Origin of the sequence: Streptomyces sp. NPDC048002, assembly GCF_040653275.1 — a bacterium.
Classification (GTDB): domain Bacteria; phylum Actinomycetota; class Actinomycetes; order Streptomycetales; family Streptomycetaceae; genus Streptomyces.
In genome coordinates this window covers 234938-292608 of the sequence record NZ_JBEZNL010000001.1, presented here as the reverse complement: position 1 = coordinate 292608, position 57671 = coordinate 234938, and the positions used below count along the sequence as shown (strand labels likewise).

At 72.1% G+C, this 57671-nt stretch carries 49 protein-coding genes (2 of these 49 running past the window's edge); 18 read left to right on the top strand and 31 right to left on the bottom strand.

What is annotated here, in order from left to right; all coding sequences use genetic code 11:
• From AB0E07_RS01315 to AB0E07_RS01305, 3 genes are all read left to right on the top strand, one after another.
• A protein-coding gene (locus AB0E07_RS01315; RefSeq protein WP_362245099.1) for an alpha-amylase family protein crosses the window boundary here: on the top strand, positions 1-413 show its 3' end. The gene continues 964 nt to the left of window position 1, outside the view; 413 of the gene's 1377 nt are visible here — the last part of the coding sequence; the start codon falls outside the window, past its left edge; the stop codon is at positions 411-413.
• Positions 414-547: 134 nt separating this feature from the next.
• The gene (gene pulA, locus AB0E07_RS01310; protein ID WP_362245096.1) at positions 548-5938 is read left to right on the top strand and encodes a pullulanase-type alpha-1,6-glucosidase; all 5391 of its coding nucleotides are present in this window, start codon (positions 548-550) and stop codon (positions 5936-5938) included.
• A gap of 88 nt (positions 5939-6026) precedes the next feature.
• Positions 6027-6380, top strand: a complete 354-nt coding sequence (locus AB0E07_RS01305; protein ID WP_362245094.1) for an isomerase — start codon at positions 6027-6029, stop codon at positions 6378-6380.
• 10 nt (positions 6381-6390) lie between these two features.
• Here AB0E07_RS01305 and AB0E07_RS01300 read toward each other — a convergent pair whose 3' ends face one another.
• The 4 genes from AB0E07_RS01300 to AB0E07_RS01285 form a co-directional block, all read right to left on the bottom strand.
• Complete coding sequence (locus tag AB0E07_RS01300; RefSeq protein WP_362245092.1) at positions 6391-7080, bottom strand: TetR/AcrR family transcriptional regulator; 690 nt, start codon at positions 7078-7080, stop codon at positions 6391-6393.
• A 57-nt stretch (positions 7081-7137) separates the two neighbouring features.
• A complete protein-coding gene (locus AB0E07_RS01295) occupies positions 7138-8187 on the bottom strand; it encodes a PDR/VanB family oxidoreductase (protein ID WP_362245090.1) in 1050 nt (349 codons plus the stop codon).
• Positions 8184-9098 (bottom strand): metal-dependent hydrolase, encoded by a 915-nt coding sequence (locus AB0E07_RS01290; RefSeq protein WP_362245088.1) that lies wholly within the window; start codon positions 9096-9098, stop codon positions 8184-8186. The genes AB0E07_RS01295 and AB0E07_RS01290 overlap by 4 nt, the downstream gene beginning before the upstream one ends.
• A 61-nt stretch (positions 9099-9159) precedes the next feature.
• Positions 9160-11082, bottom strand: coding sequence for a hypothetical protein (locus AB0E07_RS01285; RefSeq protein WP_362245086.1), 1923 nt, complete (start codon positions 11080-11082; stop codon positions 9160-9162).
• Positions 11083-11215: 133 nt separating this feature from the next.
• Between AB0E07_RS01285 and AB0E07_RS01280 the strand changes: the two genes are divergently transcribed.
• Positions 11216-11629: a hypothetical protein gene (locus tag AB0E07_RS01280; RefSeq protein WP_362245084.1), complete on the top strand. Its 414-nt coding sequence runs from the start codon at positions 11216-11218 to the stop codon at positions 11627-11629.
• A 75-nt stretch (positions 11630-11704) separates the two neighbouring features.
• Here the strand turns inward: AB0E07_RS01280 and AB0E07_RS01275 are convergent, their stop codons facing one another.
• The 8 genes from AB0E07_RS01275 to AB0E07_RS01240 all read right to left on the bottom strand — a co-directional run bounded on the left by AB0E07_RS01275 (position 11705) and on the right by AB0E07_RS01240 (position 20923).
• Entirely contained in the window at positions 11705-13261 is a 1557-nt protein-coding gene (locus AB0E07_RS01275) for a DUF1996 domain-containing protein (protein WP_362245082.1), read from the bottom strand.
• Positions 13262-13398: 137 nt separating this feature from the next.
• Positions 13399-14055, bottom strand: coding sequence for a response regulator transcription factor (locus tag AB0E07_RS01270; protein WP_362245080.1), 657 nt, complete (start codon positions 14053-14055; stop codon positions 13399-13401).
• Positions 14040-15308 carry a sensor domain-containing protein gene (locus AB0E07_RS01265; protein ID WP_362245078.1) on the bottom strand — a complete coding sequence of 423 codons (1269 nt, stop codon included), beginning with the start codon at positions 15306-15308 and terminating at the stop codon, positions 14040-14042. Before AB0E07_RS01265 ends, AB0E07_RS01270 begins: the two co-directional genes overlap by 16 nt.
• A gap of 52 nt (positions 15309-15360) precedes the next feature.
• Positions 15361-16380, bottom strand: a complete 1020-nt coding sequence (locus AB0E07_RS01260) for an SDR family oxidoreductase (RefSeq protein WP_362245076.1) — start codon at positions 16378-16380, stop codon at positions 15361-15363.
• A gap of 64 nt (positions 16381-16444) precedes the next feature.
• Positions 16445-18223 (bottom strand): HEAT repeat domain-containing protein, encoded by a 1779-nt coding sequence (locus AB0E07_RS01255; RefSeq protein ID WP_362245074.1) that lies wholly within the window; start codon positions 18221-18223, stop codon positions 16445-16447.
• A gap of 80 nt (positions 18224-18303) precedes the next feature.
• Complete coding sequence (gene glnII / locus AB0E07_RS01250) at positions 18304-19332, bottom strand: glutamine synthetase (RefSeq protein WP_362245072.1); 1029 nt, start codon at positions 19330-19332, stop codon at positions 18304-18306.
• Between the two features lie 408 nt (positions 19333-19740).
• Complete coding sequence (locus AB0E07_RS01245) at positions 19741-20412, bottom strand: hypothetical protein (RefSeq protein WP_362245070.1); 672 nt, start codon at positions 20410-20412, stop codon at positions 19741-19743.
• Positions 20413-20560: 148 nt separating this feature from the next.
• Positions 20561-20923 (bottom strand): arsenate reductase family protein, encoded by a 363-nt coding sequence (locus tag AB0E07_RS01240; protein ID WP_362245068.1) that lies wholly within the window; start codon positions 20921-20923, stop codon positions 20561-20563.
• A 234-nt stretch (positions 20924-21157) separates the two neighbouring features.
• Between AB0E07_RS01240 and AB0E07_RS01235 the strand changes: the two genes are divergently transcribed.
• Together AB0E07_RS01235 and AB0E07_RS01230 are read left to right on the top strand one after the other, a co-directional pair.
• Positions 21158-21472 carry a hypothetical protein gene (locus AB0E07_RS01235; RefSeq protein WP_362245066.1) on the top strand — a complete coding sequence of 105 codons (315 nt, stop codon included), beginning with the start codon at positions 21158-21160 and terminating at the stop codon, positions 21470-21472.
• Positions 21473-21656: 184 nt separating this feature from the next.
• Positions 21657-22997: a DUF2252 domain-containing protein gene (locus tag AB0E07_RS01230; RefSeq protein WP_362245064.1), complete on the top strand. Its 1341-nt coding sequence runs from the start codon at positions 21657-21659 to the stop codon at positions 22995-22997.
• Between the two features lie 17 nt (positions 22998-23014).
• Here the strand turns inward: AB0E07_RS01230 and AB0E07_RS01225 are convergent, their stop codons facing one another.
• The gene (locus tag AB0E07_RS01225; protein ID WP_362245062.1) at positions 23015-23518 is read right to left on the bottom strand and encodes a DUF1269 domain-containing protein; all 504 of its coding nucleotides are present in this window, start codon (positions 23516-23518) and stop codon (positions 23015-23017) included.
• Positions 23519-23804: 286 nt separating this feature from the next.
• Between AB0E07_RS01225 and AB0E07_RS01220 the strand changes: the two genes are divergently transcribed.
• A complete protein-coding gene (locus AB0E07_RS01220; protein ID WP_362245060.1) occupies positions 23805-24077 on the top strand; it encodes a hypothetical protein in 273 nt (90 codons plus the stop codon).
• Between the two features lie 7 nt (positions 24078-24084).
• Here the strand turns inward: AB0E07_RS01220 and AB0E07_RS01215 are convergent, their stop codons facing one another.
• The 4 genes from AB0E07_RS01215 to glnA all read right to left on the bottom strand — a co-directional run bounded on the left by AB0E07_RS01215 (position 24085) and on the right by glnA (position 27575).
• On the bottom strand, positions 24085-24672 hold the full coding sequence (locus AB0E07_RS01215) for a hypothetical protein (RefSeq protein ID WP_362245058.1): 588 nt from the start codon (positions 24670-24672) through the stop codon (positions 24085-24087).
• A gap of 2 nt (positions 24673-24674) precedes the next feature.
• Positions 24675-25589 carry a zinc metalloprotease HtpX gene (gene htpX / locus AB0E07_RS01210; RefSeq protein WP_362245056.1) on the bottom strand — a complete coding sequence of 305 codons (915 nt, stop codon included), beginning with the start codon at positions 25587-25589 and terminating at the stop codon, positions 24675-24677.
• Positions 25590-25709: 120 nt separating this feature from the next.
• Positions 25710-25973, bottom strand: coding sequence for a hypothetical protein (locus AB0E07_RS01205; protein WP_362245054.1), 264 nt, complete (start codon positions 25971-25973; stop codon positions 25710-25712).
• Between the two features lie 192 nt (positions 25974-26165).
• Complete coding sequence (glnA, locus tag AB0E07_RS01200; protein WP_362245052.1) at positions 26166-27575, bottom strand: type I glutamate--ammonia ligase; 1410 nt, start codon at positions 27573-27575, stop codon at positions 26166-26168.
• Positions 27576-27785: 210 nt separating this feature from the next.
• Here glnA and AB0E07_RS01195 point away from each other — a divergent pair, with 210 nt between their 5' ends.
• Positions 27786-28253 (top strand): RDD family protein, encoded by a 468-nt coding sequence (locus AB0E07_RS01195; protein WP_362245050.1) that lies wholly within the window; start codon positions 27786-27788, stop codon positions 28251-28253.
• Between the two features lie 110 nt (positions 28254-28363).
• On the opposite strand, the gene AB0E07_RS01190 is transcribed toward AB0E07_RS01195, so the two are convergent.
• The 4 genes from AB0E07_RS01190 to lipB form a co-directional block, all read right to left on the bottom strand.
• Complete coding sequence (locus AB0E07_RS01190) at positions 28364-29065, bottom strand: DUF4191 domain-containing protein (RefSeq protein ID WP_362245048.1); 702 nt, start codon at positions 29063-29065, stop codon at positions 28364-28366.
• Positions 29066-29167: 102 nt separating this feature from the next.
• Complete coding sequence (locus AB0E07_RS01185) at positions 29168-29368, bottom strand: hypothetical protein (protein ID WP_362245046.1); 201 nt, start codon at positions 29366-29368, stop codon at positions 29168-29170.
• A 273-nt stretch (positions 29369-29641) separates the two neighbouring features.
• Positions 29642-30607, bottom strand: a complete 966-nt coding sequence (lipA, locus tag AB0E07_RS01180) for a lipoyl synthase (RefSeq protein ID WP_362245044.1) — start codon at positions 30605-30607, stop codon at positions 29642-29644.
• Positions 30608-30728: 121 nt separating this feature from the next.
• Positions 30729-31526: a lipoyl(octanoyl) transferase LipB gene (gene lipB, locus AB0E07_RS01175; protein ID WP_362245042.1), complete on the bottom strand. Its 798-nt coding sequence runs from the start codon at positions 31524-31526 to the stop codon at positions 30729-30731.
• 234 nt (positions 31527-31760) lie between these two features.
• Here lipB and AB0E07_RS01170 point away from each other — a divergent pair, with 234 nt between their 5' ends.
• Positions 31761-33200: a regulator gene (locus AB0E07_RS01170; RefSeq protein WP_362245040.1), complete on the top strand. Its 1440-nt coding sequence runs from the start codon at positions 31761-31763 to the stop codon at positions 33198-33200.
• 290 nt (positions 33201-33490) lie between these two features.
• On the opposite strand, the gene AB0E07_RS01165 is transcribed toward AB0E07_RS01170, so the two are convergent.
• Together AB0E07_RS01165 and AB0E07_RS01160 are read right to left on the bottom strand one after the other, a co-directional pair.
• Positions 33491-34846, bottom strand: coding sequence for an NAD(P)/FAD-dependent oxidoreductase (locus tag AB0E07_RS01165; RefSeq protein WP_362245038.1), 1356 nt, complete (start codon positions 34844-34846; stop codon positions 33491-33493).
• A 182-nt stretch (positions 34847-35028) separates the two neighbouring features.
• A complete protein-coding gene (locus AB0E07_RS01160) occupies positions 35029-35925 on the bottom strand; it encodes a TIGR01777 family oxidoreductase (protein WP_362245036.1) in 897 nt (298 codons plus the stop codon).
• An 83-nt stretch (positions 35926-36008) separates the two neighbouring features.
• Between AB0E07_RS01160 and AB0E07_RS01155 the strand changes: the two genes are divergently transcribed.
• On the top strand, positions 36009-36512 hold the full coding sequence (locus tag AB0E07_RS01155) for a GNAT family N-acetyltransferase (protein ID WP_362245034.1): 504 nt from the start codon (positions 36009-36011) through the stop codon (positions 36510-36512).
• A gap of 151 nt (positions 36513-36663) precedes the next feature.
• On the opposite strand, the gene AB0E07_RS01150 is transcribed toward AB0E07_RS01155, so the two are convergent.
• Positions 36664-37848: a MarP family serine protease gene (locus AB0E07_RS01150; RefSeq protein WP_362245032.1), complete on the bottom strand. Its 1185-nt coding sequence runs from the start codon at positions 37846-37848 to the stop codon at positions 36664-36666.
• Between the two features lie 187 nt (positions 37849-38035).
• On the opposite strand from AB0E07_RS01150, the gene AB0E07_RS01145 reads away from it, so the two are divergent.
• Together AB0E07_RS01145 and AB0E07_RS01140 are read left to right on the top strand one after the other, a co-directional pair.
• Entirely contained in the window at positions 38036-38854 is an 819-nt protein-coding gene (locus AB0E07_RS01145) for a peptidoglycan recognition protein (protein WP_362245030.1), read from the top strand.
• Between the two features lie 89 nt (positions 38855-38943).
• On the top strand, positions 38944-39168 hold the full coding sequence (locus AB0E07_RS01140) for a hypothetical protein (RefSeq protein WP_362245028.1): 225 nt from the start codon (positions 38944-38946) through the stop codon (positions 39166-39168).
• Positions 39169-39203: 35 nt separating this feature from the next.
• On the opposite strand, the gene AB0E07_RS01135 is transcribed toward AB0E07_RS01140, so the two are convergent.
• Together AB0E07_RS01135 and AB0E07_RS01130 are read right to left on the bottom strand one after the other, a co-directional pair.
• Positions 39204-39722 carry a DUF4240 domain-containing protein gene (locus AB0E07_RS01135; RefSeq protein WP_362245735.1) on the bottom strand — a complete coding sequence of 173 codons (519 nt, stop codon included), beginning with the start codon at positions 39720-39722 and terminating at the stop codon, positions 39204-39206.
• Positions 39723-39778: 56 nt separating this feature from the next.
• Positions 39779-40774, bottom strand: a complete 996-nt coding sequence (locus tag AB0E07_RS01130; RefSeq protein ID WP_362245026.1) for a WYL domain-containing protein — start codon at positions 40772-40774, stop codon at positions 39779-39781.
• A 132-nt stretch (positions 40775-40906) separates the two neighbouring features.
• Between AB0E07_RS01130 and AB0E07_RS01125 the strand changes: the two genes are divergently transcribed.
• Positions 40907-42475 (top strand): sodium-dependent transporter, encoded by a 1569-nt coding sequence (locus AB0E07_RS01125; protein ID WP_362245024.1) that lies wholly within the window; start codon positions 40907-40909, stop codon positions 42473-42475.
• Complete coding sequence (locus tag AB0E07_RS01120; protein WP_362245022.1) at positions 42475-42615, top strand: methionine/alanine import family NSS transporter small subunit; 141 nt, start codon at positions 42475-42477, stop codon at positions 42613-42615. The genes AB0E07_RS01125 and AB0E07_RS01120 overlap by 1 nt, the downstream gene beginning before the upstream one ends.
• Before the next feature lie 85 nt (positions 42616-42700).
• Here the strand turns inward: AB0E07_RS01120 and aceE are convergent, their stop codons facing one another.
• The 5 genes from aceE to AB0E07_RS01095 form a co-directional block, all read right to left on the bottom strand.
• The gene (gene aceE, locus AB0E07_RS01115) at positions 42701-45412 is read right to left on the bottom strand and encodes a pyruvate dehydrogenase (acetyl-transferring), homodimeric type (RefSeq protein WP_362245020.1); all 2712 of its coding nucleotides are present in this window, start codon (positions 45410-45412) and stop codon (positions 42701-42703) included.
• Between the two features lie 300 nt (positions 45413-45712).
• Entirely contained in the window at positions 45713-46345 is a 633-nt protein-coding gene (locus AB0E07_RS01110; RefSeq protein ID WP_362245018.1) for a GntR family transcriptional regulator, read from the bottom strand.
• Positions 46346-46814: 469 nt separating this feature from the next.
• Positions 46815-48545: a 2-oxoglutarate dehydrogenase, E2 component, dihydrolipoamide succinyltransferase gene (gene sucB / locus AB0E07_RS01105; protein ID WP_362245016.1), complete on the bottom strand. Its 1731-nt coding sequence runs from the start codon at positions 48543-48545 to the stop codon at positions 46815-46817.
• A 69-nt stretch (positions 48546-48614) separates the two neighbouring features.
• Positions 48615-50003 carry a dihydrolipoyl dehydrogenase gene (gene lpdA / locus AB0E07_RS01100; protein WP_362245014.1) on the bottom strand — a complete coding sequence of 463 codons (1389 nt, stop codon included), beginning with the start codon at positions 50001-50003 and terminating at the stop codon, positions 48615-48617.
• 263 nt (positions 50004-50266) lie between these two features.
• Positions 50267-51787 (bottom strand): leucyl aminopeptidase, encoded by a 1521-nt coding sequence (locus AB0E07_RS01095; protein ID WP_362245012.1) that lies wholly within the window; start codon positions 51785-51787, stop codon positions 50267-50269.
• 345 nt (positions 51788-52132) lie between these two features.
• On the opposite strand from AB0E07_RS01095, the gene AB0E07_RS01090 reads away from it, so the two are divergent.
• The 4 genes from AB0E07_RS01090 to AB0E07_RS01075 all read left to right on the top strand — a co-directional run.
• Positions 52133-54169: a hypothetical protein gene (locus tag AB0E07_RS01090; RefSeq protein ID WP_362245010.1), complete on the top strand. Its 2037-nt coding sequence runs from the start codon at positions 52133-52135 to the stop codon at positions 54167-54169.
• Between the two features lie 90 nt (positions 54170-54259).
• Complete coding sequence (gene pelF / locus AB0E07_RS01085) at positions 54260-55783, top strand: GT4 family glycosyltransferase PelF (protein WP_362245008.1); 1524 nt, start codon at positions 54260-54262, stop codon at positions 55781-55783.
• The gene (locus AB0E07_RS01080) at positions 55780-57312 is read left to right on the top strand and encodes a hypothetical protein (RefSeq protein WP_362245006.1); all 1533 of its coding nucleotides are present in this window, start codon (positions 55780-55782) and stop codon (positions 57310-57312) included. The genes pelF and AB0E07_RS01080 overlap by 4 nt, the downstream gene beginning before the upstream one ends.
• A protein-coding gene (locus tag AB0E07_RS01075) for a spherulation-specific family 4 protein (RefSeq protein WP_362245004.1) crosses the window boundary here: on the top strand, positions 57309-57671 show its 5' portion. The gene runs 282 nt beyond the window's last position; only the first 363 of its 645 coding nucleotides appear in the window; its start codon is at positions 57309-57311; the stop codon falls past the right edge of the window. Before AB0E07_RS01080 ends, AB0E07_RS01075 begins: the two co-directional genes overlap by 4 nt.

Here is a 57671-nt window from a genome sequence, read left to right as displayed (position 1 = left end):
CCTACGGCGCGCCCGACATCAACTCCGGCTACGAGTTCTCCGACACGGACGCCGGGCCGCCCAACGGGGGCTCGGTGACCGCCTGCTGGCAGAACGGCTGGAAGTGTCAGCACAACTGGCCGGAGATCAAGTCGATGGTCGCCTTCCGCAACGCCACCCGCGGCCAGGCGGTCACCAACTGGTGGGACAACGGCGCCGACGCCATCGCCTTCGGCCGCGGCAGCAAGGGCTACGTCGCCATCAACCACGAGTCGGGCAGCCTGAGCCGCACCTACCAGACCTCGCTGGCCGCGGGCACGTACTGCAACGTCCAGAACAACACCACGGTGACCGTGAACTCCAGCGGGCAGTTCACCGCCACCCTCGGCGCCAACACCGCTCTGGCCCTCTACGCGGGCAAGAGCAGCTGCTGAACCGGCGCCCGGCCAACTCGGCCCGCTGAAAACATTTTCCAGCTGTTTCAAGACTCTTGCTGTAAACCTTTCCACGGCGATACGGTCGCGCGGGGTCGGACCCGCAGAGCCGTACATCGCAAGGAGTCCACGTCTTGATACCGAGATGGCCGGCGCCGCCCAGGCGCAGAACCTCGCAGGCGGGACGGGTTGCCGCGGTCACCGTGACCGCTCTGGCCGCGGCACTCGTCCAGCCGCTCGCGGCACGGGCCGCGACCCCGCCCGCACCGCCGTCCGACGCGAGGCTCGCCGCCGAGCCCGCCCGGCACGAATCCACCCGCGAGCAGTTCTACTTCGTGCTCCCGGACCGCTTCGCCAACGGCGACACCGCCAACGACAAGGGCGGTCTGACCGGCACCCGGCTCGCCACCGGCTACGACCCCACCGACAAGGGGTTCTACCAGGGCGGTGACCTCAAGGGCCTGACCAAGCGGCTCGACTACATCAAGGGCCTCGGCACCACCTCCATCTGGATGGCGCCGATCTTCAAGAACCAGCCCGTGCAGGGCACCGGCAGCAACGCCTCGGCCGGCTACCACGGTTACTGGATCACCGACTTCACCCAGGTCGACCCGCACTTCGGGACCAACAAGGACCTGGAGACCCTCATCACCAAGGCGCACGCCAAGGGCATGAAGGTCTACTTCGACGTCATCACCAACCACACGGCCGACGTCGTCGACTACGAGGAGAAGTCCTACGACTACCTCTCCAAGGGCGCCTTCCCGTACCTGACCGAGGACGGCGAGCCCTTCGACGACACCGACTACGCGGACGGCGAGCGGGACTTCCCCGACACCGACTCCGACTCCTTCGCGCGCACCCCGAAGGTGAGCAAGAACAACAAGGTGCCGTCCTGGCTCAACGACCCGACGATGTACCACAACCGGGGCGACTCCACCTTCGCCGGTGAGAGCTCCGAGCAGGGCGACTTCTCCGGCCTCGACGACCTGTGGACCGAGCGTCCCGAGGTGGTCGAGGGCATGGAGAAGATCTACCAGCGCTGGGTCAGGGACTTCGACATCGACGGCTTCCGGATCGACACCGTGAAGCACGTCAACATGGAGTTCTGGACCCAGTGGGCCACCGCCCTCGACGCCTACGCCGCCAAGCGGGGCCGGGACGACTTCTTCATGTTCGGCGAGGTGTACTCCGCCGACACCGACATCACCTCCCCGTACGTGACCCAGGGCCGGCTCGACGCCACCCTCGACTTCCCCTTCCAGGAAGCGGCCCGCCAGTACGCCTCCCAGGGCGGCAGCGCGCAGCGGCTCGCGAGTGTCTTCGGCGCCGACTACAAGTACACGACCGACAAGGCCAACGCCTACGAGCAGGTCACCTTCCTCGGCAACCACGACATGGGCCGCATCGGGTACTTCCTGAACCAGGACGACAAGGACGCCACCGACGCGGAGCTGCTGAAGAAGGCGAAGCTCGCCAACGAGCTGATGTTCCTCAGCCGCGGCAACCCCGTCGTCTACTACGGCGACGAGCAGGGCTTCACCGGCTCCGGCGGCGACAAGGACGCCCGCCAGACCCTGTTCGCCTCGAAGACCGCCGACTACCTCGACGACGACCGGATCGGCACCGACGCCACCCACGCCGAGGACGCCTACGACACCGGCGCCCCGCTGTACCGGCAGATCAGCGCCCTCGCCCAGCTCCGCAAGGCGAACCCGGCGCTCGCCGACGGCGTCCAGATTGAGCGCCACGCGGCCGACGGAGCCGGCGTCTACGCCTTCTCCCGCTTCGCCACCGACCGCACCGAGTACGTCGTCGCCTTCAACAACGCCACCGAGGCGAGGACGGCGACCTTCGCCACCGGCTCGGCCGGCCAGCGCTACAAGGGCCTCTACGGCACCGAGTCCTCCGTGACCTCGGACGCCGACAAGAAGATCACCGTCACCGTCCCGGCCGGTTCCGCGATCGTCCTCAAGGCCGCGGGCCGGCTCGCCGCGCCCGCCGCCAAGCCGACGGTCACGCTCAACGCCCCGGCCGCCGGCGCCACCGGCACCGTGGAGATCGGCGCCGATGTCGACGGAGGCCAGCTCAACCGCGTCGTCTTCGCCGCCCAGACGGGCAACGGCAAGTGGAAGACGCTCGGCTCCGCCGACCACGCCCCCTACAAGGTCACGCACCACATCGGCGAGGACGTCCCCGCCGGAACCGCCCTGCGCTACAAGGCCGTCGTGATCGACTCGGCCGGCCGCACGGCGAGCGCCACCGCCGCCTCCACCACCGGAACCCCGCCCGTCGAGGAGACGCCCACCGCCTCCTCCCGGGACTACGCGATCGTCCACTACAAGCGCACGGACGGCGACTACGAGAACTGGGGCCTGTACGCCTGGGGCGACCTCGCCGACGGCGAGTCCACCAACTGGCCGGACAGCCACCCCTTCATCGGCCGGGACGCCTACGGCGCCTTCGCCTACGTCAAGCTCAAGCCCGGCGCCTCGAACATCGGGTTCCTCGTCATCGACAAGGACGGCAACAAGGACGTCTCCGCCGACCGCACGATCGACGTCACCAGGAGCGGCGAGATCTGGATCGAGCAGGGCAAGGAGGAGGTGCGGACCGAGCGCCCCGAGTACCCGGCGCAGGACGAGTCCAAGGCCGTACTGCACTACCACCGCGCCGACGGCGACTACGACGGCTGGGGCCTGCACGTCTGGACGGGTGCCGCGAACCCCACCGAGTGGTCGAACCCGCTGAAGCCGGTGAAGACTGACAGCTATGGTTCGGTCTTCGAGGTACCGCTCACCGACGGCGCCACCAGCCTCAGCTACATCCTGCACAAGGGCGACGAGAAGGACCTGCCCGCCGACCAGTCGCTGGACCTCAACGCCAACGGGCACGAGGTGTGGCTGGTGAGCGGCCAGGAGAAGTACCTGCTGCCGCAGCCCGCGGGCAGCGCCGCCGCCCTCGACCTGACCACCTCCAAGGCGGTCTGGATCGACCGGAACACCCTCGCCTGGAACGGCTCGGAGGCGGCCGCCTCCACCCAGCTGGTCTACTCCCGCACCGGCTCGGTCGCCGTCGAGGACGGCGCCCTGACCGGCGACGACCAGCGGTGGCTGCGCCTGAACAAGTCCACCCTCTCCGACGCACAGAAAGCGAAGTTCCCGCACCTGAAGGCGTACACCGCCTGGACGGTCGACCCGCGGGACCGCGACCGGGTGCGCGAGGCCCTGCGCGGTCAGGTCGTCGCCTCCCAGCGCGCGGCCAACGGCGCGGTGCTCACCGCGACCGGCGTGCAGATCGCGGGCGTCCTGGACGACCTGTACGACGCGACGAAGGCCGACCTCGGGCCCACCTTCGGCAAGGGCCGCCCGACGCTCTCCGTGTGGGCGCCCACCGCGCAGAAGGTCTCCCTGGAACTCGGCGGCTCCCTGGTGCCGATGAAGCGGGACTCCGCCACCGGCGTCTGGTCCGTCACCGGCTCCCCGTCCTGGAAGAACAAGCCCTACCGGTACGTCGTCCAGGTGTGGGCGCCGAGCGTCGCCGAGGTCGTCACCAACAAGGTCACCGACCCCTACTCCGTCGCCCTGACCGCCGACTCCGAGCGCAGCCTCGTCGTCGACCTCAAGGACAGGTCGCTGGCGCCGGCGGGCTGGTCGACGTACACCAAGCCCAGGGCCGTCCCGCTGAAGGACGCCCAGATCCAGGAGCTGCACGTCCGCGACTTCTCGGTCGAGGACTCCACCGCCTCGAACCGGGGCACCTACCGCGCCTTCACCGACAAGCTCAGCGACGGCTCCAAGCACCTGCGCGAGCTGGCCGAGGCGGGCACCTCCTACGTGCACCTGCTGCCCGCGTTCGACATCGCCACCATCCCCGAGAAGAAGGCCGACCAGGCGACCGTCGACTGCGACCTGGCCTCGTTCCCGGCCGACTCCGAGCGCCAGCAGGAGTGCGTGGCGAAGGCGGCCGCGAAGGACGCCTACAACTGGGGCTACGACCCGTACCACTACACGGTCCCCGAGGGCTCCTACGCCACCGACCCCGACGGCACGGCCCGTAACGTCCAGTTCCGCGAGATGGTCAAGGCGCTCAACGAGGACGGCCTGCGCGTCGTCATGGACGTCGTCTACAACCACACCGCCTCCAGCGGCCAGGCGGCCACCAGCGTCCTGGACCGGATCGTCCCCGGCTACTACCAGCGGCTCCTCGCCGACGGCTCGGTCGCCAACAGCACCTGCTGCGCCAACACGGCCACCGAGAACGCCATGATGGGCAAGCTCGTCGTGGACTCCATCGTCACCTGGGCCAAGGAGTACAAGGTCGACGGCTTCCGCTTCGACCTGATGGGCCACCACCCGAAGGAGAACATCCTCGCCGTCCGCAAGGCCCTGGACGCCCTCACCCTGAAGAAGGACGGCGTCGACGGCAAGAAGATCATCCTGTACGGCGAGGGCTGGAACTTCGGCGAGGTCGCCGACGACGCCCGCTTCACCCAGGCCACGCAGAAGAACATGGCCGGAACCGGTATCGCCACCTTCTCCGACCGCGCCCGTGACGCGGTGCGCGGCGGCGGGCCCTTCGACGAGGACCCGGGCGTCCAGGGCTTCGCCTCCGGCCTGTACAACGAGCCCAACTCCTCGGTGAACAACGGCACCACGGCCGAGCAGAAGGCCCGGCTGCTGCACTACCAGGACCTGATCAAGGTCGGTCTGTCGGGGAACCTCGCCGCGTACCGGTTCACCGACACCGACGGCAAGGAGGTCAGCGGCGCCGAGGTCGACTACAACGGCCAGCCCGCCGGTTACGCGGACGCGCCGGGCGACGCCCTCGCCTACGCCGACGCGCACGACAACGAGTCCCTGTTCGACGCGCTCGCCTTCAAGCTCCCGGCCACGACGAGCGCCGACGACCGGGCCCGGATGCAGGTCCTCGCCATGGCAACCGCCACCCTCTCGCAGGGCCCGGCGCTCTCCCAGGCGGGCACCGACCTGCTGCGCTCCAAGTCGCTGGACCGCAACTCCTACGACAGCGGCGACTGGTTCAACGCCATCCACTGGAACTGCGCCGACGGCAACGGCATGGGCCGCGGTCTGCCGATGGCCGCCGACAACCAGTCCAAGTGGTCCTACGCCAAGCCGCTGCTCGGCACGGTGAAGGTGGGCTGCGAGCAGATCGACGGGGCCTCGGCCGCGTACCGGGACCTGCTCAGGATCCGCTCGACGGAAGGGGCGTTCTCGCTCGGCACGACCGAACGGGTCCAGGAGCGGCTCGCCTTCCCGCTGTCCGGGACGGACGAGACGCCGGGTGTGATCACCATGTCCCTCGGTGACCTGGTCGTCGTCTTCAACGCCACCCCGCAGGAGCGGGACCAGCGGATCGCCGGCCTGGCCGGCACCGGCTACCGGCTGCACCCGGTGCAGGCCGCCGGCTCGGACGCCGTGGTGAAGAAGTCCGCCTACGCCGAGGAGTCGGGCACCTTCATGGTCCCGGCCCGTACGGTGGCGGTGTTCACCCGGGCCGGCTGACCCCGGTCTCACCTGTAGGGCCTGTCCGGCGGGATCCGCCGGACAGGCCCTACAGTGCTTCTGTTTCCGCCGTAGAACAGGAGTGCTCATGCCGCAGATCACCGTCGAACGTTCCCCGGCGCTCGACCACGTCGACTGGGAGGGCTTCGCGACCGCGCTGCACCCGCTCGTCGTCGAGATCGCCGCCGCGCGGCTGGAGGCGTGCAAGACGCGGGTCCTGCGCACCGAGGCCGAGGCGGTCGGCGCCGACTCCCAGGGCCACGCCATCGTCCAGGTCACGCTCGCCCTGCTCGCCGGGCGCAGCGAGGAGACGAAGGCCCTGCTGACCGAGGCGGTGGTGGACCTGCTGCGCAAGCACGTCGAGCCGCTGGACGGGCTGCGGCTGCACCTGTCCGCCGAGGTCCGCGACCTCGACCCGTCCTACCGCAAGGCCGAGCTCTGAGGCCGGTCCGTCAGGACGCCAGCGCGATCAGGCGGGCGGCCAGGTCGCCGAACGGGCCGTCCGCCGGCTCGTCCCGCAGGACACGCCGCAGCAGCGCCGTCATCTCCTCGTCGTAGGCGGCGCTCACGGCGGCCAGCGCCGCGAAGTCGTGCACCAGCTGCACCTCCAGCTCCGCGCGCGGGATGCGCCGCCCGTCCAGCCAGATCAGTGCCGTGGACTCGGCCAGCGAGATCCAGGAGCGGACCACCAGCTCCAGCCGCGCGGGCGGCTCCTGGACCCGCAGATGCGCCAGGATCTGCTCGTACGCCGCCTGCCGTACGGAGTCGACGAGGGCGTTCGTGGTGGAGGAGCCGACCGCCGGGCCGCCGCGCATCAGCGCCGAGAAACCCGGGCCGTGCTCGTCGACGAAGTCGAAGTAGCGGCGCATCACGCGCAGCAGCCGCGCGCCGAGCGGACCGTCGTGCGGCTCCACGAACCGGGACGCGAGATCGTCCGAGGCACGCTTCAACGCGGCCTCGTACAGGCTGAGTTTGCCGGGGAAGTAGTGGTAGACCAGCGGGCGGGAGATGCCCGCGGCCGACGCTATCTCGTCGATGGAGACCTCGTCGGGCGAGCGGCGGCTGAAGAGTTCGAGGGCGACACCGATCAGCTGCTGCCGTCGCTCCTCGACACCCATCCTGCGGCGTACCCCGGTACTCATACGAACACCTTACCGATCGGATTCAGCCCCTGAACGGGCCGCTCCGGCCGCGGGTGTTCACATGTCCAGCACCAGCCGCTCACCCCGGGCGCGCGAGACACAGATGAGCATCGAACCGTCACGCTCCGCGTCCGTGAGCAGCTCGTCCCGGTGGTCCACCTCGCCCTCCAGCACCCGCTGTTGGCAGGTCCCGCAGAAACCCTGCTCGCAGGAGTACAGGGTGTTCGGCAGCTCGGCGCGCACGGCGGACAGCACCGAGGAGCCGGCCGGGACGGTCACCGTCCGTCCACTGCGCCGGAGTTCGACCTCGAAGGGGACGTCCCCCGCCACCCGGGCCCGGGGCGCGAACCGCTCCAGGTGCACCCGCGGGGCCCGTTCCTCCACCGCCGCCATGAGCCCCTCGGGGCCGCAGCAGTACACGGCCGCGTTCTCGGGCACCCCGGCGAACAGCGCGTCGAGGTCGGGCCGTCCGCTCTCGTCCTCGGCGGCCACCGTCACCCGGCCCCGCCCGGCGTCCAGCTTCTCGACCTCCTCCAGGAACGGCATCGACGCCCGCGTCCGCCCGCCGTACAGCAGGCGCCAGTCGGCGCCCTCGGGCAGCGCCCGCAGCATGGGCAGCACCGGGGTGATGCCGATGCCCCCGGCCACGAAGACGTACGACTCCGCCGGCACCAGCGGGAAGCGGTTCCGCGGCCCGCGCACCTCCAGGACCGTCCCCGCCCGGACCCGCTCGTGCACCTCGCGCGAACCGCCCCGCCCGTCCTCGACCAGCCGGGCGGCGACGGTGTACGACGAGGTGTCCTCCGGGTCCCCGCAGAGCGAGTACGGGCGGACCAGCCCCGACGGCAGCACCAGGTCCAGATGGGCGCCGGGCTCCCAGCGCGGCAGACCGGCTCCTTCCAGGCGCAGCCGTACGACCCCTTCGGCGACCCGCTCGTGCGCCGTCACCCGCAGCCGCAGCGCTCGCGACCGGGGGCGCCCGGAGACCGGTTCGGCCAGCGCCGGCATCGGCCACAGCGGGGAGTCCTGGATGCGCCGGCGCAGCGCGCGCCGGACGAGCAGCGCGGCACCGGCGGCGAGGGCGACCGTGGAGAGGCGGGCGGTCACAGCGTCCCCTTCTCCGCGGCGAGGGCGGCGACGGCAGCGGGGGAGGAGGCCAGATAGGCGACCGCCTGCTCGGTGGAACCCTCCTGGGAGGGGTGGTACTCGCGGCTCAGATAGCGCGGTATCGAACGGAGCATGGCGCCCGTCGAGGGCAGCAGCCCGCGCCGGCCGCGGACGTGGAAGGCACGGAAGCTCGCCTTTCCGTCGACCAGGGTCGGATCGTTCGCCATGAAGAAGCGGGCCCCGCGCTGCCACAGGAACACCAGCGCCGTGAACGCCGTCGCCCAGGTCCGCACCCGCCGCCCGTAGCCCCCGTCGACGTGCTGGAACAGCTCGAAGGCCACCGACCGGTGCTCGACCTCCTCGGCGCCGTGCCAGCGCAGCAGGTCCAGCATGGTCGGATCGGCGCCCCGCCGGTCCAGCTCCCCGGCGTTGAGCACCCAGTCGCCGAGGAAGGCCGTGTAGTGCTCGATGGCCGCGATCAGCGCGACCCGCTCCATCAGCCACCACCGGCGCGGCCGGCCCGGCGGCAGGGTCCGGTCCCCGAGCAGCTTCTCGAACAGCCAGTCCACCTGCGCGGTGTACGGAGTCGGGTCCAGGCCCAGCTCCTTCAGGTGCGGCAGCACCTCGTCATGGGCCTGGGAGTGCATGGCCTCCTGGCCGATGAAGCCGATGACGTCCTCGCGCAGCCGCTCGTCCCGGATGTACGGCAGGACCTGCTTGTACACATGGACGAACCAGCGCTCACCGGCGGGCAGCAGCAGATGCAGCACATTGATGGTGTGCGTGGTGAAGGGATCCCCCGGCACCCAGTGCAACGGGGTGTCCTCCCAGGAGAAGGACACCTTGCGCGCCTTGAGCGCGGTCCGTTCGTCCTCGACGGGCCGGGGCACCCGGACCTGCTTGTTAGACATGACGTCAATGTACTGACGGGTAGGGGCTGGGGAAACCCTCGTGCGGCGACTTCTTCGGCGGTCAGTGCAGACCGGTGATCTCCCGCCCGTCCTCCAGCGTGCCCGTCAGCTCCGCCTGCGCGCCCTGCTCGGTCTCCGCGGTCAGCAGCCTGCCCTCGGCGGAGGCGCTCACTCCGCCCGAGGTCCGGACCGAGGCCGTGTCCCGGCTCCCGGCCGCCAGCAGGTACCAGGACCCGGCCTGCGACTTCCACAGCACCCCGGCCAGCACATGCGGATCACGCGGCCCGCACGCCGGCACGTTCTCCGCCTTCGCCGCCACCGCCCCGAACGCGCCGCCCGGCGTCCGGAACTGGGCCAGCACCCGGGTGCCGCCGCCCCGCCAGGTCTCCGCGCGGGTGCACACCCACGCGGCCGAGCCGCTCGCGTCCGGCAGCGGCTGGCGCGCGTACTCCCAGGCGTTCACCGTCCGCACCCCCTGCGCCCGCACCGCCGACAGCGAGCAGGCGTACGGCGCCCAGGTGCGCAGCGCCCCGGCCCCGGAGGCGTCCTCGGTCGAACCCGGCCGCCCGGTGGTGAGCCGCGCCGGAACCAGCTCCCCGAGGTCCGACAGCAGTCGGGTACCCGAGTCGTCGGTCACCTGGAGGACGTTCCACGAGGCGCAGTTCGACTGCTGCGCCGCCGGGGACGCCAGCGGTGAGGTCACCCCGTCGGTCAGGGTCAGCGCCATCGCCCCGGAACCCGGCTTCAGCAGGTCCCGCTCCTCCGTCTTCCGCACCCACGGCGCCGTCAGATAGCGGACGTTGCCGTCGGACCGCCCCAGCACCAGGGCGCTCGCCTCGGCGCCGGTCGCGCCGTCGACCCGCGCGAAGTCCAGGGCGGCACCGGCCGTGCCGTCCTTCGGCTCGGCGTAGCGGGCGATGCGCAGTCCGTCGTAGAGGATCACCACGCGCGCGTTGTCGACGGTGCCCGCGTACAGCAGCTGGGGCGGTCCGGCGGGGCCGCCGGAGGGGGTGCCGGGCGTCACCGAGACCCGGACGCTCTCGCCGGGGCGGGCCCAGACGGCGAGCGCGCGGCGCAACAGGGCCCGGTCGGAGGTGAGTTCACCGCGCGCGGGCCAGACGGAGAAGTCGGTGCGGGAGGCGGACTGCCAGGCCGCCGGGGCGACCTTCACCAGCCGGCTCGGATCGAGCGCGGCCTGCGCCGCCGGGTTCCGCGCGTACGAGGGCGCCGCCGCGCCGTCGGGACCCCAGCCCTCGCCGGGCAGCCCGAGCAGCGCCCCGCACACCACCAGCGCAGCCCCCGCGACCAGCGCGGCCTTCGTGTGCTGGCGCCGCCGCATCAGATCGGTCGGCCGGGCCTGGAGCGAACAGGGGTCGAACTCGGGGGAGTCGAGCAGCGGGTACCGCGCGGTGAGGGCGTCGGCCTCCCGGAGCGCGGAGTCCGGGTCCGCGACCCCGGCCGCCGTCAGCACCTTGCGGACGTCGCCGTCGGGGAGCTTCTCCAGCCCGCGCAGCACGTACGCCGCCCGCGCCGGACCGGTGAGCGCCGACAGCTCCTGGTCCAGGGCCAGTTCCTCGGCACCGCCGGAGCGGGGGAACAGCCGCAGTCCCCAGACCTGGGGCAGCAGCTGCGGCAGCTGGGCCCGCCTGGGCAGGGCCCGCAGGGTCAGCGGCAGGCCCGCGTCCAGCGCCGCCCGCACCACCTGGAGCCGGACGAAGGCGTAGCCGGGGTCGCCGTCACGGCCGGTGGACTGGGCCGGGATGACCGGGGTGGACTTCCGGCCGCGCGGCAGCGCGCGCTGGGTGAGGGCGTGGGCGGTCAGGACGCGCCGGTTGCGGCCGAGCCCCGGTGGCAGCACCAGATAGCCGATCCGGACCAGCCGGGGGTAGTGCTCGACGAGTGCCGCCTCGGCCTGTCCGACGTCGACGACGGGACCGTGGGCCGATGCGGAGGTGGGGCGCGGGGCGACATCCTGTGACTGCACGTCCAGCCAAACGAGCGAACCGTTGGTTGGTCACCGCCACCCGGGTGGCCCGGCGCGCGGCCCGTCGTCGGTGCTTTGAGCACTCGGCCCGCGGGAGCCGTATCCATCGGGAGGCCCCTGCATGGAGGAACAGATGAAGGTGACCCGACCGATGCTCGCCGCGCTGGCGGCGCTGCTGCTCGCGGGGTGCGGCTCCGGCGGCGACGCGGAGAGCGTGCCGCGGACCGCTTCCGGCAGTCTGGAGCAGCTGGCCGCGGAGGTGAAGTGCGCGCCGGACATGCAGACCGACGCCGACACCATCCGCCAGGCCCTGTGTGAGCGGGGCAAGGAGAGGTACGTCCTCGCCACCTTCGCCACCGATCGAGGCCAGCGCGAGTGGATCAATACGGCGAAGGACTACGGCGGCTTCTACCTGGTCGGCCGCAAGTGGGTCGCAGTCGGTCACGAGGAGGTTCTCGACCAGCTGCGCGGCACGCTCGGCGGGGACATCGAGGTGGGCCTCAACCACGCGGAGCACGGCACGTCCTCCGCGCACGCGGGGCACTGACCGGGCTCGGCCGGACGCGGACGGCACGCGAAAGCCGGCGGCGGGAGATCCCGCCGCCGGCTTCCTCGTGGTGCGTCACCGGCAGTTGCGCCCGGAGTTGATGCAGTTGACCACCTTGTTCATCAGCCTGTTGCTCATGACGTTGATGAAGTCGTTGTGGTCGGTGATCGGCTTGTGCAGCTGCTCGGGGAAGCCGTCCACGGCGTACGGGTTGCGCACCTGACCGTTCTCGACGGTCGGCGCGGGCACGTCGTAGACCAGCCGGGCCTGGAGCTGCGGGATCGCCTGGAAGCCGTTCGGGCAACTGCCGTCGGCCTGGACGAACGCCACGTGGTCCCGGTGGTTGGCGCTGTCGATGTTCTGACCGTCCCAGCAGCTCTGGAAGTTGGACGTCCGTACCACCGAACTGCCCTCCGGGCAGATCACGTACTTGTCCGTCACCTGCCGGTCCTCGAAGCCGGTGCAGCTGAACGAGGTGTTGGCGTTGTTGAGCCCGTTGGTGAAGGCCTTGGCGTCACCGGTGATGATGCGCAGGAACTTCGGCATCGCCACGACCTGGCTCTGCTTGTTGCCGACGAACCTCAGATCCGCCTGGCGGGCCTTCAGGATCTTGCCGACGTTGCCCTCGGCGCCACCGCCGAGTTCGTTCGCGTCGAACTCCTGGGTTCCGTCCTGAAGACGCAGCACCGGCCAGTAGTACGTCGACCGGTCCGCCTGGTTGCGGCAGGTGGTGGCCGCGTTGGCGAGGTCGTCGTCGCTGGCGAAGGCGGTGTTGCCCTGGTTGCCGACGTAGTCGTGCGTGTGGTGCGCACCGTTGTCGACGCCCGGGGCCACGATGATGTTGTCACTGTTGAACAGGTTGTTCTCGTTGACACCGCACTTCGTGGTGAAGCTGCCCCGGGAACCGGAGTTGCCGTTGGCGGCGAGGCCGTTCGGCAGGTCGCGGGAGTTGGGCTGGACGTCGTTGATGTTCACGAAGTCGTCCGCCGTGGGACCCGCGGCACCGTTGCCGTTGTCCCCGACGTTGCCGCCGTCCTGCTGGCCGCCGTCCTGCTGGCCGCCGTCCTGCTGGCCGCCGTCCTGCTGGCCGTCACCGTTCTGGCCGTCACCGTTCTGGCCGTCACCGTTCTGGTCGCCCTCGCCGTCGGTGGGCTGGGGCTGTTCGACCGGGACCCCGGTGCAGGGCGCGCTCTGTTGCAGTTCCTTCGCCCAGTCGCCGCCCGCGCGCTGGATGTTGATCCGGATGCGGTCGATCGTCGCGACGCGCTTGCTCTTGAGCGGACCGAGGATCGCGTTCTGGACGAATCCCGAGTCGCCCGCCTGGGCCCGGCGGGTGGACGCGAGCCTGGCGTACGCCTCGGTGATCTGCTTGTCGAGGTTGGCCAGTTCCCGGTCGACACCCGAGCGGGCGCCGTCCGGCACGTCCGTGATCTGCTGGCCCACGTCCGGGCACTGGATCGTGGCGATCTGCGCCCCGGCGGACCTCGTACGGTTCTGGTCCGAGCCGGATTCGTGCGCGGATGCGTAGAAGTTCGCCCAGACCAGCCCGCCCCCACCGAGCGCTAGGGCCGCCGATGCGGCAATGGCCTTGGTGGCCAGCGGCGTACGGCGTTTTCGTGTGTTGCGTCCCATGGAACTCCTCTGACTTCCTTGCGGGGCAGCGAGGCGCCCGACAGGAGTGAAGCGGCTCCCATCCATACGGACGGAGTCCCGGGAGTGTTCAGGTGTCTCAACAATTTCATGGCAACTGCCGCTCGGGGCTTGCTATTTCAGCGGCCTTGGTCCAGATGCGCGAGAACCGCAAGGACGCGGCGATTGTCGTCTTCGGAGACCTCCAGGTCCAGCTTGGCGAAGATGTTGGAGGTGTGCTTGGCGATGGCCCGTTCCGTGACGGTGAGCTGGCCGGCGATGGCCGCGTTGGAACGGCCCTGCGCCATCAGTTCCAGCACCTCCAGCTCCCGCGGTGTCAGCCGGTCCAGCGGCCGCCGCTCGTCCGCCGCCCGCCGGCTCAGCAGCTGCTGGATCACCTGCGGGTCCATCGCCGTGCCGCCCGCCGCCACCCGCCGCACCGCGTCCACGAACTGGTCGGCGTCGAAGACCCGGTCCTTCAGCAGATAGCCCACCCCGCCCTGCCCGTCGGCGAGCAGTTCGCGGGCGTAGAGCTGCTCCACGTGCTGGGAGAGCACCAGCACCGGGAATCCGGGCTTCGCCCGGCGGGCCCGCAGCGCGCACTGGAGGCCCTCGTCGGTGTGGGTGGGCGGCAGCCGGACGTCGACCACGGCGACGTCCGGCTCCAGTTCGGCGAGCGCCCGGTCCAGTTCGGGTCCGCTCTCCACCGCGGCGGCCAGCTCGAAGCCGTAGGCCGTGAGCAGCCGGACCAGCCCGTCGCGGAGCAGGAACAGGTCTTCGGCTAGGACAACGCGCAAGGGATCTCCATGGTGACCATGGTGGGACCGCCCGCGGGACTGCCGACGGCCAGGACGCCGTCGAATGTACCCAGTCGGCGTTCCACCCCGGCCAGCCCCGAACCCGCGCCGATCACCGCGCCGCCCCCGCCGTTGTCGGTGACGGAGATCCGCAGCATGCCGCCGCCCTCGGCGGAGTGGTGCACGTCGATCCAGATCCGGTCGGCGCCGGAGTGCTTCACGGCGTTGGTCAGGACCTCGCTGACGGCGAAGTAGGCGGCGGACTCCACCGGCGCCCCGGCGTGCCCCGGCAGCTCCACCGTCACCTCGGTGGCCACCGGCATCCGCAGCGCCAACGCCCTGACCGCGTCCCCGAGTCCGCGCTCGGCGAGGACCGGCGGATGGATGCCCCGCACCAGGTCGCGCAGTTCCGCGAGCGCGTCGGCGGAGGACCTGCGGGCCTGGGCGAGCAGCAGCTTCGCCTGCTCCGGGTCCTTCTCGATGAGCATCTCCACGGTGCCGAGGTCCATGCCCATGGCGACCAGCCGGGCCTGTGCCCCGTCGTGCAGATCCCGCTCGATGCGCCGCAGCTCGGCTGCGGAACTGTCCACGGCGTCCTGCCTGGTCTCGGTCAATACCCTTACGCGCTCAGCGAGTTGACTCTGGCTCGGGGTGAGGAGAGTCCGGGCCAGGAGGAAGTGGGCGCGCAGCAGGCGGGTGTTGTAGAGGTGCGCGAGCAGGAGGATCACGGCGCCGAGCGCTGCGGCGCCCAGGGCCGAAGCCTGTCCGTCGACGGGCACGAATCCGTACCAGTAGTCGTCGGGGAAGATCCGCCACATGCCGATCGCGAGGGCGAAGCCCTCCAGCGGATACAGCAGCAGTACCGCCGGCAGCAGCGCGGTCAGGTATCCCGCCGACATGTCCACCGCCAGCCACCGCAGGTCCCGCCAGGTCGCCGGGTCGCGGAGCATTCCGAAGGTGCGCTCCCAGGGGTTGGCGCCCTGGGGGACCGGCAGGTACGCCGACGGGATGCGCACCCCGCACCACTCGGCGGCCAGCACCCGCCGCCAGTCGGCGAACGCCCTGACCCCCTTCAGCACAGGGGGAGTCGTCATCAGCCCCACGCCGACGGGTATCAGGGAGATCGACACCAGGGTGAGGGTGAAACAGAGCACCGCCCCCGGCAGCAGCACCAGCGAGAGTCCCAGCCCCCGCACCCCCGCGAGCACCATGCCCCGGGCCCGGCCGCCGCTCTTCGTCTCTGTCTTCGTCATGCGCCCAGTGTGATCGCACCGTCGGAGCGGGTCACGGGGCCGGGCCCCCGGATCAGGGGGTGGTGCCAGGTGCACCCCCGGCCCCGGCCAGCACCTTCGCCTCGACCTCCGGGTCCAGCCCCTTCACCGTGCGGTCGGGCCGCAGCGGGGCCGTCCCGCCGAGCCCGAGCAGCCAGCTCCAGGTGTCGGCCACGGTCTCCTGAACCGGACGGCAGCGCAGACCCGAGGCCACGGCCCGGGAGACGTCGGCGGAGTGCAGGGCGTCGTGCAGATCGGTGTGCGGCGGCACCCACACCGGGAGCTGGACCCAGGGCTCGATCCCGGCGTCCAGGATCACCTCGGGCTCGGTCCAGCGCAGTTCGGCCCCGCCGCCGGTCACCTCGGCACACGCTTCGAGCAGCGTGCCCGTCGTGGCGTGCCCCGACGGTCCGATCAGCGTGTACACCCCGCTCAGCCGCTGTTCCGCCGCGCCGAGCAGCCAGTCGGCGAGGTCACGGGCGTCGATGTACTGGATCGGCAGGTCCCGCGGGCCGGGGGCCAGCACCGGGCCGCCGCGCGCCATCCGGTTCAGCCACCAGGGCAGCCGCCCGACGTTCTCGTACGGGCCGAGGATCAGCCCCGCGCGCGCCAGCACCGAGCGCTCCGCGCCGAAGGCCTCCAGTACGGCCAGTTCGGCGCCCCGCTTGTCCTGGGCGTAGGCGGTCGCCTCGGCGTCGGGGGAGGCGTCCGCCACGGCCGGCGCGTCCTCGGTGTATCCGGCGGGCGGCGCCCACGCGTACACCGAGCAGCTCGACACGTACACGTACCGTCCGACCCGGTCCCGCAGCAGCCGTGCCGTGTCCCGCACCGCGCGGGGCGCCGAGGACCAGGTGTCGACGACGACGTCCCACTCGCCCTCGGCCAGCGCCGCGAGTCCGCCCTCGGCGGTGCGGTCGCCGTGCAGGACGCGCACCCCGGCCGGGGCCGTGTGCCGCCCCCGGTGGAAGACGGTCACGTCCCAGCCCCGCCCGAGCGCGGCCTCCACCACGGCCCGACCCACGAACTCCGTCCCGCCCAGCACCAGAAGTCTCATGCCCCCGACTCTGCACGCCGGGCCGGTGCGGGGGGAAGGGACTCTGCCCAGAGCAGACGGCGGGTCAGTCGACGACGTGTGCCGTGGCCAGCAAGGTGCGCACGGCGGAGCGCAGCCGGTAGTCCGGGTGGGGGCCGCTGCCGGCGCTCAGGTCGTGCACGGCGCGGCCGGGTGCCTCGGCCGTCGCCCGCAGCGAGGTCAGGGCGAAGCGGGGGAGCAGACCCGTCTCGGTCAGGGCGGTCACACTGGCCAGCCGCTCGGTGTGGTGGGCGTCGGCGGCCGCCGCCCGGCGGGCGAGGGGCTCCACGGTGTCCTCGATGCGGCCCGTGATCCGCCAGACCGCACGGGCCACCGCGGCCCGGGTGCCGGCCGGATGGCCGGGGGCGAGCAGCGGTTCGAGCCGGGGCAGCAGGGGCGCGCCGGCCGCGCCGAGCCGGGCGGTCAGCTCCGGGAACCGTTCCGGGCCCTTCCGGTCCAGGGCCGACAGGGCGAGCGCGGGGTCCCCGCCGACCCGGTGGTGGGCCTCGGCGGCGTACACCGCGACCGAGGGGTGGTCGCCCCGCGTGACCTCGTCCCGCAGCGCCCGGACGGCCACCTCCCCGGCGGCGGGGCCGAGTTCGCCGAGCACGGCGATCGCGGCCCAGGCATGGCCGCCCTCGTAGCGGGGCACCAGGGCGGCGATCTCGTCCACGACCCCGGTGGCGACCTCCGGGTAGCGCCCGAGGACCCGGAGCACGTCCGCGTGGGTGTGCCCGATGCGCCGGGCGACGGCCCGCGCCACCGGCAGGGCGTCGGCGCCGAAGGCGTCGGCGACCGCGTGGACGGCCCGGGTCAGGCCGTACCCGCCGGACGGACCGGGCGCCCCGTCCACCAGCCGTATCGTTTCCTCGATCGCCTCCGGCGCGTGCGCGCGGGCCAGCACGGTGATCGCGGCGGCCCGCTCGTCGAGGTCCCCGTCCAGCCGGGGCCGGACCCGGTCCCGCACCGGCGCCCGCAGCTCGGCCGGGAGCGCGCAGGTGAGCCGGGCCAGCGCGTACAGGTCCCCGTCGCCCTTCTCCAGGTCGCGCAGGGCGTAGGGCAGGACGTCGGTCTCGCGGTCCCGCCAGCGCCCGGTGACCTCGAAGGCGAGCGGGACGCCGCCGGCGGTGGCGCGCACGGCCGCGTCCGGATCGTCCAGGAGACGCTCGGTGAAGCGCCGGTGGGGCGCGGGGGCCCAGTACGCCTCGTCCAGCTCGTGGGGGTCGGCCGCGTACGCCTGCGCGCAGACGTCCACCAGGTCGTCCGGGAAGGGGGGTTCGGCGGTGCGCAGCAGGTCCTCGGCGGCCGCCAGCCGTATCCCGGGCGCGGGGTCGGTGAGGAGCGCCCGCCGCCAGCCGGACCGGTCGGGCTCCAGCAGCGCCAGCGCGGTGACGGTGTGCCCCCGTACCGCCGGGTCGCTCTCCCGCGCCAGACGGTCCCGCAGCAGGGGCACGGCGCCCCGGTGGCGGCAGGCGACGAGGAGGGGCAGCACGGCGTCGCGGACCGCGGGGTCGGGGTCCTCGGCGAACGGCAGCAGCGAGGGCAGTTCCGCGGCCACCTCCCGCCGGGCGGGCGCGGTCGCGTCCGGCCAGTCGTCACGGTCCGCGAGATCGCTCAGCAGGACCAGCAACTCCGCCCGGTGATCGGGCAGTTCCCGGGCCAGGCGGGCCAGTTCCGGTACCGCGCGGGCGGTCGCGGCGGCGAGGTCGTCCTCGCGCCACGAGGCGGAGACGAGCCACTCCAGCGCGGCGTCGCGCACCAGGGCGTCCTCGGACTCCATCGCCCCCAGCAGATCGGCCAGGTCCGGCGCGTTGTCGATCTCCATGAGGCGCACCTTACGCAGAAGGGGGCGCCCGCCGTAATGGCGAGCGCCCCTCATTCCGTGCTGACGCGGGAGGCCGCGGATCAGGCCTGGCCGGCCTTCTCCAGGGCGGAGCAGCAGGTGTCCACCAGGAGGCGGGTCACGACGTAGGGGTCGACGTTGGCGTTGGGACGGCGGTCCTCGATGTAGCCCTTGCCGTCCTTCTCGACCTGCCACGGGATGCGGACCGAGGCACCGCGGTTGGAGACACCGTAGGAGTACTCGTTCCACGGGGCGGTCTCGTGCAGACCCGTCAGACGGTCGTCGATGCCGGCGCCGTAGTTCTTGACGTGGTCGAGGGGCTTGGAGCCCTCACCGAGGGACTCGGCGGCGACGATGATCGCCTCGTAGTTCTCGCGCATCGCCTTGGTGGAGAAGTTGGTGTGCGCGCCGGCGCCGTTCCAGTCGCCCTTGACCGGCTTGGGGTCGAGGGTGGCGGAGACACCGAAGTCCTCGGCGGTGCGGTAGAGCAGCCAGCGGGCGACCCACAGGTGGTCGGAGACCTCCAGCGGCGAGACCGGGCCGACCTGGAACTCCCACTGACCGGGCATGACCTCGGCGTTGATGCCGGAGATCGCCAGACCCGCCTTCAGGCAGTTGTCGAGGTGCGCCTCGACGACGTCACGGCCGAAGATCTCGTCCGCGCCGACGCCGCAGTAGTAGCCGCCCTGCGGGGCCGGGAAGCCGCCCTTGGGGAAGCCGAGCGGGTAGCCGTCCTTGAAGAACGTGTACTCCTGCTCGATGCCGAAGATCGGCTCCTGGGAGGCGAACTTCTCGGCGACCTCGGTCAGCGCGGCACGGGTGTTGGAGGAGTGCGGCGTGAGGTCGATGTTGAGGACCTCGCACAGCACGAGGATGTCGTCGCCGCCGCGGATCGGGTCCGGGCAGGTGAAGACCGGCTTGAGCACGCGGTCCGAGGAGTGGCCCTCGGCCTGGTTCGTGGAGGACCCGTCGAAGCCCCAGATCGGCAGCTCGGCGCCCTTCGCGTCGTCGCCAAGGATCTTGGTCTTCGAGCGCAGCTTGGCCGTCGGCTCGGTGCCGTCGATCCAGATGTACTCAGCCTTGAAGCTCACGGGCCACATCCTTCGGGGTGGGTCTCTAGGCGCACTTGCGGGTGCTGCGGCGCTGCGGCACTGGGGCGCCGCCTTCGATGCCCGCGAGCCTGTCAACAGGCGATTTCCCGGTCATTGCTCGAATGTGAACCCCGTGTTACCTGGTGGTGCTGTGGCGCGACTCACGCTGTGAGGGGCCAGATGGAGCCCCGCGGGCGGGGCGCGCGCCCCGGGGCGCGGGGCTCGTATGCGATGGGATTACGACGGCCCGGCACCCGAGGCGGGCGGGCCCGGACCCCGGACACGCGGGTCCTGCCGCCCCCGGCCGGGAGCGGCAGGACACCTGACACGTACGGGGGCGCGAGGCGGAGACGTCAGGAACCCCCCGGCCCGACGTATCGCCTCAGCCCCTCCCCGGCGACCTCGGCCTCACCCCACCTTCTCGATCACGGCCCGGCGGATCAGGAACTTGCCGGGCTCGCGGACCTGCTCGAAGGCCGCGTTGTTCAGCAGCACGCAGGAGCCGGAGACCGAGGTGACCTCGACCGTCGTGGACTTGTTGTTGTCCAGGTTGGTGACCTTCAGCTTCGTCCCGGCGGGGAACTGGTTGCTGGACGCGGCCGGAGCGCCGCCCTCACCGGAGAGGGTGACGGTGGAGCCGTTGCAGACCTGCTGTCCGGAACCGGGCTGCGCGGGCTGCGCCTGTCCGGCCGGCTGGGAGGGCTGCGCGGGCTGCGCCGACTGCTGGGACCCGGCGGGAGGCGTGGCCGGCTGTGCTGCCTGGGAGCCCTGAGCCGACTCCCCGACGACGCACCCGGACGCCTCCTGCTGGACCTTGATCTGCGCGATGACCGCCTCGCGGTTGGCGATGCGGGCCTGCGACTGGGCGTCCGGGCTCGCCTTCTGCCCCTCGATGAACCGCTGGTTGTTGCCGAGCGCGGTGGCGAGTCCCTGGCAGACGGTCGACTCCGCCGCGGACTTCGGCGACTGCGCGGCGTTCGAGGTGGCCGCCATGACGAAGGCGCCGCCTCCCGCCACGGTCGCGGCGGTCACCAGCAGGGCCACCTTCTTCTTCGTGCTGAGCGTTCTCCTACGCGACATGCGCGCCTCCTGGGAGTCGGGGGAGAGTACGCCGCTATGTACGAGATCCCGAACGAAGTTACTCAGTGGTCACGCGAACGACTTCAAGTAACGTATGTCACAGGGAAGTTGAGTCCCGCTCACGACCGGGCCCCACCCGCCGCGCACCTCACTTGCGGGACAGCGCGTCGCGCACCGCGTCCTCCGTGCGGGCCACCACCGCCGTGCCGTCGTCCGCGGTGATGATCGGCCGCTGGATCAGTTTCGGGTGGGCCGCCAGCGCCGCGATCCACCGCTCCCGGCCCGCCTCGTCGCGGGCCCACTCCTTCAGCCCCAGCTCCTTCGCCGCCGCCTCCTGGGTGCGGGTGATGTCCCACGGCTCCAGCCCGAGCCGTTCCAGCACCTCCCTGATCTCGTCCTCGCCGGGCACGTCCTCCAGATAGCGCCGGACGGTGTACTCGGCGCCCTCGGCGTCCAGGACGGTCAGCGCGCCGCGGCACTTGGAACAGGCGGGGTTGATCCAGATCTCCATGGCGAACACCGTAGACGGTCCGCTCCGGGAGCCGCTCTGTTCGAATTCCCCGCGCCTCAGGAGTCACTCCCCGAGCTGCTGTGACGGGTTCTCAAGTACCTTTCCCACCTGCGCATTTGATGACATGCGCGGTCTGCTCATTGTCAGTGCGGGGCAGTAGAATATGAGAAGTGTTCGAGGGTGTCGCCGGAGCGTCCGGACGGACGGCGCCCCGACCGCGACAGGAGGATGCCCGTGCCCGCTGCCGCACTGAAGCCGAAGCCGCTGCCGACCCAGTCCACCGCGAAGCGACCGGTCCTGCTGGACCTGCCGTACGCCCCGCTGGCCAAGAGCCCCCTGCCCGCCGGCCGCCCGCGCGACTGGTACATCACCCACAACCGCCGGCTCAAGGCCCTGCGCCTCGCCATAGCCCTGCTCGACTCGGGCGTCCACGTCCCGAACCAGGCCCGCAACGAGACGATCCGGGACACGGCGGAGCTGATCGGAGTCCACCCGCCGTCGGACACCACGTGCCACATGGTGCGCGCGCTGATGCGCTACTCCCGCTGATCCGGGGCGCCGGGTGCCCGATCGTCACGGGCACCCGGCGCCCCCGGTGCCTGCCGTCACCCGTTCGCCCTACGGGGCATGCGCCCGCCCCGGCCCCGTTCTTCACTGCCATCAAGAGGTGGTGAGCGGGCGACCGGGGAGGTCCGATGGAGCGTCTGCGGGTACCCAGGGTCCCGGCCCGCCCATGAGCGCGCCCGCCGACCGCGCCCGGCGCGGAAAGGACGCCCGCAAGCGGGTACCCCGCTCCGCGCACGCCCTGTGGCTGCCCTCCGTGGACCGGCCCGACCCCGTCGGCGTACTGGAGCGCCAGGGCCGCGACCGGCTCCCGGAACTGCTCCCGATCCGGTACGGCCGGATGTCCGCCTCGCCCTTCGCCTTCCTGCGCGGCGCCGCCGCCGTCCTCGCCGCCGACCTGGCCGCCTCCCCGCACACCGGCCTCACCGTCCAGCTCTGCGGCGACGCGCACCTGCTCAACTTCGGCCTGTACGCCTCCCCGGAGCGCCGGCTGCTCTTCGACCTCAACGACTTCGACGAGACCTTCCCCGGCCCCTTCGAATGGGACGTCAAGCGCCTCGCGGCCAGCGTCGCCGTCGCCGCACGCGAGAACAGCCACCGCGAGACCGACGTGCACCGCTCGGCGCTCGCGGCCGCCGCCGCGTACCGCACCGGGATGCGCCGCCTGGCCGGCCTCGGTGAACTCGACGTCTGGTACGAGCACATCGACGCCGACACCCTGCTCGCCCTCGCCCGCGGCACCCGGGGCCGCCGCCGGGTCGGCGCCACCCTCACCCGCGCCCGCCGCCGCACCAGCCTCCAGGCCCTCGGCAAGCTCACCGAGACCGTGGACGGCCGCCGCCGCATCATCCTGGACCCGCCGCTGCTGGAGGCGGCCGGCGCCTCCGACACCGCCGCGCTGCGCAAGATCTTCAGCGACTACCGCTCCACCCTCGCCGAGGAGCGCCGGCTGCTGCTCGACCGCTACCGGTTCACCGACGCCGCCCGCAAGGTCGTCGGCGTCGGCAGCGTCGGCACCCGCTGCTTCATCGTGCTGCTCGCCGGCCGCGACGCCGACGACCCCCTGTTCCTCCAGATCAAGGAGGCCCGCAGGTCGGTACTGGAGGAGCACCTGCCGACCGGGCCGTACGTCCACCCCGGGCGCCGCGTCGTGGCCGGCCAGCGGCTGATGCAGGCCGCCGGCGACATCTTCCTCGGCTGGATGACCGGACCGCAGGGCCGCGCCTACTACTGGCGCCAACTGCGCGACATGAAGGGCTCGGTGGAGGTCGCCGCCATGGGCCCGCGCGAACTGCGCCGGTACGCCCGGCTCTGCGGCACCGCGCTGGCGAGGGCGCACGCCCGCTCGGGCGACCGGATCGCGATCGCCTCCTACCTGGGCGGCTCCGACACCTTCGAACGGGCCGTCGCCGACTTCGCGACGAGCTACGCGAACCAGACCGCCACCGACCACGCGGCTCTGCGCGCGGCGGTGGCGGCGGGTGTGCTCCGGGCGGCCCCGGACGTGTGATCCCGGGCCGTCCGGGCTCAGGCCGAGGGCTGCTTGAGCGCCGCCTCGATGGCCTCGCGCAGATGGTCCTCGTCGGCCTTGCTGAGCGAGGTCTGCACCAACTCGCCGCCGAAAGGCGTCAGCTGGGGGATCACCTTGTCCTCCGCGGCCTTCTTGACCAGGACGAACAGCGCGCCCGCCCCCGGGCGCAGATTCTCGCTGAGGTCCTTCATGAAGTTGTCGTTGATACCGGTGTCGGTGACCGCGCCGCCCGCGGCACCGGCCGCCGCGCCCACCGCGGCGCCGAGCAGCGGGGCCAGGAAGAGCAGTCCGATCACACCGCCCCACAGCGCGCCCCCGGCCGCGCCGACGGCCGTGTGGCTGACCGCCTGGTGCAGCTTGATCTTCCCGTCCTGGCGGCGCTCGACGACCACCGCGTCCTCCAGCTCCACCAGATGCTGCTTGGACAGCTCGAACAGCTTCTCGCGCACCTGGTTGGCCGTGGCGACGTCGTTGTAGGCGATGACGAAGAGATCGCTCATCGTGAGGCACCCCTGGTTCCGTACGAGATCTCCTGTATTGCGGCTTTTGCGCAACCGCTCCGACTCTAGGGCGGCGGAAAAGGGGATGCACGCCGAGTGACCGCCTTCCTACGCTGGATACGCGCAGCGGAGCCCCCCTCATCCGGTTCCCGCAGGACCGGCGTCACCCGGCTGACACGGGGCTACTCTCTACGCACCGACGGCCGGACGCCCCGCCCCCGGCGTCCCCCCGCCCCGTCGCGTCCAGTACCGCTCCGTCACCCACCCACGCCCACGGAGGCCCGTGATGGGCACCATCGTCATCTCCGGGACGGTCGTCCTGGTCGTCCTGGGGTTCGGAAACCCCCTCTACTGGCTCGCCGCGGTCGCCGTGCTCTTCCTGTACGTGCGCTACGGGCGGGACGCCTCGTCGGCCACCCGGCCGGGCGGTTCCGGCGGGATGCCGTCGGACTACCGCTCCTACCGGGACCGGCGCGACACCCAGGCCAAGTGGGAGCGCCGCTACCGTCGCGAGCGCCCCCTGGAAGCCCGTCGGCAGGAGCGCGGCCCGCGCCGCTGAGGTCCGGTCACAACCCGGGGGCACCCCACACCGGGAACCAGCGGGCGAGGTCCTCCTCCATCCGCAGGTCGTCACCGAGCGCCGCCCTCACCCTGAGTTCCAACGCGTTGTCGCGCCGCTGTCCCTCGCCGGGCAGCGGCGCGAAGGGGTAGAAGGTCCCGCGCTTGTACAGGTAGACCAGCGCCAGCGCGCGCTCCCCGGCCGGGTCGCGGAAGCCCGCCAGCGAGCAGAGCAGCTGCGGGCCGAAGCCGTTGGCCTCCATCGCGCTGTTCACCGCGTGCAGATCGTTCACCAGCTCCGGGAGCCGGTCCGGCGCGCGCTCGGACACCAGCCACGAGTAGCCGTAGCCGTCCCGGGTCAGCCGTACCGGAGAGCCGTCACGGTCCGCGTCGGCGTCCAGCAGCGCCTGGACCTCGCGGTGGGTCTGCTCGAAGGCCGCGCCCTCGACGGTGGCGAAGCACACCGCGCCGCTCCCGGTCGGCACCAGACCGGTGGCGGCCTCCAGCGTCACCGCGGCCGAGGGCAGCGCGAACAGGCGGTCCAGATCGGGCGCGACCGGCTTCGTACGGCCGAGCAGAACGTCCAGCAGTCCCATGGTCAGGCCCCTCCGGGAGCCGCCGAGCCCAGCTCGTCGGAGATCCGCCCCAGCTGTTCCAGCCGCTGCTCCAGGCTCGGGTGCGTGGAGAACAGCCGTGCGAGGCCGGGGTTCCGGCCGAGCGCCGGGGTGAAGTAGAAGGCGTTGAAGGCCTGGGCGGTGCGCAGGTCCTTGGTCGGGATCCGGGCGATGTCGCCGCTGACCTTGGTGAGCGCGGCGGCCAGCGCCGAGGGCCGTCCGGTGAGCAGTGCCGCCGCCCGGTCCGCGGCCAGCTCCCGGTACCGGGACAGGGCCCTGATCAGCAGGAAGCTGAGCGCGTACACGGCGGCCGACACCCCCATCACGGCGGCGAGGGCGACCGCGGTGTTCTGGTCCCGGCGCCCGCCGCCGAACAGCTGGCTGTAGAAGGCGAACCGCACGATCAGCCCGGCGATCACCCCGAGGAACGAGGCGATCGTGATCACGGCGACGTCCTTGTGCGCGACGTGGGACAGCTCGTGCGCCAGCACGCCCTCCAGCTCCTCGGGCTCCAGCCTGCGCAGCAGCCCGGTGGTCACGCACACCACGGCGTGATCGGGACTGCGCCCGGTGGCGAACGCGTTCGGCATGTCCAGGTCGGACACGGCCACGGCGGGCTTCGGCATGCCGGCCAGGGCGCTCAGCCGGTCGACCACGCCGTGCAGCTCCGGATACTCCTCGCGCTCGACGGCCCGCCCGCGCATCGCGAACAGCGCTATCCGGTCGGAGAACCAGTACTGCGCGCCGAGGAACCCGGCGGCCACCACCACGACCAGCACCCACGACTTCAGCAGCACGATCAGCGCGGCCACGAAGGCCACGTACAGCAGACCGAGCAGGAACAGCGTGATCCCCATCCTGGCGGTCAGTCGCCGGTCGCTCGCGAAGCGGCTCCGCATCTGCATCACCCCGCAGTCAGGCACTCGTCCCACTGCCAGTGTGCATCGCCCGCGGCCGATGGCGCGGTACGGAATGTGCCCAGGGAGGGCAGAGGCTTCCCGTGCGATCGCCCGGGGCGATCAGTAGGAGCCGCCCCGGAGGTTCACGTACCCGAGCAGCACGATGACCGCCGCCACGATGCCCAGCACCACGACGGTGGTGATCCACGACCGGTGCCGGCCGCGCCGCGGCGGATCCGGGTCGCCGCGGAAGGGCACCGGTCCGGGCGGGTTCTCCTTCCAGCGCGCGGCGAGCATCCGCGCCCGCGCCGACGGTTCCTTGTGGGCGGCGTCATCAGCCCATTTGATGTCGAACTCTCGTTCGGCATCGTCCTGTTCGGACATCCCCGTGACCCTTCTCGAACATCAGTACCCTCCACGATACGCCGACCGTCCGGACCGGTCCGCCTCCTTCCAGGGGTTCGCGGACCGGTCCGGAAACGACCGCCGGCCGTGCCCTTCCGGTGAGGGAAGGACACGGCCGGCGGCCCACAGACGGTCCAGGAGCACGGACGACCGCGCTGACCTGGGGCTGGATCACACGTCGAAGTAGAGCTCGAACTCGTGCGGGTGCGGACGCAGCTGGAGCGGGGCGATCTCCGTGGTGCGCTTGAGGTCGATCCACGTCTCGATCAGGTCCGGCGTGAAGACGTCGCCCTGGAGGAGGAACTCGTGGTCGCGCTCCAGCGAGTCGAGGACCGCCGGGAGCGAGGTCGGGACCTGGGCCACGTTCGCGTGCTCCTCGGGAGCCAGCTCGTAGAGGTCCTTGTCGATCGGCTCGGCCGGCTCGATCTTGTTCTTGATGCCGTCCAGGCCCGCGAGCAGCAGGGCCGAGAAGGCCAGGTACGGGTTGCCGGAGGAGTCGGGCGCGCGGAACTCGACGCGCTTGGCCTTCGGGTTGGAGCCCGTGATCGGGATACGCATGGCCGCGGAGCGGTTGCGCTGCGAGTACACCAGGTTGATCGGCGCCTCGAAGCCCGGCACCAGGCGGTGGTAGGAGTTCACCGTCGGGTTGGTGAACGCCAGCAGCGACGGGGCGTGCTTGAGGATGCCGCCGATGTAGTAGCGGGCGGTGTCCGACAGGCCCGCGTAACCGGCCTCGTCGTAGAACAGCGGGTCGCCGTTGGTCCACAGCGACTGGTGCACGTGCATGCCCGAGCCGTTGTCACCGAAGATCGGCTTCGGCATGAAGGTCGCGGTCTTGCCGTTGCGCCAGGCCACGTTCTTCACGATGTACTTGAAGAGCTGGAGGTCGTCCGCGGCGGCGAGCAGCGTGTTGAACTTGTAGTTGATCTCGGCCTGGCCGGCGGTGCCCACCTCGTGGTGCTGGCGCTCGACCTTCAAGCCCTGGCGGTCCAGCTCCAGGGAGATCTCGGCGCGCAGGTCGGCGAAGTGGTCGACCGGCGGGACCGGGAAGTAGCCGCCCTTGTAGCGGACCTTGTAACCACGGTTGTTCTCGACGGCGCCGGTGTTCCAGGCGCCCGCCTCGGAGTCGATGTGGTAGAAGGACTCGTTCGCGCCGGTCGCGAAGCGGACGGAGTCGAAGACGTAGAACTCGGCCTCGGGACCGAAGTACGCGGTGTCCGCGATCCCGGTCGAGGCGAGGTACGCCTCCGCCTTCTTCGCCACGTTGCGCGGGTCACGGGAGTACTGCTCGCCCGTGATCGGGTCGTGGATGAAGAAGTTGATGTTGAGCGTCTTGTCGCGGCGGAAGGGGTCGACCCGGGCGGTCGACAGGTCCGCGCGCAGCGCCATGTCGGACTCGTGGATGGCCTGGAAGCCGCGGATCGACGATCCGTCGAAGGCGAGCTCCTCGTCCGGGTCGAACGCCTCGACGGGCACCGTGAAGTGCTGCATGACGCCCGGCAGGTCGCAGAACCTGACGTCGACGAACTTGACGTCCTCGTCCGCGATGAACTTCTTGGCCTCGTCGGCGTTCTGGAACATCCAGCTCCTCCTACTCCCGACCGTCCGTGCCGGGGTGGTAGTTCGTTCGTGCGGCCAGTGCGGTGGCACAGTCTGACCTCGACCCTAGGGACGCGTGATTTCTCGTGCGTGACCCATTTGTTTCGCACAAGTTAACCGGGTCCTGTTCCACCGTAGCCCCGACGCACCCCGGCTGTCCTGGGTCATATACGGGCGCAGTACCGTGGACGGGTGGACAACAGGCAAGCAATCGGATCGTGGCTCTCCGGCCCCCGCGCGGCCATGGAAGAGGCCGGTGTCGACTTGGGGTACCGGGGCGAGCAACTCGGTCTGCCGGAGCACGGGCCGGGCTCCGTCGCCCGCCCCGGCCGCCGGCTCGGGGCCCTGGCCGTGGACTGGGGCCTGTGCCTCTTGATCGCATACGGCCTGATCACCCAGGGCTATGACTCGGTGACCGGGAACTGGGCGCTGCTGCTGCTCTTCCTGATGAGCGCCCTGACGGTCGGCACCGTCGGCTTCACTCCGGGTAAGCGGCTCCTCGGGCTCAGGGTCGTCGCCCTCGACACCGGCCGGGTCAACCCGCTGCGGGCCCTGCTGCGCAGCGCGCTGCTCTGCCTCGCCGTACCGGCCCTGGTCTGGGACCGTGACGGCCGGGGCCTGCACGACCGGCTGGCGCGCACCGTCCAGGTCCGCATCTGACCCCGCGCGCGCGGCTCGCACGCACGCAGAACGGACTCGCACGCACGCAGAACGGAGGGGGCGCCCGGTGAAATCCGGGCGCCCCCTCCGTGTCGTGTCGTCTCGGGAGGTCAGCGAGCCTTCGGCCCGCCCTTGGGGAGCTTCATTCCCTTGGGCATCGGGCCCTTGGGCAGCGGCATGTTGCTCATCAGGTCGCCCATGGCGCGCAGCCGGTCGTTGGTGGCGGTCACCTGGGGGCCGGACAGCACCCGCGGCAGCTTCAGCATGGTCGTGCGCAGCTTCTTGAGCTGGACCTGGTCCTCGCCGGTGCCGACGATCAGGTCGTGCACGGGCACGTCCGCCACGATGCGGTTCATCTTCCTCTTCTCGGCGGCCAGCAGGCTCTTCACCCGGTTCGGGTTGCCCTCGGCCACCAGGACGATGCCGGCCTTGCCGACGGCCCGGTGGACCACGTCCTGGCTGCGGTTCATCGCCACCGCGGGGGTGGTCGTCCAGCCCCGGCCGATGTTGTCCAGCACGGCCGCCGCGGCGCCGGGCTGTCCCTCCATCTGCCCGAAGGCCGCCCGCTCGGCTCGGCGCCCGAACACGATCGCCGTCGCGAGGAAGGCGAGCAGGAGGCCCAGGATGCCGAGATAGATGGGGTGACCGATCAAGAAACCGATCGCGAGGAAGACACCGAAGGTGACAATTCCTACAGCCGCGAGTACAAGACCGATCTTCTTGTCGGCCCTGCGGGTCATCTTGTAGGTCAGGGCGATCTGCTTCAGTCGCCCGGGGTTAGCAGCGTCCGCTGCAGTTTCCTTCCTCGCCATGGCACGAAGTCTACGTGTCCCCCGGAGTGCCGACGACGGCAGTGTCCGGCGGGGAAACCGCGGAGGAATCCCAGGGGGATTCCGGCGGAGGCGGGGAGGTGATCAGGAACGCACGGAGAAGGTCTGATCCAGAACCCGCTGGGCCTCGACCCGGTCCTTGGCGCGGCGGCGGTCCTCCAGGACGGAGGTCCAGGCGTTCTGACGGGCGGTGCGCTGGCCGCCGCTCATCAGCAGCGACTCGACGGCGCGCAGCGCGGTGGAGAAGGACGGGATGGCGGTGGCACGAACCGGCGCGGCCTGCATGGTGGAGGTCCCCCTCGTAGCGGTTCCCGGGTACGGAGTGCACGTGGCGTGAAGCCAGGCTCACAGATTGGTGTTACCAGGGCGTGACTGACCGGTCAAACGCCCATGAAGCCTTGTGAGGTACCTCAGAAACGCGGACGCGGTCCTGCCATGTGCCCTCAACTGGGACGATGGTCAGGACCGCGCCGAATTGGCCGTTACTGGCGGGTAGTTGCTTGTGCGTGAATTCACACGCGCGCACTCTCCGTGCTGGGCAAGGAGGGTGACGGTGCGTCAGACGGCCTGGGAGGCGATGTACGCGCCCCGCTTCTCCACCGCCATCTGATACAGCCGTCCGGCGCGGTAGGAGGAGCGCACCAGCGGGCCGGACATGACGCCGGAGAAGCCGATCCGCTCGGCCTCCTCCTTCAGCTCCACGAACTCCTGGGGCTTGACCCAGCGCTCCACGGGGTGGTGGCGCACGGAGGGGCGCAGGTACTGGGTGATGGTGATCAGCTCGCAGCCGGCCTCGTGCAGCTGGCGGAGTGCCTCGCTGACCTCCTCGCGGGTCTCGCCCATGCCGAGGATCAGGTTGGACTTGGTCACCAGGCCGAAGTCGCGGGCCTCGGTGATGACCTTCAGGGAGCGCTCGTAGCGGAAGCCGGGGCGGATCCGCTTGAAGATCCTCGGGACCGTCTCGACGTTGTGCGCGAAGACCTCGGGCCGGGACTCGAAGACCTGCTGGAGCAGCTCCGGGACGGCGTTGAAGTCGGGGGCGAGCAGCTCGACCTTGGTGCGGCCGGCCTCGCGGGCGGCGGTCTGCTGGTGGATCTGGCGCACGGTCTCGGCGTACAGCCAGGCGCCGCCGTCCTCCAGGTCGTCGCGGGCGACGCCGGTGATGGTGGCGTAGTTCAGGTCCATGGTGACCACGGACTCGCCGACGCGGCGGGGCTCGTCGCGGTCCAGGGCCTCGGGCTTGCCGGTGTCGATCTGGCAGAAGTCGCAGCGCCGGGTGCACTGGTCGCCGCCGATGAGGAAGGTCGCCTCGCGGTCCTCCCAGCACTCGTAGATGTTGGGACAGCCGGCTTCCTGGCAGACCGTGTGCAGGCCCTCGCTCTTCACGAGCTTCTGCATCGCGGTGTACTCGGGACCCATTTTCGCCCGCGTCTTGATCCACTCGGGCTTGCGCTCGATGGGGGTCTGGGCGTTCCGGACCTCCAGGCGCAGCATCTTGCGTCCGTCGGGTGCTACTGCGGACACATCGGCTCCCTGCTGATTGACTAACGAAGCATTCGATTCTTCGGCGTACACCAGGGTACGCCCGTGTTTACTCGGTCCCCCTGTGAGGCCAACCTCATGGCCGCAGGCTTGATTCCCGCGGTCAGGCGGTCGCCCTCTCGATCTCCCGCGGCTGGAGGTCGGCGTTCTCCAGGACGTCCGTCAGATGGCGCTCCACGACGGGCAGCACCTCGGCGATGGTCACGTCCCGGCCCAGCTCGGCGGCGAGGGAGGCGACGCCCGCGTCCCGGATGCCGCACGGGATGATCCGGTCGAACCACTTGTTGTCCGGGTTCACGTTGAGCGCGAAGCCGTGCATGGTGACGCCCTTGGCGACCCGGATGCCGATCGCCGCGATCTTGCGGTCCTCGCGGCGCTGGCCCGCGTTGGAGGGCGCGTACTCGGGGCCGTTCAGCCGCGGGTCGAACTCCTCGTCGTGCAGCCGGGGGTCGAAGTCCAGGGACAGCCCACCGAGGGCCGGCCGGGACTCGACCGGGTCGCCGAGCACCCACACACCGCTGCGGCCCTCGACCCGGCTGGTCTCCAGGCCGAACTCGGCGCAGGCGCGGATCAGGGCCTCCTCCAGCCGCCGCACGTGCGCCACCACGTCCACCGGACGCGGGAGCTTCTGGATCGGGTAGCCGACCAGCTGGCCCGGCCCGTGCCAGGTGATCTTGCCGCCGCGGTCCACGTCGATCACCGGGGTGCCGTCCAGCGGGCGCTCGTTCTCCGCGGTGCGCCGCCCGGCCGTGTACACCGGCGGGTGTTCGAGCAGCAGCACGGTGTCGGGGACCTCGTCGGCGAACCGCGCCGCGTGCACCCGGCGCTGCTCGTCCCACGCCTCCTGGTACTCGACGGCGTCGGAGCCGAACCCCATACGGACGAACCGCAGCTCACTCACGGCAAGCGCCTCCCTGGACGACGTAAGGCACGAAGGATGCCTACGCCACTGTACGACTGACCGTCGGACGTCAGCTCCGGGGTCAATCCTCACACGATCGGATGAACGGGTGAGGAAGTGTGCGATCACCTGCTCACTCTCCGCTACATTCGCGCCGTTCGCAGAGGCCATAAGGGCTGCTCACAGGCAATCCGGGCAAGTCAAGAGCCCGGAAGGCAGGAGACCGCACCGCAGATGACGGAACGACCCGCGCAGCGCACTCCCAACCGACAGCTCGCCGCGCTCATCGCAGAAGCGGGGTTCTCCAACGCGGGTCTGGCCCGTCGTGTGGATCAGCTCGGACTCGAACACGGGCTGGACCTGAGATACGACAAGACCTCCGTGACCCGGTGGCTGCGCGGACAGCAGCCGCGCGGCACCACCCCCGCCCTCATCGCCGAGGTCTTCACCCGCCGCCTCGGACGCCGGCTCACCGCCCAGGACCTCGGCCTGGACGCCTGCGCCCCCGTCTACGCCGGCCTGGAGTTCGCCGCCACCCCCGAGGAGGCCGTCGACATCGTCAGCGGCCTGTGGCGCAAGGACTCCGGCAGCCACGCCGAACTGCGCAAGATCGCCTTCACCCCGGCCGGGCTCGTGGTGCCGAGCCGGGACTGGCTGATCGGCCGCGCCGACGACCGGGTCGCGCACGGCGAGACGGTCGTCAGGGTGCCCGTGCAGCCGGGCCGTCCCGCCGTGCCCCGCCAGCGCGGCCAGGCCGAACGCGGCCCCGGCCAGCGGGTCACCGGCGGCGACATCAGCGCGCTGCGCTCGGTCGGCGAACTCTTCCGCACCCTCGACAACATGTACGGCGGCGGCCACGCCCGGCAGGCCCTGGTCCGCTACCTGGAGCACGAGTGCGAGCCGATGCTGCGCGGCACCTACGGCGAGCAGACCGGCCGCAGACTGTTCGCGGCCGCCGCCGACCTGACCCGCCTGGCCGGCTGGACCTCGTACGACATCGCCGCGCACGGCCTCGCCCAGCGGTACTACGTGCAGTCGCTGCGGCTCGCCCAGGCCGCCGGGGACCGGGCGTACGGCTCCTACGTCCTGGTGACCATGAGCCGGCAGGCCGTCTATCTCGGGCACGGCCGGGAGGCGGTGCAGCTCGCCCGGGTGGCCCAGCAGGGCGTCGGCACCAACGCCCCGCCCACCGTCCAGGCGCTGCTGCACTCCGCCGAGGCGCGCGGGCACGGGGTGCTGGGGGAGGTGCGGGCCTGCACGGCCTCGCTGGTGCGGGCCGAGCGCGCGCTGGAGGCGGCCCGCGCCGGGGACGAGGTGCCGCACTGGGCGCGCTTCTTCGACGAGGCGCAGCTGGCGGACGAGTTCGGGCACTGCCACCGGGACCTCCAGCAGTTCCGGGCCGCGGCCCAGCACGCCGAACGCTCGCTCCAGCTGCGCGCCCCCGCCTTCGCCCGCAGCCGCCTGTTCTGCCGGATCGTCCTCGCCTCCGCCCGCCTCGGCCTCGGCGAACTCGACCAGGCGTGCAACCTGGGCGCGGAGGCCGCGGGCCAGGCGGCGGAGATGCGGTCGGTCCGGGCGGTGGAGTACATCCGGGACTTCGAGCGCAGGCTGGAGCCGTACAAGGACGCCGCCCCGGTCCGCGGCTACCGCGACAAGGTCGCGGCGTTGGCCTGACCCCACGAGGCACCGCCGGCCCCCGGCACCGGCGGTACCCCGGCCCTGACCGGGCCCACCGGAGTGTGGGGCCGCCCCGGACAGCGTGGGGCCGCCACCCGGCTTCGCCCGTCGGCGCGCCCGGAGCGTGGGCCCGGGGCGCCCGAGGGTGTCCGGGCCCGGCGGGGGCCGCGCCCGTCGCACCGTACGGCGGTTCTCGGCGCCCGCCCCGCGTCGGTACGACGCGATACGGCCCACCCGCCCCGCGGGCGCGCCCGTTCCGTCGGGTCCCGTCGCGGGGGCGGGTGCCGCTACGCCGCTCGCGGCACCGTCGGTACGGGGTCCGCGCGGTGCAGGGAGCCCGTGGCGCCGAGGTCCGCCACGAGGGCGTCGGTCGCGCGGCGGGCCGAGTGCAGGGCGCCCTGGACGGTCCCGGTGTCGCGGTGCTCGCCGCAGATGTACAGGCCCGCCAGCAGGCGCACCGGCCGGTGCGGGTCGTACGGCGGCCGCACGGAGGGGACGGCCTCCGGCGTGTGGTGGACCGCGAGGGTCTCCCAGCGGGCCGTGGACGTGCCGTAGAGCCGGGCCAGATGGGTGCGGACCGCGGTGTCGAGGTCGGCGGGCGGAGGTCCGAGCACGGTGGACGACACCAGGGCCCGGCCCGCCGGCGCCCGCGTCGGGTCCACCGCGCTCAGCACCGCCGTGTGCGCCACCGGACCGCCCCGGTCGGCGTCGAGCAGCAGCGCCCCGCCGGTCGCGGGCGCCTCGTCGGTGGTGTGGTGGACCACCGTCACCGGGTGCGCGTCCGGCACCCGCAGCCCCGGCAGCAGCTCCGCCGCGGTGCGCGCGCCGGTGGCCAGCAGGACGGCCCGGCACCGGAAGACCCCGTGCTCCGCCGTGGTCACCGAGGTGGTGGAGACCGAGGTGACCCGCACCCCGGTGTGCACGGTCCCGGCGGGCAGCGACCGCGCGAGCAGGTGCGGCAGCACCTCCGCGCCGCCCTCCGGCACGCACAGCCGCCCGGTCGCGAAGAAGTGCAGCGCCAGATCCGCGCCGCGGCCGGACACCGCCGGTTCCGGATCGCACATCAGGGCAGCGAGCAGCGGCCGCACGAAGCCGTCGACGGTACGGGCGGACAGCCCGCGCGCCGCCGGAGCCCGTCCGTCCGGGGACGGGGACGGGGACTCGGGCCGGGCCAGCAGCCGGTCCGCGGGGGTGCCCGCGAGCCGGGCCAGCGCGGCGACCAGCCGGGCCTGGTCGACCGCCGTGCCCAACGGCGCGCGCGGCGCCGAAGGGGGCCGGGGGGCGCTCGCGAGGGCGCGCACGGTGTGGAGTGCGCCCCTCGCGCCACCCTGGGACGCCGCGGCGCCCACCCGGTGCCGGCGCCCGTCACTGTGCAGCAGGACCCCCGGGTCGAAGGCGCTCAGGGTGAGCGCGTCGAGCCCCGGCGTCAGCCGTAGCTCGGGATACGACGTGGACATCAACCGCCCGACGCGGTCGAGCCGGAAGCCGTCGACCTTCTCCGTCGCCATGCGGCCGCCCACGTCATGGGCGGCCTCCAGGACTGCGGTCGTCATTCCTGCGCTGGTCAGCCGTTGCGCCGCCGCGAGGCCGGCGATCCCGGCTCCCACCACGACGACGTCCGCCTGGTACGCGGGCTCAAGCACGTGCCCCTCCTCGAGGTTGCGCGGCCGGTGGAGACGTCATGCCCCCAACTGGCTCCGGGGATACCCGAGTTCGGGTCGAGGTTAGGGCTGGGACCGGTCGGCGGAAGTCGCGCATCGGCAGGGCACGGTCGCACGGCGGTCGCATACGGACGAGAGGAGGGACACGCGAACGGCCCCGCCGCTCACAGCGCGGCGCGCAACGCCCCCTCGATGTCCGGGTGCGCGAACACGAACCCGGACTCCGACAGCCGCCTGGGCACCACCCGTTGACTGCCGAGCACATCCCCGGCCATCTCCCCGAGCACCGCCTTCAGCGCCGCGGACGGCACCGGGAACGGCGTGGGCCGGCGCAGCACCCGCCCCATCGCCGCCGTGATCTCACGGTTGGTCAGCGGCTCCGGAGCGGTCACGTTGAACGGCCCCGACAGCCCCTCGGTGGCCAGCAGATGCCGGATCGCCGCCACCTCGTCGTGCAGCGAGACGTACGACCAGTACTGCCGCCCGTCGCCCATCCGCCCCCCGAGCCCCGCCTTGAACAGCGGGAACAGCCGTTGCCAGGCCCCGCCGTCCCGGGACACCACCAGACCGGTGCGCACGCACACGGTCCGCACCCCCGCCCGCCGGGCCGGGTCCGCGGCACCCTCCCACTCCACGCACAGCTCCGGCAGGAAGCCCGCGCCGGGCGGCGCGTCCTCGTCGACGACCCGGTCGCCGGTCTCCCCGTAGTAGCCGATCGCGCTGCCCGACACGAAGACCCGGGGCGGCTCGTCCAGCCCCGCCACGGCCTCGGCGAGCGCCGCCGTGCCCAGCACCCGGCTGTCCCGGATCCGCCGCTTGTACGCGTCCGTCCAGCGCCGCGACCCCACCCCGGCGCCCGCGAGGTTGACGACCGCGTCGCACCCGGCGAGCCCCGCCGTGTCCACGGACCGCGCCTCGGGGTCCCAGCGGACCTCGTCCGGCCCGCGCGGCGCCCGCCGCACCAGGCGCACCACCTCGTGCCCGTCGGCCGTCAGCGACCGCGCCAGCGCGCCGCCGATCAGCCCGGAGGCACCCGCCACCGCGATCCTCGAAGGTTCCATGACTCCATCCTGTGCCCGATTTTTCGAACACCAGACATAAATGCCTGGTCAGACCGGCCGCTTCCGGTCGTAGGGTGACCCCCATGCCCGCATCACGCCCTGAGCCGCCCCACATACGCACCGCCCAGCCCGACGACGAGAAGGCGCTGGCCCGACTCGACCATGACACCTGGTCGACGCTGCACGCGGTCACGCCCCGCCCGGAAGACCCGACGGGCCCCTTCTTCGACGAGCGCCACCGGCCGGAGGACTACCTCGTCGCCGAGGTCGCGGGCCGCGTCGTCGGCTACATCCGGCTCGCGTACCCCACCCCGCTCGCCTCCAACGCGCATGTCCGCCAGATCCAGGGCCTGGCCGTCCTGGACGACGCGCGCGGGCACGGCGTGGGGCGCGCGCTGATCCGCGCGGCCGTCGCCGAGGCCCGCGAACGCGGTGCCCGCCGCCTCACCCTGCGCGTCCTCGGCCACAACGCCCCGGCCCGCGCGCTCTACGCCTCCGAGGGCTTCGCGGTGGAAGGCGTCCTGCCCGAGGAGTTCTGCCTGGAGGGCACCTACGTCGACGACGTCGTCATGGGGCTCCGTCTCTGAACTGGTCGGCCGCCGCCGCGGACCGCCGCCTGCGCACCGCCAGCGCGAGGGCGGCCCCCGCCAGCAGCAGGGAGATCACGAAGAACACGGTCACGACAGTCTCCGAGGGGTGAGGCCGGCCGGGACCCTCATCATCGGGGAGCGGACCGCCCTACGACGTGATCAGGTCGCCCGTGTCCACCGGCTCCGTCGCCCGCGCCGCCCGCTCGGCGTCCTCGGCCACCTCGGCGGCGGTCAGGACGTAGCCGGTCTCGTCGTCGGAGGTGGAGCGGGCGAAGACCACGCCGTACACCCGGCCCTCGGTGGTCAGCAGCGGGCCGCCGGAGTTGCCGGGCCGGACGGTGGAGCGGATCGAGTAGATCTCCCGGGTCACCGTCCCGTCGTTGTAGATGTTCTGCCCGGTCGCCCGCACCCGGTTCGCCACCGTGGCCGCCCGGAGGTCCAGGTCACCGTCGTTCGGATAGCCGGCGACGACCGCGGAGTCGCCACGCGCCGCGTCGTCCACGAAGGGCAGCACAGGCGCCCGCAGCTCGGGCACGTACAGCACCGCCACGTCCTTCGCCGGGTCGAACAGCACGACCCGCGAGGCGTACGCCCGCCCCACCCCGCCGACCCGCACGCTCGGCTCGTCGATGCCGGCCACCACATGGGCGTTGGTCATCACATGCCGCGGCGCGTACACGAAACCGCTGCCCTCGCGGCCCTGGTTGCCCGAGGCGCCCTCGATCTTGACCGTGCTCCGCTTCGCCGCCGCGGTGGCGGCCGGGGTCACGCTGTCCCCGGTGGGCCGCGCCACCTCGGCCGTCGTCTCGTTCTCGAAGGGGTTGAACACCTGCGGGAAGCCCGCCTCGGTGAGCGCGGAGGTGGCCCGCGAGAACCAGCCGGGCGTGGCGTCCGGCATCGCGTCCTGCACGGTCCCCAGCAGCCGGGAGTCCCGGATCGCCGACGTCAGCAGCGGCGACGAGGACGCGGCCAGCACGCTCGCCGCCACCCAGGCCACGATCAGCACCGCGACCGAGTTGGCCACGGCCCCGCCGACCCCGTCGGCCACCCGCAGCGGCCCGCCGGACAGCTCCCGGCGCAGCTTCAGCGCCAGCCGCCCCGCCAGCTCGTGCCCCACCCCGGCCGGCAGCAGCACCGTCAGCACGGCGGTCACCGTCGCCGTCGTCGTGCCCGGTGTCACCAGGCCCATCACCCAGGGCAGCACCCACACGCCGACGACGGCGCCGCCCACGAAACCGGCGAGCGACACGCACCCGGCGACCAGCCCGCGCCGGTAGCCGGACGCCGCGTAGGCCAGGACGACCAGCAACAGCAGGATGTCGAGCAGGTCCACGGAGCCGCCTTTCTCTCGGACCATCCAGTACGCACGGAACGGGCCCGGTGATCAGTCGCGCGCGGTGGCCCGCCGGAACCGGCCACGCACACGCCCACCTCGGAAAACGCCGCAGAACGGGACGATGGTTCCACCGGGTGGCAGAACACACGTCGCGAGCACCGCGGATCCGTCGGACAGTGGGTCCATGCGTGTCGTGCGACCGGCTTTCCGAAGAACACGTGAGGCGCTTCGACGCCGTGCCGACCGGATACCCGGCACCGCCGCCGTCGCACTCGGCTGTCTGCCGGGCCTGGCCGCCGTCACGGCGCTGCTGCTGTGCGCGAGCGGTGTGGAACGCCCCGACCCGGCCGCCGCCCGGCCCCTGGCGGCCCGGCACGCCGTGGGCCACACCGCGGCCCGGCCGGACGTCGTGCCGCGCTCCCGGTGGCTCGACGCGGAGACCCGCAGGGACCAGCCCCCGCCCCGCTACGACGACCGGGTCGTCGCCGTCTTCGTCCACCACACCGACTCGCCCAACGGCTACGACTGCGCGGACGCCCCGCGCATCATCCGCTCCCTGTACGAGGGCCAGACGGGATCCCGGGACTGGGACGACATCGGCTACAACTTCCTCGTCGACCGCTGCGGCACCATCTACGAGGGCCGGGCCGGCGGCGTCACCCGCCCCGTCACCGGCGCCCACACCCAGGGCTTCAACCACCGCACCGCCGGCATCGCCGCCCTCGGCACCTTCACGGCCGGCGCCGAGGTGCCCAGGGCGATGACCGACTCCATCGCCGCGCTCGCGGCCTGGAAACTCGGCCTGACCGACACCGACCCCCGCGGCCGGGCCCGCCTGGTCTCCAGCAACAACTACAGCCGGTACCCCAAGGGCTTCACCGCCACCCTGCCCGCCGTCGCCGGCCACCAGGACGGCTACATGACCAGCTGTCCCGGCGCCGCCCTGGCCGCCCGCCTCCCCGCGATCCGCGACCTCGCGGCCCGCTACCAGGGCCGGGACTGACTCCCACAGCCACACCACAGCGGACCCGCAGCGCCCTCAGATCCCACCGCCCTACCGTCGACCGCACAAGCCGACCGGAGGTGGGGATCATGAACAGCGGCAGCAGCAGCATCGGCAGCGGGAACGGGAACGGGAACGGGAACGGCAAGAGGGTGTGGACGGTGGTCTGCGCGGTCGCGACGGTCGTCCTCGGACCGGCCGCCGTCACGGCCTCGGCGCTCGACCAGGCCAACGCGGCCCCGCGGCACCACACGGTGAAGGCCGAACAGACCCAGGCCTACCTCCCGTCCGACCCGACCCGCCGACGCCAGTAGGGCGTGTTTCGCCCTGGGCGCGCGGCAGCGGGGAGTCAGTCCCGGAACCGCTCCCAGAGCCGGGGGTAGCGGTCCGCCAGCGTCCCCTCGTTCTCGAAGTCGACCGGGACGCCCTCCGGCTCCGCGGCGGCGGGCGGGATACCGAGATCGGGCGCCACGGCACCGGTGAGCTGCTCGTAGGCCTCGTCGGCCGCGTAGCCCAGCTCCTCGCCGTCGCCGTCGAACTCCTCGTCGAACTCGTCCAGCAGCTCCGCGAGCGAGTCCGGATCGTGCACCCCGCCCTCGTACACCTCCCGGCCCTGGCCGATCAGCCAGCACCGGAAGAAGTCGAAGGCGTCGTCGCTCGCGCCGTCCAGCAGCACCCAGGCGGCACCCCACAGACCCCAGGTGTACGCGCGGTTGTAGCGGGCCTCGAAGTGGCGGGCGAAGTCCAGGACCATCTCGGGGTCCAGCGTCAGGAGCCGGTCCACCAGCAGGTCGGCCTGCTCCTCCGGGTCGCCCTCGGCGGCCTCGCGGGCGGCGTCCACCAGCTCCCAGAACTCCGTCTCGTCCATCACGGGTCCAGCATCGGCCCTGCACGGGTGGGGCGCACGCGGAGTGCGGCGGATTGTTATCCGGCGTCCGCCGCGCCGTACAGGGCGGCCAGCCGGCGCGCGTCGGCCGCGAACCGCGCCCGCAGACCCTCGGGCGCCAGCACCTCGATCTCGGGCCCCAGCGAGGCGAACTGGCTGTGCGCCACGTCCTCCGACTCCACCGGCAGCGTCACGGTCACCCACCCGTCCCCGTCCGGCTCGCCCGCCCGCTCCAGCGCCTCCCCGGCGGCCCGCGCGTCCACGACGTGCGGCAGCCTGCGCGCCCCGCCAGGGGAGACCCGTACGACGGTCTCGACCCGCAGCAGGGAACGCGCGAACTCCTCGGCCCGCTCCGCCCAGAAGCCGGGCAGGTCGAACGCCTCGTCCCGCTCGAACCGCTCAGGACCGCCGTCCACGGACTCCACCTCCGTGAACCGGTCGACCCGGTACACCCGGTAGGTGCCGTGCCCGGCGACCCGGGCGCACAGGTACCAGACCCCCGCCTTCAGCACGAGCCCGTAGGGCTCCAGCTCCCGCCGTACCTCGCCCTCGCCCCGCCGGTACACCGCCACCACCCGCCGGTCGTCCCACACCGCCTCCGCGACCGCCGGCAGCAGCGCCGGGGTCTCCGGCTCCGCGAACCAGCCGGGCGCGTCCAGGTGGAACCGCCGGGCGGCGCTGTGCGAGGCGTCGCGCACGGACGGCAGCAGCGCCGCCGACACCTTCAGCCGGGCGACCGAGGCCGCGTCCTGGAGCCCCATCTCCCGCAGCGCCCCCGGAACCCCGCTGAGGAACAGCGCCTCGGCCTCACTGCGGGCCAGCCCGGTCAGCCGGGTCCGGTACCCCCCGACCAGCCGGTACCCGCCGGCCCGCCCCCGGTCCGCGTAGACCGGCACGCCCGCCTCCGACAGCGCCTGCGCGTCCCTCGTGACCGTACGCTCCGACACCTCCAGCTCCAGCGCCAGCTCGGCGGCGGTCATGGAGGGCCGGGACTGGAGCAGCAGGACCATTCTGATCAGTCGGGCGGCACGCATGGCGCCATTCTGCCGCCCCGCCACCGGGTTGGGTGTACACACGCTGTGCTCGGCCGGTGACTCCGATAGCGTCGCCCTCAGTCCACGATCACAGCATCAGCGGTCCGCACGTCCGTCGACGAAGGCTGACACATGGCGCAAAAACCCCGCGAACAATGGTCGACCCGCACCGGCTTCCTGCTGGCGGCGATCGGCTCCGCGATCGGCCTGGGCAACATCTGGCGCTTCCCCGCCGTCGCCTACGACAACGGTGGCGGCGCCTTCCTCCTGCCCTACCTGATCGCGCTGCTCACAGCCGGTATCCCGCTGCTCATCATGGAGTACGCGATCGGGCGCAGATACCGGACCTCACCCCCCGCCGCCCTGCGGCAGATGGCCCGCCCGGCCGAGGTGCTGGGCTGGTGGCAGGTGGCGATCTCGTTCGTGATCGCCACCTACTACGCGGTCATCATCGCCTGGGCGGTGCGCTACGTCGGCTTCTCCGCCGACCAGGCGTGGGGCGACGACCCGGAGGGCTATCTCTTCGGCACCTTCCTCAAGGCCGCCGACGAGCCCGGCTTCGTCTCCGGCTACGTCTCCGGGGTGGTCTGGCCGCTCATCGCCGTCTGGGTCGTGGTGCTGGTCATCCTGGCGTTCGGCATCCGGCGCGGCATCGAGAAGGCCAACAAGGTCTTCATCCCCCTGCTGGTGGTCTTCTTCGCCGCCCTGGTGGTCAGGGCCCTCACCCTGGAGGGAGCCGCGGAGGGCCTGAACGCCTTCTTCTCGCCCGACTGGTCCGAACTCGGCAACGGCAGCGTGTGGGTGGCCGCCTACGGCCAGATCTTCTTCTCGCTGTCGATCGGCTTCGGCATCATGGTCACCTACGCCTCCTACCTGCGCCGCCGGGCCGACCTCACCGGCTCCGCCCTCGTCGCGGGCTTCGCCAACAGCTCCTTCGAGATCCTCGCCGGCATCGGGGTGTTCGCCGCGCTGGGCTTCATGGCGCAGAACGCGGGCGTACCGGTCGACGAGGTGGCCGCGGCCGGTCTCGGTCTCGCCTTCGTGGCCTTCCCGACGATCATCTCCGAGATGTGGCTCGGCGGACTCTTCGGCGTGATCTTCTTCGTCTCCCTGGTGATCGCCGGCCTGTCCTCCCTGATCTCCATCGTGCAGGTGGTCGTCTCGGCCGTGCAGGACCGCACCGGCATGCACCGCATCCCCGCGGTCCTCGGGGTCGGCGGCGCCGTCGCTGTGGTCTCCGTCCTGATCTTCCCGACCAACGAGGGCGTCTACCTCCTGGACGCCTCCGACCACTTCATCAACCAGTACGGCATCGCGCTCGCCGCGCTCGTCGGCGTGATCGCGGTGGCCTGGCTGATGCGGAAGCTGCCCGAACTCCAGCGGGACGCCGACGCCACCTCCGCCGTGATGCTCGGCCGCTGGTGGAAGATCTGCCTCGGCGTCATCACCCCGGTCGTGCTGGGCTGGATGATGGTCGACAGCCTGATCGACGAGTTCGACGAGAACTACGAGGGCTACTCCACCGACTTCCTGCTCGGCGCGGGCTGGAGCGTGGCGATCGGAGCGCTGCTGGTCGGCGTGCTCCTCTCCCTGATCCCGTGGCGGTCCGCCGAGGGCGGACTCATCGACCTCGACATGGAGACCGCGGAAGAGGCCGAGGCCCATCGACGCGGGCACCGGCCCGGTGAGGAGGACCGCTGATGTCCGCTGGCGCCATCGTGATGATGATCATCGCCATGCTCATCGTGTGGGGCGGGCTGATCACGGCCATCATCCAGCTCCGCCGTCACCCCGATCCCGGACCCGAGGGCGACGAGACCGCGATCCCGTCCGCGGAGTAGCCGGGACCCGCCCCTGAGAACGGACGGGAGGGGGGAGGCGGCCGAGTGCCGCCTCCCCCCTCTCACCGTGCCGGACCCCGCGGCCTCACAGGCCGTAGCGCTCGCGGGCCTCCTTCACGGCCGTCGCCTTGGCCTCGCCGCGCCGGGCGAGCTGCGCCAGGGCGGCGACCACGATGGACTCGGCGTCGACACCGAAGTGGCGGCGGGCCGCCTCCCGGGTGTCCGACAGACCGAAGCCGTCGGCGCCCAGCGAGGACCAGTCCTGCTCGACCCACTGCGCGATCTGGTCCGGGACCTGGCGCATGTAGTCGGAGACCGCCAGCACCGGGCCCTCGGCGCCCTGGAGCGCCTGGCGGACGAACGGCACCCGCTCCTCGCCCCGCAGCAGCGCCGCGTCCGCCTCCAGTGCGTCGCGCCGCAGCTCGGTCCAGGAGGTGGCCGACCACACGTCGGCGGCCACGCCCCACTCCTCGGCGAGCATCCGCTGCGCCTTCAGCGCCCAGTGGATCGCCGTGCCGGAGCCCAGCAGCTGGATGCGCGGCGCGTTGGCGACCGGGGTGAGACCGGCCGACTCGGCGGTGTTGAAGCGGTACAGGCCCTTGACGATGCCCTCGTCGACCCCGGCCCCGGCCGGCTTCGCGGGCTGCGGCAGCGGCTCGTTGTAGACGGTCAGGTAGTAGAAGACGTCCTGGTCCTCGCCCGGCGCGGCCTCGCCGTACATCCGGCGCAGACCCTCCTTGACGATCGCCGCGACCTCGTAGGCGAACGCCGGGTCGTACGACAGCGCCGCCGGGTTGGTCGCCGCGATCACCGGGGAGTGGCCGTCGGCGTGCTGGAGGCCCTCACCCGTCAGCGTCGTCCGGCCGGCGGTGGCGCCGACGAGGAAGCCGCGGCCGAGCTGGTCGCCGAGCTGCCACATCTGGTCGGCCGTGCGCTGCCAGCCGAACATCGAGTAGAAGATGTAGAACGGGATCATCGTCTCGCCGTGCGTGGAGTACGCGGTGGACGCGGCGATGAAGTCGGCCATCGAACCGGCCTCGGTGATCCCCTCGTTGAGGATCTGGCCGTTCTTGGCCTCCTTGTAGTACATCAGCTGGTCACGGTCGACCGGCTCGTACGTCTGGCCCTTGGGGGAGTAGATCCCGAGCGACGGGAACAGGGACTCCATGCCGAAGGTGCGTGCCTCGTCGGGGACGATCGGCACCCAGCGCTTGCCGGTCTCCTTGTCGCGGACCAGGTCCTTGACGAGCCGGACGAAGGCCATGGTCGTCGCCACGTTCTGCGAGCCGGAGCCCTTGTCGAAGGAGGCGAAGGCCTTCTCGGCGGGCGCGGGCAGCGGCGCGACGGGGTGCACCCGGCGGGCCGGGGCCGGACCGCCGAGGGCCGCGCGGGTCTCCTGGAGGTAGCGGACCTCGGGGGAGTCGGCGCCCGGGTGGCCGTAGGGGACCTGCCCGTCGACGAAGGCGCTGTCGGAGATCGGCAGCTCCAGCAGATCACGCATCGTCTTGAACTCGTCCACCGTCAGCTTCTTCATCTGGTGGTTGGCGTTCTTCGACGCGAAGCCCTCGCCCAGGGTGTGGCCCTTGACCGTCTGGGCCAGGATCACGGTCGGCGCGCCCTTGAACTCGACGGCGGCCTTGTAGGCGGCGTACACCTTGCGCGCCTCGTGACCACCGCGGGAGAGGTGGAAGCACTCAAGGATCTTGTCGTCGGACAGCAGCTGGGCCATCCTGGCCAGCTCGGGGTCCTTGCCGAAGAAGTCCTCGCGGATGTAGGCGGCGCCACGCGTCTGGTACGTCTGCACCTGGGCGTCCGGTACCTCGCGCAGCCGGCGTACCAGCGCGCCCGTGGTGTCGAGCTGGAACAGCTCGTCCCAGGCCGAGCCCCACAGGGTCTTGACGACGTTCCAGCCGGCGCCGCGGAACTGGGCCTCCAGCTCCTGCACGATCTTGAAGTTGGCGCGGACCGGGCCGTCGAGGCGCTGCAGGTTGCAGTTGATGACGAAGGTCAGGTTGTCCAGACCCTCACGGGAGGCGAGTGCGAGAGCCGCCGTCGACTCCGGCTCGTCCATCTCGCCGTCACCGAGGAACGCCCACACGTGCGAGGCGGAGACGTCCTTGATGCCGCGGTTGGTCAGGTACCGGTTGAAGCGCGCCTGGTAGATCGCGGAGAGCGGACCGAGCCCCATGGAGACGGTCGGGAACTCCCACAGCCAGGGCAGCCGGCGCGGGTGCGGGTACGAGGGCAGGCCGTTGCCGCCGGACTCCTGACGGAAGTTGTCCAGGTGCTGCTCGCCGAGGCGGCCGTCGAGGAAGGCGCGGGCGTAGATGCCGGGGGAGGCGTGGCCCTGGATGTAGAGCTGGTCGCCGGAGCCGGCCGCCTCGCCGCTCTCCTTGCCCTTGAAGAAGTGGTTGAAGCCGGTCTCGTAGAGCCAGGCCGCGGAGGCGAAGGTGGCGATGTGGCCGCCGACGCCGTACTTGCTGCCGCGGGTCACCATGGCGGCCGCGTTCCAGCGGTTCCAGGCGGTGATCCGCCGCTCCATCTCCTCGTCACCGGGGACGGCCGTCTCGGCGGCGGTGGGGATGGTGTTGACGTAGTCGGTCTCGAGCAGCTTGGGCAGCGCGATGCCGTTGCCCTCCGCGCGCTCCAGTGTGCGGCGCATCAGGTAAGCCGCACGGTGCGGGCCGGCCGCCTTGGCGACCGCGTCCAGCGAGGCCTGCCATTCGGCGGTCTCCTCCGGGTCGCGGTCGTGGAGCTGGTCGAGCTCGCTCGGCTGGATGGCGTTGGGGTCGGTCATGTCGCCGCCTTCCTCAGTCGAAGGGGGTTCCCTCATCGGTAAGGGTTCAGGGGTGCCCTTGGTCTTTGGCAGGACAGGGCGCGGGCCTCGGTGGAAGCCCGTCGGTGACTGTAACTCCCTGATCGATGATCGATCAAAGGGTTGAGGTCGAAAACCTCTTGATCACGAGAAAGTCGGCACCGGGTGCCTCCGGCGGTGGCACCCGGTGACGCTCTGGGGAGGGGTTTTCGCAGGTGGGACGGCCGATTGAGCGGACGCCCGCTCGGGTGTCCGCTGCGGCTCGGCCGGGACTACTCGTGCCTACTCGTCCTCGTGCCGAGGGGCGCAGCCCAGCACATGGGCCTTCACGATGTCCGCGATCCGGGAGTCACGGCGGCGGAAGGCGGCGACCAGCTCCTCGTGCTCCTCCGCGTACGACTGCTGCACGGTCCCCAGCCAGCGGATCGACAGCGCCGTGAACACCTCGATACCGAGCCCCTCCCAGGTGTGCAGCAGCACGGAGTTCCCGGCCGCCCGCACCATCTCCCGGTGGAACCCGACGGTGTGCCGCACCTGGGCCGTCCCGTCGGCCAGCCGGTCGGCCTCGTACAGCGCGGCCACGTGCGACTCCAGCGCCGAGCAGTCCTCCGCGAGCCGCCCCACGGCCAGCTCGGCGGCGATCGCCTCCAGCCCCGCCCGCACCGGATAGCTCTCCTCCAGGTCGGCGGCGGTCAGGTTCCGCACCCGGACGCCCTTGTTCGGCGCCGACTCGATCAGCCGCAGCGACTCCAGCTCGCGCAGCGCCTCCCGTACGGGAGTCTGGCTGACCTCCAGCTCGGTCGCGATCCGCCGCTCCACGATCCGCTCGCCCGGCTGCCAGCGTCCGCTGATGATCCCTTCCAGGATGTGCTCGCGGATCTGTTCGCGCAGCGAGTGGACGACGGGCGCGGTCATGAGGGCTCCTTAGGGCGCGCGTTTGACGTTTAGACAATAAGGCCGCGGGCCCTTCGCGCAGGGGCGCACAGGGGCGCTTTCGCGCAGGTGAGACGAGACTTACACGGTTGCGGGTACGGGGGCGGGGGTGACGGCGCTCCGGGAGGGGGCGGAATCCGGGTGGACCGGGAGGTCCGGGCCACCCGGCATCGGCTTCCCGCGCCGGCGCCGGGCGAGGTCACTGCCGCGCCGCTCGACCGGTGCGGCGGAGGTGTCACCGGGCCGCTCGGTGAGCGAGAGGGAGTTCCTCGCGGGCGAGCGAGGGGGCCGATCAGCGTGTCCGGATCTCCCCGTGCCGACGAACTGGGCTCGCTGGAAGGGCATTTGACCTGCGGCCATGCCTGAGGCGAGGACATCGCGCGCCGCCCGCAACACGGCGCCCCCGCCCGGAGGAGTCCGGACGGGGGCGCCGTTAAGGCACTGCCGCTGGCTACAGGCCGAGCTCGACCTCGAACTCGCCCGTCTCCAGGATCGCCTTGACGGCCGTCAGGTAACGGGCCGCGTCGGCGCCGTCGACCAGGCGGTGGTCGTAGGAGAGGGTCAGGTACGTCATGTCGCGGACGCCGATGACCGTGCCCTCCTCCGTCTCGATCACGGCGGGACGCTTGACCGTCGCGCCGATGCCGAGGATCGCGACCTGGCCCGGCGGCACGATGATCGTGTCGAACAGGGCACCGCGCGAACCGGTGTTGGAGATGGTGAAGGTCGCGCCCGACAGCTCGTCCGGCGTGATCTTGTTGGCCCGGACCTTGCCCGCCAGGTCGGCGGTGGCCTTGGCGATACCGGCGAGGTTGAGGTCGCCGGCGTTCTTGATGACCGGGGTCATCAGGCCCTTCTCGGAGTCCACCGCGATACCGATGTTCTCGGTGTCGAAGTAGGTGATGGTCCCCTCGGCCTCGTTGATCTTGGCGTTGACCGGCGCGTGCGCCTTCAGCGCCTGGGCCGCGGCCTTGACGAAGAACGGCATCGGGGAGAGCTTGACGCCCTCACGGGCCGCGAACGCGTCCTTGGCACGGGCGCGCAGCTTCATCAGACGCGTGACGTCGACCTCGACGACCGACGACAGCTGGGCCTGCTCGTGCAGCGCCTTGACCATGTTGTCGCCGATGACCTTGCGGATGCGCGGCATCTTGACGGTCTGGCCACGGAGGGGGGAGACCTCCAGCGCCGGGGCCTTCTTGGCGGCCGGGGCGGCAGCGGCGGCGGCCGGAGCCGGGGCAGCGGACTTCGCGGCCTCGGCGGCGGCGAGCACGTCCTGCTTGCGGATGCGGCCGCCGACGCCGGTGCCCTTGACGGAGCCCAGGTCGACGCCGTTCTCGGCGGCGAGCTTGCGCACCAGCGGGGTGACGTAGGCACCCTCGTCGCCGGCCTGCGCGGCGGGAGCCGGCGCGGGGGCGGCGGGGGCCACCGGAGCCGGAGCCGGGGCGGGAGCGGCCGGCGCGGGAGCCGGAGCGGCCGGGGCCGCGGGGGCGGCCGGGGCCGGAGCCGGGGCGGCCGGCGCGGGGGCCGGGGCCTCGGGCGCCGGAGCGGCGGCGGGAGCCGCGCCCGGGGCGCCGATGACGGCGAGCTTGGCGCCGACCTCGGCCGTCTCGTCCTCGCCGACCACGATCTCCAGGAGCACACCGGAGGTGGGCGCCGGGATCTCGGTGTCGACCTTGTCGGTGGAGACCTCCAGCAGCGGCTCGTCGGCCTCGACGCTGTCGCCGACCGACTTCAGCCAGCGGGTCACGGTGCCCTCGGTGACGGACTCACCGAGCGCGGGCAAGACGACGTCCGTGCCGGACGCGCCACCGGCCGGGGCGGCCGGCTCGTCGGCGGGGGCCGGGGCGGCGGGGGCCTCGGCGGCGGGCGCCGGGGCGGGCTCGGCGGCCTGGGCCGGAGCCTCGGCGGCGGCCGGGGCGGGGGCGGCGGCGGGCGCGCCCGTGCCGTCGTCGATGACGGCCAGCTCGGCGCCGACCTCAACGGTCTCGTCCTCGGCGACCTTGATGGAGGCCAGGATGCCGGCGGCGGGGGAGGGGATCTCGGTGTCGACCTTGTCGGTCGAGACCTCGAGCAGCGGCTCGTCGGCCTCGACGCGCTCGCCCTCGGCCTTCAGCCAGCGGGTGACAGTGCCCTCGGTGACGCTCTCACCGAGCGCCGGAAGGGTTACGGAAACCGCCATGGTTTCGGTTGCTCCTAACGGATTTGCGGAAGTCTGTGTCGTCGCTTCGACGGGTGTCGACCGAGGGGATCAGTCGTGCGAGTGAAGCGGCTTGCCGGCCAGGGCCAGGTGCGCCTCGCCGAGCGCCTCGCTCTGCGTCGGGTGGGCGTGGATGAGCTGGGCGACCTCGGCGGGCAGCGCTTCCCAGTTGTAGATCAGCTGGGCCTCGCCGACCTGCTCGCCCATGCGGTCGCCGACCATGTGGACGCCGACGACGGCACCGTCCTTCACCTGGACGAGCTTGATCTCGCCCGCGGTGTTGAGGATCTTGCTCTTGCCGTTGCCCGCGAGGTTGTACTTCAGAGCGACGACCTTGTCCGCGCCGTAGATCTCCTTGGCCTTGGCCTCGGTGATGCCGACGGAGGCGACCTCGGGGTGGCAGTAGGTCACCCGGGGGACACCGTCGTAGTCGATCGGGACGGTCTTCAGGCCGGCCAGACGCTCCGCCACCAGGATGCCCTCGGCGAAGCCGACGTGCGCGAGCTGGAGGGTCGGGACCAGGTCACCGACGGCGGAGATGCTCGGGACGTTGGTGCGCATGTACTCGTCGACCAGGACGTAGCCGCGGTCCATCGCGACGCCCTGCTCCTCGTAGCCGAGACCGGCCGAGACCGGGCCGCGGCCGACGGCGACCAGCAGGAGTTCGGCCTCGAACTCCTTGCCGTCGGCGAGGGTGACCTTGACCCCGTCCTGGGTGTACTCGGCCTTCTGGAAGAAGGTGCCCAGGTTGAACTTGATGCCGCGCTTGCGGAACGCGCGCTCCAGGAGCTTGGAGGAGTTCTCGTCCTCGACCGGCACGAGGTGCTTCAGGCCCTCGATGACGGTGATGTCCGTGCCGAAGGACTTCCACGCCGAGGCGAACTCGACGCCGATGACACCGCCGCCCAGGACGATCGCGGACTTCGGCACGCGGTCCAGGACGAGGGCGTGGTCGGAGGAGATGATGCGGTTGCCGTCGATCTCCAGGCCCGGCAGCGACTTCGGCACGGAGCCGGTCGCCAGCAGGATGTGGCGGCCCTGGATCCGCTGGCCGTTCACGTCGACGGAGGTGGGGGAGGACAGCCGGCCCTCACCCTCGATGTACGTCACCTTGCGGGAGGCGACGAGGCCCTGGAGACCCTTGTACAGGCCGGCGATCACGCCGTCCTTGTACTTGTGGACCCCGGCGATGTCGATGCCCTCGAAGGTGGCCTTCACGCCGAACTGCTCGCTCTCGCGGGCCTGGTCGGCGACCTCACCGGCGTGCAGCAGAGCCTTGGTGGGGATGCAACCCCGGTGCAGGCAGGTACCGCCGACCTTGTCCTTCTCGATCAGGGCGACGTCCAGGCCCAGCTGCGCCCCGCGCAGGGCCGCGGCGTACCCGCCACTACCACCGCCGAGGATCACTAGGTCGAAAACGGTGCTGGCGTCGTTCGCCACGTCACGTCCTCCATGCATGTGCGCCACGCCGGTCTCCAGTGACCGGTCGGCGGCTGGTGTCCGGCCGCTCGTTCTTCGGCCCTTCGGTGGGGGCCCTGTCCTGCCGAGCCCCATCTTCGCACTTGTCGGAGGGGAACGAGACGCGGGGCCGACGTGTGAGACACCACACGCTCATCGGGGAGCGGCCCCGGGGAACGCCGACGGGGCCTCGCGCTACCCGCGTACGAGGCCCCGTCGATCGTCGCTTCAGCGAGCGTCCACCGTCAGCCCAGGTCGCCCTCGGCCGTCAGCTCCGCCAGCCGGACCAGGGTCCGCACCGCGGAGCCCGTGCCGCCCTTGGGGGTGTAGCCGAACGGCCCCTGCTCGTTGAAGGCCGGGCCCGCGATGTCGAGGTGGGCCCAGGTGATGCCCTCGCCGACGAACTCCCGCAGGAAGAGACCGGCGACCAGGCCGCCGCCCATCCGCTCGCCCATGTTGGCGATGTCGGCGGTGGGGGAGTCCATGCCCTTGCGCAGGTGCTCCGGCAGCGGCATCGGCCAGGACGCCTCGCCGACCTCCGCGGACGCGTCCACGATCGCCGCGCGGAACGCGTCGTCGTTGGCCATCACGCCGAAGGTGCGGTTGCCCAGCGCCAGCACCATGGCGCCGGTCAGGGTCGCCACGTCCACGATGGCGTCCGGCTTCTCCTGCGAGGCAGCCCACAGCGCGTCGGCGAGGACCAGGCGGCCCTCGGCGTCGGTGTTGAGCACCTCGACGGTCTTGCCGCTGTACATGCGCAGCACGTCACCCGGGCGGGTGGCGGAGCCGGAGGGCATGTTCTCGGCCAGCGCGAGCCAGCCGGTGACGTTGACCTCCAGGCCGAGCCGCGCGGCGGCGACGACGGCGGCGAACACCGCGGCGGCGCCGCTCATGTCGCACTTCATCGTCTCGTTGTGGCCGGCCGGCTTGAGCGAGATGCCGCCCGAGTCGTAGGTGATGCCCTTGCCGACGAACGCGAGGTGCTTCTTCGCCTTGGAGCTGGTGTACGACAGCTTCACCAGGCGCGGGCCCGCGGCGGAACCGGCGCCGACGCCGAGGATGCCGCCGTAGCCGCCCTTGGTGAGGGCCTTCTCGTCGAGCACCTGCACCTTGATGCCGTGCTCCTTGGCCGCGGCCTGGGCGACGGCGGCGAACGACTCCGGGTTGAGGTCGTTCGGCGGGGTGTTGACCAGGTCGCGGGCGCGGTTCAGCTCCTCGACGACGGCGGTGGCCCGCTCCACGGCGGCCTTGTACGCCTTGTCCCGCGGCTTCCCGCCGAGCAGGGCGACCTCGGCGAGCGGGGCCTTGCCGCCCTTGCCGTTCTTCGCGCCCTCCTTGTAGGCGTCGAAGGAGTACGCGCCGAGGAGCGCGCCCTCGGCGACGGCGCCGGCGTCGGCGGCGTCCGCGAGGGGCAGGGCGAAGGCGGCCTTCTTGCTGCCGGCCAGCGCGCGGGCGGCGACGCCCGCGGCACGGCGCAGCGCCTCCGCGCCGAACTCGGCGCCGCTGTCGGGCTCCGCGCCGAGGCCGACGGCCACCACGAGGGGGGTCTTGAAACCGGCGGGCGCCGGGAGCTTGGTCACCTCGCCCTCGCCGCCGGAGGCACCGAGGGTCTCCAGGACGGCGGCGAGCCGGCCGTCGTAGGCCTTGTCCAGGGCTTCGGCGCCCGGGGCGACCACGGGGCCCTTGGCGCCCTTGGCGACACCGATCACGATCGCGTCGGCCCGCAGGCCGGGCGCCGCGGCGGTGCTGAGAGTGAGAGCAGTCACGGTGGTGAAATCTCGCTTCCGATGTGAAGTTGCGTTGGCCGAAATGCGGTGGGTCGACCGGGCCCGACGGCCGACCCTATTTCCGAGGCGGGGGTGCGGGCTCAGCGGGGGCTTTGCCCCGGTGCGGCTGACACTCGGGACGAGCCTACGCGCGTGTGACCCGTTCGCTCATTCCTGCGGACGTTCACCTGTCCGTGGCGTCCTGGCCACTTCCCAACTCTCACTGTCGGTGACCTGAGACACACTCGACGCGTTCCGGTGAGCCGTCGGGCCACCGCTTCGCATGATTTCCAAGGATTCTCCCGGATGTGTCCCAGGGAGATCCTCTGGGGGGAGGAACCACACATGGCGCACCGTGCGCACCGTTGGAGAAACACCGCAGCCGCCCTGACGGCCGTCTCGCTGCTGGCGCTGGGTTCGGGGGTGCCCGGCGCCTCGGCCGCGGTGGACCCGCGCATCGACCTGCGGGTGTTGGTGGTGGACGACGGCGGCGGCGCCGTCCGGGCCATCACCGCCCAGCTGACCAGCACCGGCATCCCGTTCACCCGGGTCGACCTGAACGACTCGGCCCGTCCGACGCTGACCGCGGCCTTCCTGAGCGACACGGTCAACGGCCGGCCGCGAGCGAAGTTCCAGGGCGTGGTGCTGCCCAACGAGGCCCCGTTCGGCTCCGGTTCGGGCGAACAGACCGCGCTGGAGAACTACGAGCGGACCTACGGCATCCCGCAGGTCGACGCCTACACCTGGGCCCACCCGGGCGTCGGCCTCGACTACACCAACGAGGGCGGCTGGTCCGGCAGCCTCGACGGGCGGCAGGCCGCCGTCACCGACGCCGGCCGCTCCTCGGCCTTCGGCTACCTCGACGGCGCCCTCACCTTCGAGGACAACGCCCCCTCGATCCAGGAGAGTTACGGCTACGTCGCCCGGCCCCGGGCCGGCTTCACCAGCTATGTCGACCTGCCCGTCCCGGAGGGCTCCGGACGGGGCAGCCTGATCGGCGAGTACGCCCACGACGGCCGCCGCGAACTGGTGGTGACCTTCGCCTACAACCAGCACCAGCAGCAGTTCCGGGTCCTCGCCCGGGGCATCGTCGAGTGGCTGACCCAGGGCGTCCACCTGGGCCAGGACCGCAACTACTTCGCGGTCCACGTCGACGACGTCTTCGCGCCCGACGCCCGCTGGGACACCGAGCGCAACTGCACCCCCGGCGACATCGACTGCGTCGGCGGCGGCGAGGAGAACGCCCCGATCCGGATGACGGCCGAGGACGCCGTGTACGCCGCCCAGTGGCAGCGCGCGCGGGGCTTCATCATGGACATGGTCTTCAACGCCGGGGCCGGCGAGGAGTGGAAGGCCGAGCACGGCGGCACCGACGCGCTCACCTCGCGGCTGCTCACCGACCGGGCGCAGTACCGGTGGATCAACCACACCTACACGCACCCCTTCCTCGGCTGCGTCCAGGACACCTCCACGGTGCCGTGGACGTGCGCGAAGAACGCCGACGGCTCGACGAAGTACATGAGCCGCGCCGAGATCGCCGCGCAGATCCGCGACAACCACAACTGGGCCGTCGCCAAGGGCCTCCCGATCGACCGGACCGAACTGGTCACGGGCGAGCACTCGGGCCTGAAGACCCTGCCCCAGCAGCCCGCCGACAACCCGAACCTGGCGGGAGCCCTCGCCGACAACGGCGTCAAGTGGATCGCCTCGGACAACTCGCGCGAACCCGAGCAGCGAGCGGTGGGCTCCGCCCTGACCGTCCCCCGGCATCCCATGAACGTCTACTACAACGTCGGTACGAAGGCCGAGATGGCCGACGAGTACAACTGGATCTACGCCTCCGCCGAGGACGGCGGCAGCGGCATCTGCTCCACCAACCCGGCCTCCACCTGCCTCGACGAGCCACTGGACACGGCCACCGGCTACGACGGGTACATCGTGCCGCAGGAGGCCCGCATCGCCCTCGGGCACGTCGTCAACAACGACCCGCGCCCGCACTACGTCCACCAGTCCAACCTCGCCGAGGAGCGGATCCTCTACCCGGTCATGGACAAGGTGCTCGCCGACTACCGGGCCCTGTTCGCCGACAACACCCCCGTGGAGAACCTCTCCCAGAAGGCCATCGGCACCGAGTTCCAGCGCCGCGCGGCCTGGCGTACGGCGGTCGCGAACAACAAGGTCACGGCGTACCGCATCGGTACCACCGTCACCGTCACCGCGCCGTCCGGCACCCAGATCCCGGTGACCGCGCCGGAGGGCACGAGGAAGCAACTGGTGCTCGGCACCACCGCGTTCGGCACGCCGTACGCGGGCGCCCGCTCGGCCTGGGCGACCCCGGCCGCGCTCCAGTCCGCGCTCACGCTGAAACTGCCGTCGGCCTGAGCCGTCGCACCGCCACGCGCACCCCGGACCTGACCCGGTCGGGGTGCGCCGGCGGGCCGCAAGACCCGTTCCGCAGGGGGGAACTCAACGATGAGGCGCTCGGGCCGCCATGTCACCATGCTCACCGAAGGCACCTATCCGCATGTCCACGGCGGCGTCAGCACCTGGTGCGACCAGCTCGTCAAGGGCATGCCGGAGGTCGACTTCCATGTCGTCTCGCTCACCGGCACCGGCCGTGAACCGGTGACCTGGGAGCTGCCGCCCAACGTCCGCCGGCATGTCTCGGTGCCGACCTGGGGCCCCCGGCCGGGGCGCGGCGGCGCTCCGCTCGGCCGCGCCCGCCGCCGCTTCCTCGACTCCTACGAGCGGCTGCTGCTCGCCGTCCTCGACCCCGAGGCCCGCGCCGACTTCGGCGAGGCCCTGTACGAACTGGCCGAACTCGCCCGTGCCGGACGCCTGTCGGCGGCCCTGCGCGGGGAGCCGGCCCTGCGCGCGCTGATGTGGATCTGGACCATGCCGCATCTGCCGACGGCCGCCGCCCGGCCCACCGTGCACGACGCGCTCACCGCCACCGACCTCCTCGAACACGCCCTGCGCCCGCTCGGTGTGCGCATCCCCGAGGACTCGGTGGCGCACGCGGTGAGCAGCGGACTCGCCACCCTGCCCGCACTCGCCGCCCGCCATCTGGACGGCGTGCCGTTCCTCCTCACCGAGCACGGCATCTACCTGCGTGAGCGCTACCTCGGCTACCGCAGCGCCGAACAGCGCTGGCCGGTCAAGGCGTTCATGCTCGCCTTCTACCGCGAGCTGAACTCCCTCGGCTACCGGGCGGCCGACCTGATCACCCCGTGCAACCAGTACAACCGCCGCTGGGAGGAGCGCGGCGGCGCCGAGGGCGGCAAGATCCGCACCGTCTACAACGGCGTCGACCCGCACGCCTTCCCGCACGCGGGACCCGAACCCGAGGTCCCCACCCTCACCTGGTGCGGCCGGGTCGACCCGATCAAGGACCTGGAGACCCTGCTGCACGCCTACGCCATGGTCCGCGCCGAACTCCCGGAGACCCGGCTGCGGTTGTTCGGGCCGGTCCCGCCCGGCGGCGAGGCGTACGCGACCCGGCTGGAGAAGCTCGCCGCCGAACTCGGCGTCACCGACGGCCTCAGCTTCGAGGGCCGTATCGGCGAGGTGTGGCGCGCCTACGCGGCCGGCCACGTCGTCATGCTGTCGTCCATCTCCGAGGGCTTCCCGTTCTCCATCATCGAGGCCATGTCCTGCGGCCGCACCACCGTCTCCACCGACGTCGGCGGGGTGCGCGAGGCGGTCGGCGACACCGGTCTGGTGGTGCCGCCGCGCGAGCCGGAGAAACTGGCCGCCGCCGCGCTCACCCTGCTCAAGGACGACGAACGGCGTCTGAGACTCGGCGAGTTGTCCCGGCAGCGGGTCATCGACCGCTTCACCCTGCGCCGCTCGGTGGACGCCTTCCGGACGATCTACCTCGAACTGGCGGGCCTGCCCGAGGTGTACGAGCCGACCGTCGAGACGGTCGCCGACTGGACCCGGGAACTGCGCGACCCCTGGTACGAGAAGGTCGCCACGGACGGGACCGACTGGTGAGCGGCGGCCTCAGGATCCCGCCGGGCACCCCGGCCGAGGCCCTGCCCACGATCCCCCGCCAGCGCGTCCCCGGCCGGACCGCGCCCGACCCGGTGGAGGAACTCGCCGAACGGCTCGGCGAGTTCGTCGCCGCGGCCGTCCACCCCGACGAGGTCGCCGCGCTCCTGGAGTCCGACGGCCTCTCCGACGACCAGATACGCGAGCGCTACGGCGTCAAGAACTCCTTCGCGCTGGCCGAGGAGCTGTACGAGCGCGTCCCGCGCCGCTACCCCGAGCCGCCCGGCACCGCCCACGACCCCTGGCGCACCGGTCTGCTGGGCTGTCTGCTCCGCGGGGTCGTCTTCGCCCTGCCCGGCTTCGGGTACGTGCTGGGCGCACCCCTGCTCGCGGGCCCGAGGGGCGACCTCGGCCTCCCGGCGGGCACGGTTCCGCTGCTGGCCGGAGCCCTGTTCGGCTGGAGCTGGAACCAGGGGCTCGCCCACCGGGCGTACTCCTGGCTGGGACTCGGGGATCCGGCGGCGGCCCGGCGCGCGCTGCTGGTGGGCGCGCCGCTCGGGGTCCTGCTGGGGGTGCTGGCCGCCCTCGCCGCCGCCGGTACGGCGGCCCCCGCGGCGGTCGCCTTCGCGGCGGGCCAGTCCTGCTACCTGGGCGCGGCGACGGCCCTGCTGGTGCTCGGCCGCGAACGGGCGCTGCTGGCGGCGCTGACCCCGATGACGGCGGGCGCGGTACTGGCGCTCGCGTACCCCGTGCCGGACGGCGCGCGCGTGGCGCTGCTGCTGGGCTCACTGGCCGCGGTCACGGCCCTGGCACTGCTCGCGGTGGCCCCGGCGAGGCGCGAACCGGGGGACCACGGCTGGACGGCGGCCTGTCTGGCGCTGCTGCCCTTCGGCGCGCTGCGCTCCCGGACCGCCGGACCCGAGGACGCCCCGCGCCGGGTGCCCGCCCCCGGCCTCACCGGCTCCCTGCCGTACGCCCTGTTCGGCCTGGGCAGCGGTGTCCTGGTCGTGTGCACGGCGCTGGGCGACGTCCTGGCGGGCCAGGAGGGCTCCGCGGTCGCCGCGCCCGCCGCGGTCGCCCTCACCCTGAGCATGGGCCCCGCCGAATGGCTGCTGCACCGCTTCCGCAGCGCCGGCCTCGCCGGGCTGCGCTCGGCCGGCACCCCGCGGTCGTTCCGCGGCGGCACCGCCCGCACCGTCGTGGGGTGCCTGGCCGCGTACCTGGCCGGCCTGCTCGCGCTCGCTCTGGTGACCGCGGCGCTGTGGCCGCACGCCCCGGCCTTCGACGCGCTCCGCCTGACCGGCCTGCTGCTGCTCGGCGTGGTGCTCTGGACGGGCCTGCTGCTCCAGTCCTTCGGCGCGGTCCTCGGCGCGGCCCTGGTCTGCGTACCGGCCGCCCTGGCCCAGACCCTCGCCCTGGCCACCCACACCGGCGACCCGCACACCGTGGCGGTGGTGGTGTACGGCGCGGCGGCCGCGGCGCAGGCGGCGCTGGTCTGCGCCCTGCTGGGAAGGGTGACGGCGCACCGATGAGCACCCTGCTGGTCCCGTACTACGAGCATCCCGCCGTCCGCCCCGCCGAATGGGACGCGATCGTGGCCGCCGCGCCCCGCCTGTACGGCGTGGTCCTCAACCCGGCCAGCGGCCCCGGCGACCGCCCCGACCCGGACTTCGCCGCCCTCGCCGAGCGTCTGCGCGCCGCGGACGTCCGGGTCCTCGGCTACACCGACACCGGCTACGGACACCGGCCGCACACCGACGTCGTCCGCGACCTCGCCCGCCACCGCGACTGGTACGGCACCGACGGCGCCTTCCTCGACCAGGTCGCCACCGGGGAGGAGGAGTTCGCGCACTACCGGGGGCTGGCGTCGGCGGCCTGGGCGGCGGGCCAC

Bases quoted from the DNA above. Each gene is read 5' to 3' on its own strand.
- glnA (WP_362245052.1), bottom strand. From the start codon at position 27,575: ATGTTCCAGAACGCCGACGAGGCCAAGAAGTTCATCGCGGACGAGGAC.
- AB0E07_RS01145 (WP_362245030.1), top strand. From the start codon at position 38,036: ATGCGTGTCGTGCGACCGGCTTTCCGAAGAACACGTGAGGCGCTTCGA.
- sucB (WP_362245016.1), bottom strand. From the start codon at position 48,545: ATGGCGGTTTCCGTAACCCTTCCGGCGCTCGGTGAGAGCGTCACCGAG.
- AB0E07_RS01185 (WP_362245046.1), bottom strand. From the start codon at position 29,368: ATGCAGGCCGCGCCGGTTCGTGCCACCGCCATCCCGTCCTTCTCCACC.
- AB0E07_RS01155 (WP_362245034.1), top strand. From the start codon at position 36,009: ATGCCCGCATCACGCCCTGAGCCGCCCCACATACGCACCGCCCAGCCC.
- AB0E07_RS01225 (WP_362245062.1), bottom strand. From the start codon at position 23,518: ATGAGCGATCTCTTCGTCATCGCCTACAACGACGTCGCCACGGCCAAC.
- AB0E07_RS01265 (WP_362245078.1), bottom strand. From the start codon at position 15,308: ATGACGAAGACAGAGACGAAGAGCGGCGGCCGGGCCCGGGGCATGGTG.
- AB0E07_RS01240 (WP_362245068.1), bottom strand. From the start codon at position 20,923: ATGGAGATCTGGATCAACCCCGCCTGTTCCAAGTGCCGCGGCGCGCTG.
- AB0E07_RS01160 (WP_362245036.1), bottom strand. From the start codon at position 35,925: ATGGAACCTTCGAGGATCGCGGTGGCGGGTGCCTCCGGGCTGATCGGC.
- AB0E07_RS01220 (WP_362245060.1), top strand. From the start codon at position 23,805: ATGGGCACCATCGTCATCTCCGGGACGGTCGTCCTGGTCGTCCTGGGG.
- htpX (WP_362245056.1), bottom strand. From the start codon at position 25,589: ATGCGGAGCCGCTTCGCGAGCGACCGGCGACTGACCGCCAGGATGGGG.
- AB0E07_RS01255 (WP_362245074.1), bottom strand. From the start codon at position 18,223: ATGGAGATCGACAACGCGCCGGACCTGGCCGATCTGCTGGGGGCGATG.
- AB0E07_RS01125 (WP_362245024.1), top strand. From the start codon at position 40,907: ATGGCGCAAAAACCCCGCGAACAATGGTCGACCCGCACCGGCTTCCTG.
- AB0E07_RS01135 (WP_362245735.1), bottom strand. From the start codon at position 39,722: ATGGACGAGACGGAGTTCTGGGAGCTGGTGGACGCCGCCCGCGAGGCC.
- pelF (WP_362245008.1), top strand. From the start codon at position 54,260: ATGAGGCGCTCGGGCCGCCATGTCACCATGCTCACCGAAGGCACCTAT.
- aceE (WP_362245020.1), bottom strand. From the start codon at position 45,412: ATGACCGACCCCAACGCCATCCAGCCGAGCGAGCTCGACCAGCTCCAC.
- AB0E07_RS01190 (WP_362245048.1), bottom strand. From the start codon at position 29,065: ATGGCGAGGAAGGAAACTGCAGCGGACGCTGCTAACCCCGGGCGACTG.
- AB0E07_RS01305 (WP_362245094.1), top strand. From the start codon at position 6,027: ATGCCGCAGATCACCGTCGAACGTTCCCCGGCGCTCGACCACGTCGAC.
- AB0E07_RS01170 (WP_362245040.1), top strand. From the start codon at position 31,761: ATGACGGAACGACCCGCGCAGCGCACTCCCAACCGACAGCTCGCCGCG.
- AB0E07_RS01245 (WP_362245070.1), bottom strand. From the start codon at position 20,412: ATGTCGCGTAGGAGAACGCTCAGCACGAAGAAGAAGGTGGCCCTGCTG.
- AB0E07_RS01230 (WP_362245064.1), top strand. From the start codon at position 21,657: ATGAGCGCGCCCGCCGACCGCGCCCGGCGCGGAAAGGACGCCCGCAAG.
- AB0E07_RS01275 (WP_362245082.1), bottom strand. From the start codon at position 13,261: ATGGGACGCAACACACGAAAACGCCGTACGCCGCTGGCCACCAAGGCC.
- AB0E07_RS01090 (WP_362245010.1), top strand. From the start codon at position 52,133: ATGGCGCACCGTGCGCACCGTTGGAGAAACACCGCAGCCGCCCTGACG.
- AB0E07_RS01260 (WP_362245076.1), bottom strand. From the start codon at position 16,380: ATGAGACTTCTGGTGCTGGGCGGGACGGAGTTCGTGGGTCGGGCCGTG.
- AB0E07_RS01205 (WP_362245054.1), bottom strand. From the start codon at position 25,973: ATGTCCGAACAGGACGATGCCGAACGAGAGTTCGACATCAAATGGGCT.
- AB0E07_RS01120 (WP_362245022.1), top strand. From the start codon at position 42,475: ATGTCCGCTGGCGCCATCGTGATGATGATCATCGCCATGCTCATCGTG.
- AB0E07_RS01280 (WP_362245084.1), top strand. From the start codon at position 11,216: ATGAAGGTGACCCGACCGATGCTCGCCGCGCTGGCGGCGCTGCTGCTC.
- AB0E07_RS01300 (WP_362245092.1), bottom strand. From the start codon at position 7,080: ATGAGTACCGGGGTACGCCGCAGGATGGGTGTCGAGGAGCGACGGCAG.
- AB0E07_RS01110 (WP_362245018.1), bottom strand. From the start codon at position 46,345: ATGACCGCGCCCGTCGTCCACTCGCTGCGCGAACAGATCCGCGAGCAC.
- AB0E07_RS01140 (WP_362245028.1), top strand. From the start codon at position 38,944: ATGAACAGCGGCAGCAGCAGCATCGGCAGCGGGAACGGGAACGGGAAC.
- AB0E07_RS01290 (WP_362245088.1), bottom strand. From the start codon at position 9,098: ATGTCTAACAAGCAGGTCCGGGTGCCCCGGCCCGTCGAGGACGAACGG.
- AB0E07_RS01130 (WP_362245026.1), bottom strand. From the start codon at position 40,774: ATGCGTGCCGCCCGACTGATCAGAATGGTCCTGCTGCTCCAGTCCCGG.
- AB0E07_RS01215 (WP_362245058.1), bottom strand. From the start codon at position 24,672: ATGGGACTGCTGGACGTTCTGCTCGGCCGTACGAAGCCGGTCGCGCCC.